The 57,671-nt window shown below is 67.9% G+C and carries 52 protein-coding genes (1 of these 52 running past the window's edge); 26 read left to right on the forward strand and 26 right to left on the reverse strand.

The window, feature by feature from the left end; translation table 11 throughout:
- Window positions 1-274 precede the first annotated feature (274 nt).
- The 5 genes from V9K99_RS36175 to V9K99_RS36195 all read left to right on the forward strand — a co-directional run bounded on the left by V9K99_RS36175 (window position 275) and on the right by V9K99_RS36195 (window position 7,286).
- Window positions 275-934 carry a glycosyltransferase family 2 protein gene (locus V9K99_RS36175; RefSeq protein WP_337011190.1) on the forward strand — a complete coding sequence of 220 codons (660 nt, stop codon included), beginning with the start codon at window positions 275-277 and terminating at the stop codon, window positions 932-934.
- Window positions 931-2,232, forward strand: a complete 1,302-nt coding sequence (locus tag V9K99_RS36180) for a DUF2064 domain-containing protein (protein WP_337011188.1) — start codon at window positions 931-933, stop codon at window positions 2,230-2,232. Before V9K99_RS36175 ends, V9K99_RS36180 begins: the two co-directional genes overlap by 4 nt.
- Window positions 2,232-3,701, forward strand: a complete 1,470-nt coding sequence (locus tag V9K99_RS36185; protein ID WP_337011186.1) for a glycosyltransferase 87 family protein — start codon at window positions 2,232-2,234, stop codon at window positions 3,699-3,701. The genes V9K99_RS36180 and V9K99_RS36185 overlap by 1 nt, the downstream gene beginning before the upstream one ends.
- Window positions 3,702-4,181: 480 nt before the next feature.
- Window positions 4,182-4,616, forward strand: a complete 435-nt coding sequence (locus V9K99_RS36190; RefSeq protein WP_337011184.1) for a hypothetical protein — start codon at window positions 4,182-4,184, stop codon at window positions 4,614-4,616.
- A 21-nt stretch (window positions 4,617-4,637) separates the two neighbouring features.
- Window positions 4,638-7,286: a hypothetical protein gene (locus tag V9K99_RS36195; RefSeq protein ID WP_337011182.1), complete on the forward strand. Its 2,649-nt coding sequence runs from the start codon at window positions 4,638-4,640 to the stop codon at window positions 7,284-7,286.
- A 59-nt stretch (window positions 7,287-7,345) separates the two neighbouring features.
- Here V9K99_RS36195 and V9K99_RS36200 read toward each other — a convergent pair whose 3' ends face one another.
- Window positions 7,346-9,076 (reverse strand): sialidase family protein, encoded by a 1,731-nt coding sequence (locus V9K99_RS36200; RefSeq protein WP_337011180.1) that lies wholly within the window; start codon window positions 9,074-9,076, stop codon window positions 7,346-7,348.
- A 372-nt stretch (window positions 9,077-9,448) separates the two neighbouring features.
- Here V9K99_RS36200 and V9K99_RS36205 point away from each other — a divergent pair, with 372 nt between their 5' ends.
- Entirely contained in the window at window positions 9,449-10,054 is a 606-nt protein-coding gene (locus V9K99_RS36205; RefSeq protein ID WP_337011198.1) for an Rv1733c family protein, read from the forward strand.
- Between the two features lie 85 nt (window positions 10,055-10,139).
- Window positions 10,140-10,286 (forward strand): hypothetical protein, encoded by a 147-nt coding sequence (locus V9K99_RS36210; protein WP_337011196.1) that lies wholly within the window; start codon window positions 10,140-10,142, stop codon window positions 10,284-10,286.
- Between the two features lie 133 nt (window positions 10,287-10,419).
- On the opposite strand, the gene V9K99_RS36215 is transcribed toward V9K99_RS36210, so the two are convergent.
- A complete protein-coding gene (locus V9K99_RS36215) occupies window positions 10,420-11,424 on the reverse strand; it encodes a sigma-70 family RNA polymerase sigma factor (RefSeq protein WP_337011178.1) in 1,005 nt (334 codons plus the stop codon).
- 166 nt (window positions 11,425-11,590) lie between these two features.
- Here V9K99_RS36215 and V9K99_RS36220 point away from each other — a divergent pair, with 166 nt between their 5' ends.
- Window positions 11,591-12,382 carry an SDR family NAD(P)-dependent oxidoreductase gene (locus V9K99_RS36220; RefSeq protein ID WP_337011176.1) on the forward strand — a complete coding sequence of 264 codons (792 nt, stop codon included), beginning with the start codon at window positions 11,591-11,593 and terminating at the stop codon, window positions 12,380-12,382.
- 83 nt (window positions 12,383-12,465) lie between these two features.
- Here V9K99_RS36220 and V9K99_RS36225 read toward each other — a convergent pair whose 3' ends face one another.
- The 4 genes from V9K99_RS36225 to V9K99_RS36240 form a co-directional block, all read right to left on the reverse strand.
- Window positions 12,466-12,921, reverse strand: coding sequence for a hypothetical protein (locus tag V9K99_RS36225; protein ID WP_337011175.1), 456 nt, complete (start codon window positions 12,919-12,921; stop codon window positions 12,466-12,468).
- A 2-nt stretch (window positions 12,922-12,923) separates the two neighbouring features.
- Window positions 12,924-14,261, reverse strand: coding sequence for a dihydrolipoyl dehydrogenase family protein (locus V9K99_RS36230; protein WP_337011171.1), 1,338 nt, complete (start codon window positions 14,259-14,261; stop codon window positions 12,924-12,926).
- A complete protein-coding gene (locus V9K99_RS36235; RefSeq protein WP_337011169.1) occupies window positions 14,258-14,884 on the reverse strand; it encodes a VOC family protein in 627 nt (208 codons plus the stop codon). Before V9K99_RS36235 ends, V9K99_RS36230 begins: the two co-directional genes overlap by 4 nt.
- 91 nt (window positions 14,885-14,975) lie before the next feature.
- Entirely contained in the window at window positions 14,976-15,707 is a 732-nt protein-coding gene (locus V9K99_RS36240) for an orotate phosphoribosyltransferase (RefSeq protein WP_337011167.1), read from the reverse strand.
- A gap of 62 nt (window positions 15,708-15,769) precedes the next feature.
- Between V9K99_RS36240 and V9K99_RS42820 the strand changes: the two genes are divergently transcribed.
- The 3 genes from V9K99_RS42820 to V9K99_RS36250 all read left to right on the forward strand — a co-directional run bounded on the left by V9K99_RS42820 (window position 15,770) and on the right by V9K99_RS36250 (window position 17,208).
- A complete protein-coding gene (locus V9K99_RS42820; protein WP_442914769.1) occupies window positions 15,770-15,955 on the forward strand; it encodes a three-helix bundle dimerization domain-containing protein in 186 nt (61 codons plus the stop codon).
- A 31-nt stretch (window positions 15,956-15,986) separates the two neighbouring features.
- Window positions 15,987-16,280 carry a hypothetical protein gene (locus V9K99_RS36245; RefSeq protein ID WP_337011165.1) on the forward strand — a complete coding sequence of 98 codons (294 nt, stop codon included), beginning with the start codon at window positions 15,987-15,989 and terminating at the stop codon, window positions 16,278-16,280.
- A gap of 130 nt (window positions 16,281-16,410) precedes the next feature.
- Window positions 16,411-17,208: an alpha/beta fold hydrolase gene (locus tag V9K99_RS36250; protein ID WP_337011163.1), complete on the forward strand. Its 798-nt coding sequence runs from the start codon at window positions 16,411-16,413 to the stop codon at window positions 17,206-17,208.
- 57 nt (window positions 17,209-17,265) lie between these two features.
- Here V9K99_RS36250 and V9K99_RS36255 read toward each other — a convergent pair whose 3' ends face one another.
- From V9K99_RS36255 to V9K99_RS36270, 4 genes are all read right to left on the reverse strand, one after another.
- Complete coding sequence (locus V9K99_RS36255) at window positions 17,266-17,652, reverse strand: VOC family protein (RefSeq protein ID WP_337011161.1); 387 nt, start codon at window positions 17,650-17,652, stop codon at window positions 17,266-17,268.
- A gap of 34 nt (window positions 17,653-17,686) precedes the next feature.
- Window positions 17,687-18,052, reverse strand: coding sequence for a VOC family protein (locus V9K99_RS36260; protein ID WP_337011159.1), 366 nt, complete (start codon window positions 18,050-18,052; stop codon window positions 17,687-17,689).
- Window positions 18,053-18,132: 80 nt separating this feature from the next.
- Window positions 18,133-21,072 (reverse strand): ATP-binding protein, encoded by a 2,940-nt coding sequence (locus V9K99_RS36265; RefSeq protein WP_337011157.1) that lies wholly within the window; start codon window positions 21,070-21,072, stop codon window positions 18,133-18,135.
- A 215-nt stretch (window positions 21,073-21,287) separates the two neighbouring features.
- Window positions 21,288-21,722 carry an ATP-binding cassette domain-containing protein gene (locus V9K99_RS36270; protein WP_337011154.1) on the reverse strand — a complete coding sequence of 145 codons (435 nt, stop codon included), beginning with the start codon at window positions 21,720-21,722 and terminating at the stop codon, window positions 21,288-21,290.
- A gap of 564 nt (window positions 21,723-22,286) precedes the next feature.
- Between V9K99_RS36270 and V9K99_RS36275 the strand changes: the two genes are divergently transcribed.
- Entirely contained in the window at window positions 22,287-22,475 is a 189-nt protein-coding gene (locus V9K99_RS36275) for a hypothetical protein (protein ID WP_337011152.1), read from the forward strand.
- Between the two features lie 180 nt (window positions 22,476-22,655).
- On the opposite strand, the gene V9K99_RS36280 is transcribed toward V9K99_RS36275, so the two are convergent.
- A complete protein-coding gene (locus V9K99_RS36280) occupies window positions 22,656-23,396 on the reverse strand; it encodes a GAF and ANTAR domain-containing protein (RefSeq protein ID WP_337011151.1) in 741 nt (246 codons plus the stop codon).
- Window positions 23,397-24,223: 827 nt separating this feature from the next.
- The gene (locus V9K99_RS36285; protein WP_337011149.1) at window positions 24,224-24,862 is read right to left on the reverse strand and encodes a hypothetical protein; all 639 of its coding nucleotides are present in this window, start codon (window positions 24,860-24,862) and stop codon (window positions 24,224-24,226) included.
- 130 nt (window positions 24,863-24,992) lie between these two features.
- Between V9K99_RS36285 and V9K99_RS36290 the strand changes: the two genes are divergently transcribed.
- The 5 genes from V9K99_RS36290 to V9K99_RS36310 all read left to right on the forward strand — a co-directional run bounded on the left by V9K99_RS36290 (window position 24,993) and on the right by V9K99_RS36310 (window position 30,620).
- The gene (locus tag V9K99_RS36290) at window positions 24,993-25,436 is read left to right on the forward strand and encodes an Hsp20/alpha crystallin family protein (RefSeq protein ID WP_337011147.1); all 444 of its coding nucleotides are present in this window, start codon (window positions 24,993-24,995) and stop codon (window positions 25,434-25,436) included.
- A 47-nt stretch (window positions 25,437-25,483) separates the two neighbouring features.
- Window positions 25,484-25,765, forward strand: coding sequence for a hypothetical protein (locus V9K99_RS36295; RefSeq protein ID WP_337011144.1), 282 nt, complete (start codon window positions 25,484-25,486; stop codon window positions 25,763-25,765).
- A 253-nt stretch (window positions 25,766-26,018) separates the two neighbouring features.
- A complete protein-coding gene (locus V9K99_RS36300) occupies window positions 26,019-26,372 on the forward strand; it encodes a J domain-containing protein (RefSeq protein ID WP_337011142.1) in 354 nt (117 codons plus the stop codon).
- A 721-nt stretch (window positions 26,373-27,093) separates the two neighbouring features.
- Window positions 27,094-29,313, forward strand: a complete 2,220-nt coding sequence (locus V9K99_RS36305; RefSeq protein WP_337011140.1) for a glycoside hydrolase domain-containing protein — start codon at window positions 27,094-27,096, stop codon at window positions 29,311-29,313.
- Window positions 29,310-30,620 carry a glycosyltransferase gene (locus V9K99_RS36310; protein WP_337011138.1) on the forward strand — a complete coding sequence of 437 codons (1,311 nt, stop codon included), beginning with the start codon at window positions 29,310-29,312 and terminating at the stop codon, window positions 30,618-30,620. Before V9K99_RS36305 ends, V9K99_RS36310 begins: the two co-directional genes overlap by 4 nt.
- A 156-nt stretch (window positions 30,621-30,776) precedes the next feature.
- On the opposite strand, the gene V9K99_RS36315 is transcribed toward V9K99_RS36310, so the two are convergent.
- Window positions 30,777-31,052 (reverse strand): hypothetical protein, encoded by a 276-nt coding sequence (locus tag V9K99_RS36315; RefSeq protein WP_337011136.1) that lies wholly within the window; start codon window positions 31,050-31,052, stop codon window positions 30,777-30,779.
- Between V9K99_RS36315 and V9K99_RS36320 the strand changes: the two genes are divergently transcribed.
- Both V9K99_RS36320 and fusA read left to right on the forward strand, forming a co-directional pair.
- Complete coding sequence (locus tag V9K99_RS36320; protein WP_337011134.1) at window positions 31,039-31,737, forward strand: hypothetical protein; 699 nt, start codon at window positions 31,039-31,041, stop codon at window positions 31,735-31,737. The genes V9K99_RS36315 and V9K99_RS36320 overlap by 14 nt on opposite strands.
- Before the next feature lie 374 nt (window positions 31,738-32,111).
- Window positions 32,112-34,205 (forward strand): elongation factor G, encoded by a 2,094-nt coding sequence (gene fusA / locus V9K99_RS36325; RefSeq protein WP_337011132.1) that lies wholly within the window; start codon window positions 32,112-32,114, stop codon window positions 34,203-34,205.
- 143 nt (window positions 34,206-34,348) lie between these two features.
- On the opposite strand, the gene V9K99_RS36330 is transcribed toward fusA, so the two are convergent.
- Entirely contained in the window at window positions 34,349-34,648 is a 300-nt protein-coding gene (locus V9K99_RS36330; RefSeq protein WP_337011130.1) for a hypothetical protein, read from the reverse strand.
- Window positions 34,649-34,883: 235 nt separating this feature from the next.
- On the opposite strand from V9K99_RS36330, the gene V9K99_RS36335 reads away from it, so the two are divergent.
- The 3 genes from V9K99_RS36335 to V9K99_RS36345 are packed head-to-tail and all read left to right on the forward strand — an operon-like array spanning window position 34,884 to window position 37,961.
- Window positions 34,884-35,384, forward strand: coding sequence for a DUF1269 domain-containing protein (locus V9K99_RS36335; RefSeq protein ID WP_337011128.1), 501 nt, complete (start codon window positions 34,884-34,886; stop codon window positions 35,382-35,384).
- 48 nt (window positions 35,385-35,432) lie between these two features.
- Window positions 35,433-37,280, forward strand: coding sequence for a glycoside hydrolase family 15 protein (locus V9K99_RS36340; protein ID WP_337011126.1), 1,848 nt, complete (start codon window positions 35,433-35,435; stop codon window positions 37,278-37,280).
- Window positions 37,281-37,289: 9 nt separating this feature from the next.
- The gene (locus tag V9K99_RS36345; protein ID WP_337011124.1) at window positions 37,290-37,961 is read left to right on the forward strand and encodes a GAP family protein; all 672 of its coding nucleotides are present in this window, start codon (window positions 37,290-37,292) and stop codon (window positions 37,959-37,961) included.
- Here the strand turns inward: V9K99_RS36345 and V9K99_RS36350 are convergent.
- From V9K99_RS36350 to V9K99_RS36365, 4 genes are read right to left on the reverse strand one after another with little or no spacing between them, the layout of a single operon-like run.
- On the reverse strand, window positions 37,958-38,941 hold the full coding sequence (locus tag V9K99_RS36350; protein WP_337336422.1) for an HAD family hydrolase: 984 nt from the start codon (window positions 38,939-38,941) through the stop codon (window positions 37,958-37,960). The genes V9K99_RS36345 and V9K99_RS36350 overlap by 4 nt on opposite strands.
- Window positions 38,942-38,973: 32 nt before the next feature.
- Window positions 38,974-40,746: a SulP family inorganic anion transporter gene (locus V9K99_RS36355; protein ID WP_337011120.1), complete on the reverse strand. Its 1,773-nt coding sequence runs from the start codon at window positions 40,744-40,746 to the stop codon at window positions 38,974-38,976.
- 18 nt (window positions 40,747-40,764) lie between these two features.
- Window positions 40,765-41,694 carry a PPK2 family polyphosphate kinase gene (locus tag V9K99_RS36360; protein ID WP_337011118.1) on the reverse strand — a complete coding sequence of 310 codons (930 nt, stop codon included), beginning with the start codon at window positions 41,692-41,694 and terminating at the stop codon, window positions 40,765-40,767.
- A gap of 10 nt (window positions 41,695-41,704) precedes the next feature.
- Window positions 41,705-44,488 (reverse strand): cation-translocating P-type ATPase, encoded by a 2,784-nt coding sequence (locus V9K99_RS36365; protein WP_337011116.1) that lies wholly within the window; start codon window positions 44,486-44,488, stop codon window positions 41,705-41,707.
- A 212-nt stretch (window positions 44,489-44,700) separates the two neighbouring features.
- On the opposite strand from V9K99_RS36365, the gene V9K99_RS36370 reads away from it, so the two are divergent.
- Window positions 44,701-47,058 (forward strand): arylsulfatase, encoded by a 2,358-nt coding sequence (locus V9K99_RS36370; protein ID WP_337011114.1) that lies wholly within the window; start codon window positions 44,701-44,703, stop codon window positions 47,056-47,058.
- Between the two features lie 27 nt (window positions 47,059-47,085).
- Here the strand turns inward: V9K99_RS36370 and V9K99_RS36375 are convergent, their stop codons facing one another.
- Both V9K99_RS36375 and V9K99_RS36380 read right to left on the reverse strand, forming a co-directional pair.
- Window positions 47,086-48,798 (reverse strand): SulP family inorganic anion transporter, encoded by a 1,713-nt coding sequence (locus V9K99_RS36375; protein WP_337011112.1) that lies wholly within the window; start codon window positions 48,796-48,798, stop codon window positions 47,086-47,088.
- 15 nt (window positions 48,799-48,813) lie between these two features.
- Entirely contained in the window at window positions 48,814-50,307 is a 1,494-nt protein-coding gene (locus V9K99_RS36380) for a DUF2252 domain-containing protein (RefSeq protein WP_337011110.1), read from the reverse strand.
- A gap of 293 nt (window positions 50,308-50,600) precedes the next feature.
- On the opposite strand from V9K99_RS36380, the gene V9K99_RS36385 reads away from it, so the two are divergent.
- Entirely contained in the window at window positions 50,601-51,323 is a 723-nt protein-coding gene (locus V9K99_RS36385) for a hypothetical protein (protein ID WP_337011108.1), read from the forward strand.
- 211 nt (window positions 51,324-51,534) lie between these two features.
- On the opposite strand, the gene V9K99_RS36390 is transcribed toward V9K99_RS36385, so the two are convergent.
- The 5 genes from V9K99_RS36390 to V9K99_RS36410 form a co-directional block, all read right to left on the reverse strand.
- The gene (locus tag V9K99_RS36390) at window positions 51,535-51,999 is read right to left on the reverse strand and encodes a DUF6325 family protein (RefSeq protein ID WP_337011106.1); all 465 of its coding nucleotides are present in this window, start codon (window positions 51,997-51,999) and stop codon (window positions 51,535-51,537) included.
- Window positions 52,000-52,055: 56 nt separating this feature from the next.
- On the reverse strand, window positions 52,056-52,490 hold the full coding sequence (locus V9K99_RS36395; protein WP_337011104.1) for a DUF7144 family membrane protein: 435 nt from the start codon (window positions 52,488-52,490) through the stop codon (window positions 52,056-52,058).
- A gap of 117 nt (window positions 52,491-52,607) precedes the next feature.
- A complete protein-coding gene (locus tag V9K99_RS36400) occupies window positions 52,608-53,258 on the reverse strand; it encodes a hypothetical protein (protein WP_337011102.1) in 651 nt (216 codons plus the stop codon).
- On the reverse strand, window positions 53,242-54,066 hold the full coding sequence (locus tag V9K99_RS36405; RefSeq protein WP_337011100.1) for a bestrophin-like domain: 825 nt from the start codon (window positions 54,064-54,066) through the stop codon (window positions 53,242-53,244). Before V9K99_RS36405 ends, V9K99_RS36400 begins: the two co-directional genes overlap by 17 nt.
- 32 nt (window positions 54,067-54,098) lie before the next feature.
- Window positions 54,099-55,403 (reverse strand): hypothetical protein, encoded by a 1,305-nt coding sequence (locus V9K99_RS36410; RefSeq protein WP_337011098.1) that lies wholly within the window; start codon window positions 55,401-55,403, stop codon window positions 54,099-54,101.
- 192 nt (window positions 55,404-55,595) lie between these two features.
- Here V9K99_RS36410 and V9K99_RS36415 point away from each other — a divergent pair, with 192 nt between their 5' ends.
- On the forward strand, window positions 55,596-56,096 hold the full coding sequence (locus V9K99_RS36415; protein ID WP_337011096.1) for a DUF7144 family membrane protein: 501 nt from the start codon (window positions 55,596-55,598) through the stop codon (window positions 56,094-56,096).
- A gap of 1 nt (window position 56,097) precedes the next feature.
- On the opposite strand, the gene V9K99_RS36420 is transcribed toward V9K99_RS36415, so the two are convergent.
- Window positions 56,098-57,405: a cation:proton antiporter gene (locus V9K99_RS36420; RefSeq protein WP_337011094.1), complete on the reverse strand. Its 1,308-nt coding sequence runs from the start codon at window positions 57,403-57,405 to the stop codon at window positions 56,098-56,100.
- Window positions 57,406-57,625: 220 nt separating this feature from the next.
- Between V9K99_RS36420 and V9K99_RS36425 the strand changes: the two genes are divergently transcribed.
- Window positions 57,626-57,671, forward strand: partial view of an arylsulfatase gene (locus V9K99_RS36425; protein ID WP_337011092.1) — the beginning only. It continues 2,306 nt past the right edge of the window; the window shows 46 of its 2,352 coding nt (coding positions 1-46); its start codon is at window positions 57,626-57,628; its stop codon lies beyond the right edge, outside the window.

The following is a 57,671-nucleotide window of genomic DNA, read 5'->3' on the forward strand; positions in this document are numbered from 1 at the left end:
ACGACGACCGACGGCTTCCACTGCTGCCACACCTCGACCGCCGCGACACCGTCGGCGACCACGCGGGCGTCGTACCCGGCCTTGGTCAGGTACGCCGAAACCACGTTCGAAACAGTCGGGTCGTCGTCCACTACGAGCACACGAGTAGCCACAGCACGAGCGTAGGACTCTCGACGTCGGTCCCGGCCCGCTCGAGCCTGGCATCGCCGGGACGTAAGCGAGCCGTAGTCGCGTTCGGGCCCAGCCGGCGACCGGAATTCCCTACGGTCGAAGGGTGGCTGCTGCTGAGGTGGACCTGGTCCTGCCGTGCCTGAACGAGGCGGCCGCTCTGCCGTGGGTGCTCGGCCGGTTGCCGGACGGCGTCCGGGCGGTTGTCGTGGACAACGGTTCGACCGACGGCTCCGCCGAGATCGCGGCCGGGCTCGGCGCCACCGTGATCTCGTGCGAGCTTCGCGGGTACGGCGCCGCCTGCCACGCCGGCCTGGAGGCGGCGACGGCCCCGGTGGTCGCTTTCCTCGACGCGGACGCCTCGCTCGATCCCCGCCAACTCGTTCGCGTCACCTCCCCGGTCCTGGCCGGGCGGGCTGATCTGATGCTCGGACGACGTCGCCCGGTCACACGTGGCGCCTGGCCCTGGCACCTCCGCCTGGCCAACGCGGAACTCGCCCGCCGCATCCACCGCCGTACCGGCGTTCGCCTGCACGATCTCGGCCCGATGCGCGCCGCCCGACGGCAACAGCTGCTCGAGCTCGCATTGACCGACCGGCGATCCGGTTATCCGCTGGAGACCGTGGTCAAGGCAGCTGACGCCGGCTGGCGGATCGCTGAGGTCGACGTGGATTACCTGCCACGGTCAGGTCGTTCGAAGGTGACCGGCACGCCGCTCGGCGCCGTACGGGCAGTCAGGGACATGACCAAGGTGCTGTCAGCATGAACGCCGGCACGCTGATCGTGATCGCGAAAGAACCAGTTCCGGGCCGAGTGAAGACCCGCCTGCAGACGGAATTCACCCCCGGCGAGGCTGCCGCCCTCGCTCGCGCCTCTCTCGCCGACACCCTCGCCGCCGTCCGGAAGACACCCGTACAGCGCTATGTCTTGGCGATCGACGGGGAGGCCGGGGCTTGGCTGCCGGACGGGTTCTCCGTCATCGTCCAGCGCGGCGACGGGCTCGACGAGCGGCTGGCCGCAGCCTTCGAGGACGCGTACGCCGGAACGCCCATGTTGCTGGTCGGGATGGACACTCCGCAGGTGACTCCCGAGCTGCTCGGAGCCGACTGGTCGGGGCATGACGCCGTACTGGGACTGACCGAGGACGGCGGCTACTGGTGCCTTGGGCTGCGCGAACCGGACCGGCGTGCGCTCGTCGGCGTACCGATGTCGACCGACCACACCGGTGCCGACCAGTTGGGCAGGCTCGAAGTCCTCGGATACCGGGTGAAGCTACTGCCGACGCTGCGCGACATGGACACACCACAGGACGCGGCGGCGATCGCGGCGGTGTTCCCTGACCTGCGGATGTCGCGGCTGCAGCGGCGGCTGCAGCACGCGGCACATCCGGCACTCCTCTTCGAGCAGGCCCTCGACGGTGGACGTGTCGTCGTCACCGGCACCGACGGGCGGGCGGTTCCGGGGCTGTCCGAGATCGACCGTTGGCGCGCGCCCGCCGACGCGGTCGACCGAATCGCCTTGAGCCGCTGCGAGGGACCGGTGCTGGACATCGGCTGCGGCCCGGGGCGGATCGTGACGGCGCTGGCCGAGCAAGGGATCGCGGCGCTGGGCGTCGACATCTCTGCCCACGCCGTACGGCTGACCACCGGCCGCGGCGCCGCCGCACTCCGTCGAGCAGTGCAGGAACCGCTGCCTGGTGAAGGCCGCTGGGGGAGCGTTCTGCTGATGGACGGCAACATCGGCATCGGCGGCGCCCCCGACGTCCTGCTTCAACGCTGCGCCGAACTTGTCCGTCCGAACGGCGTGGTCCTGGTCGAAGTCGATCCCGACGACGGTCTCGACGACTCCGGCGCGATCGTCCTGCGCAGCGCGAACGGGCGCCGGTCAAGACCATTGCCCTGGGCAAGAGTCGGCAGCCGCGCGATCATCCGGCACGCACGCACGGCCGGACTGCTCGCCACCGAGGACTGGCGCGCCGACGGCCGCGCCTTCCTCACCTTCCGCCGCTCGCCGGCCGCCACAGGAGAACGCGACTCCTGGGCCCAGGCGCCGGCGGTCTGGTGATGTCCGAGCTGCGGCGGTCCGCCTCCGGCCCGCGAGTTCGGGTCGCCAAGCGTGAGTCGGCCCGGCGCCCAGGTCTCCCGCTCGTCATCGGCGGAGTGACCGGCATCGCGGGGAGCACGGCGGTGATCGCCACGGCCTCGGGTAGCTGGTGGCCCAACCTCACCCTGGTGGCGGCGACCCTTCTACTCGGCGGGATCGCCTGGCTCATCACTCGTCGCCCGGCAGGTCCCCGGGTATTGCTCGGCATCCTCACATTCGCGGCGGCGTGCCAACTGCCCGGTCTAACCCTCGCCCCGATCACCAGCACAGATGCCTACCGCTACGTCTGGGACGGACGAGTCCAGCTCTCCGGCACCTCGCCGTACTCGCATGTTCCACTCGACGATTCGCTGGCCAGGCTCCGCGATCCGACCCTCTTTCCCGGTCTCTCCCCGCACGATCGGTCCGGCGTCACTGGCCCACCGCACATTCCGCAGGATCCGGCCGCTCTCGCCGCTCTCTCGGCCGACGACCCACGCACGCGCATCAACCGCCCTCGCGTCCCGACCATCTACCCACCCGTCGCCCAGGCGTACTTCACCGCCGTCGCCTCCCTCACGCCATGGTCGGCCGGCACCTTCGGCCTCCAACTGGCAGCCGCCGTACTCGCCGTGGGCGTGACAGCGCTGCTGGCCGCCGAACTGCGTCGCCGCAACCGGGATCCCCGCTGGGCGATCCTGTGGGGCTGGTCCCCGATCGTCGCCCTCGAAGCCGGCAGCGCCGCGCACATCGACGTACTCGCCGCCGCTCTCGTCGTTGCCGCAGTCATCACGGCCGCCCGGCGGGCACCGGTGGTCACCGGAATCATCCTCGGCGCAGCGGCCGGGGTGAAACTCCTACCGCTCCTGCTCCTGCCGGCGTTCACCTCATGGCGGCGGCGCGGCTTCACCACACCACTTGTTGCCATCGGCACCTTCGTGGCGAGCTACGTCCCGCACGTACTTGCCGTCGGCACCTTGGTGATCGGGTTCCTGCCCGGCTATCTCGGCCAGGAAGGCTTCTCCGACGGCAGCTCACGCTCGGCGATTCTCGCACTGGTACTGCCGCCGGAGGCCCGCCAGCTAGTCGCGGCGGCCCTCGCGATCGTGCTCGCAGTGCTGGCGATCCGCCTGCACGGCCGGCAGCCGATCGCGGTCACCTGCTGCTGGCTGTACGGCGCGGCACTCCTGCTGACCACGCCGACCTATCCCTGGTACGGCGTTCCGCTGATCGCCCTCGCCGTATTGGCCGGCCGGGCCGAATGGCTCGCCGTACCACTTGCTTCCTATCTGGCCTACGCAAGCTTCGGACACGACCTTCGCCAAAGCCTGATCCATCTCGCCGCTGCCCTGACAGTCACCACCGCGATCGCACTACGCCACAGCCGCCGGCCAACCGAGCACCTGACTCGACATCAGCAGCTAGGGACTGTTGGCCACCCGGGCGGGTGATGTTCGGCCCGGCGAGTCCCACCGCCGGCCGTGCAGTCCGACGTCAACTGGATCAGTCTGCGCCGGCAGCGCAGCCGGATCCGGTTCTCGCGGATGGTATACATCGACGATGTCGGCCCACCCCGCCGGCACCGAGTCTTCGCGGCATGAGAGTGCCCGGAAGGGCAACGGTTCGCTCTTGCCGTGTGTCCACCTCGGGTTTACCTTCGGTTGCATGCCCGTCGTGCGGGGGCCGCGCTGACAGTGCGGCAGCGCTCGGGCTGGGGGTCAGCTATGACTGCACGGGGACGTAGGGCCGCATTCCTGCTTGCCACAGGCGCGTTGCTCGCGCTGCCGGGGTGCAGCGACGACGGCGCGGACCAAGGCGGTCCGACGCCGGCACCTGCCACGTCTGTGACAAGTTTGCCGACGGCAAGTACGTCGCCGGCGCCAACCAGTCCGGCACCTACCCCAACCTCGCCTGGCGCATCGCAGCCATCGGTGAGTCAGGCCACCCCTCGATCCGATGGTCTAGTCCGGATCATCGCGGTCGAGGTCGCATCTGAGGACCGGTCGCCCGGCGGCCAATATGTGCTGCTCTTCAACGGCACCGGCAAGGCGGTGGACCTCGCCTGCTGGACCGTTCGATCGGCGTCGACCGGTATCTCCGCACGCATCTCGACCGGTGGCGCGATCCCACCCGGAGGCGCGGCTCGGCTGTTCCCAGATGGTCGGCTGTTCGGCTCAGCGGACACCGTCAAGCTGAGCAGTCGGGACGGGCGGGAGGTCGACCAGACGCCACGTATCACTGACCGCACCGGCGACGACCAGGTGTGGTTCCGCGACCAGACCGGGGGCTGGAGGTTCGGGCGCGGGCTGGCGATTCCGTCACAAGTAGTCGACGGCCGGTTGGCCATGCGATCAACCAGTTGTTGACACAACCCACAGGGGGGAACTGTGAGACACCGACTATTGCGGGCGACAGTCGCCTGCAGCCTGATACCGCTGACCTGGCTGGGCGCAAGTGCCGGGCCGGCGGCTGCGAACCATGTCACGACACCGGTCATCCGAGACGTGTCGATGGCCAATCTCGCCGCGAACGAGCGCGAGCTGCACATCGTTGTCGATCCGAACAACGCCAACCATCTGGCCGCCGGCGCGAACGAGCGCGGCGGCGGCAACAGCCAGGAGTGGTACACCTCCACTGACGGAGGTCGCAACTGGACCAGCGGCAACCTGCCCTTCGGCACGCTGACTGTGACCGACGTCGGTGGCGACGGTGACACCTTGCTGATGAGCGATCCGGCGGTCGATTTCGGCGCCGGTGGGCGGATCTACTACTCGGCGCTGGCGCACCGCGACAGCGAGGATCCCTGCACGCTGTTCGTCACCTCGTCCACCGACGACGGCACCAACTGGACCGATCCGGCCAACGGAGTCGTCGCTGCCGGCGGCACGACCGTCTGCAACGACAAGGAATTCATCCTGGTCGACCGGGCGAACAACGACAACGTCTATGTGGCTTGGACTCCGTTCGGCGGCGGAAACAACAACGAGCTGGTGTTCTCCCGCGACGTCAACGGGGCGGGCGACGGCTTTGCCTTCTCAGCACCTCTCGTGCTGTCGACCGCCGCGGCGCAAGATGGCTGCCTCAACCACGGAGCTGAGTTGGCCCAGGAGGCCAACAGCGGCGACCTGTACGTCGCCTGGACGACGTTCTGCAATGGCATCGGAGACGGCGCCGACTCGTCGGTCTGGGTGGCGCGCTCGACAGACGACGGGCAGAACTTCGGCGCGCCGGTCCAGGTAGCGACGTTGGACAACGTGAACCCGGCGATTGCGACCGGCTTCCGGAGCCGCTCTTTCGCCAGCATCGACGTAGACGCGGCAACTGGCCGGGCCTTCGTGGTGTGGGCCGACTACACCGACGCCGATGGCGGTGACGCCGACATCCTGATCTCGTCCGCGATCGACAACGCGGGTTGGACGGCGCCGTCGGGCGTCGACGTGGAGGCGGACCCGGACGGCCAGTTCATGCCCTGGGTCGATGTGGCGCAGGGCCGTGTGCATGTTGCCTATTACAGCAATGACGACGAGACGAACAACCACAACGTTTTCCTGTCGTACGGCGCTGTGGCCGCGACGCCTGCCTTCACCGCGGTCCAGGTGAATTCACAACCGACGCCTGAAGCGACCGGCTTCCTCGGCGACTATCTGGCGGTGGATGTCGGGCCGGACAACGTCGTACATCCGTCCTGGGGTGACGGCCGGGCCGGAGTCGGCGGTGCCACCGACGGATGGAGCGCCCGGGTCGACTTCTCGCCGCCCACAACGGTCGCGGGCACGGCGAGCCCGAACCCGCTCGCGTGGGGACAGACCACCACGGTGACCGCGAAGGTGACCGGAGCGCACGCAGAGAACGAACAGTTAATCCCGGTTCGCTTCACGGTATCCAGCAGCGGTACGCCGTCGGACACGACAGGAACCGGTACGACGAACGCGGCCGGCCAGGCGACGTTCTCGTACTCCAACGGCACCGCGGGTACGGACACGGTGACCATCTGGGCCGACCTCGACGAGGACACCGTCCAGGACGCCGGCGAGACCACGCCGGTAACGGTGACCTGGCAGAAGCACCCGACGGTGGCGGCGTACACAGGACCGACCAGCGGCGAGTACCACGACCCGCTGACGGTCAGCGGCACACTCCGGGACGCGCTGACGTCCGCACCCGTTCCAGGCCAGACCCTCACGATCGGGTTCGGCACCGACACCTGCACTGGCGTGACGAACGCCAGCGGTGTGGCAACTTGTGGATTCACCCCGCAGCAGGTGCCCGGGCCGTACACCGCGACGGCGAGCTTCGCGGGTTCGACGCAGTACGAGGCGACCACCTCGCCCGGCGTGGCATTCATCCTGAACAAGGAGCAGACCACGTTGACCTACACGGGTCCCGCGTTCGCCGGTAATGGCGATCCCGCGACCCTGTCGGCTCGGCTCACTGAGGACGACCCGACGCCGGTGGCCGGGCGGACGGTCCAGCTCATGCTCGGCACGGGACCTGGTGCGCAGTCTTGCTCCGGAGTGACGGCCGCCACCGGTATCGCCAGCTGCACGATCGCATCGGTGAACCAACCCGGCGGACCGACGACGGTGACGGCCACGTTCGCCGGCGACGCATATTACTTGCCGTCAGCAACGAGCGCGTCGGTGGTGGTGTTCACCTGGACACCGGGCGGCAACTTCGTCATCGGTGACGGTAACGCCGCCGTCGGAGCAACGGCCACATTCTGGAGCGATACGTGGTACCTCGCGAACTCGGTGAGTGGTGGTACCGCGCCGAACAGCTTCAAGGGCTTCTCCAACGACCCGTCCGGACGGACCACCTGTGGTGGCACGTGGCGGACCCTGCCGGGGAACAGCCCGCCGCCGTCGAATGCCTTGCCGGAGTACACCGCCGTGCTGGTCACGTCGAAGGTGGTCAAGAGTGGGAACGTCATCAGTGGAACGAAGCCGGCAATCGCCATCGTGCGAGTGAATCCCGGCTACTCTCCAAGCCCGGGACACCCCGGCACGGCAAAGGTCCTCGGGCTGCTGTGCCCGTGATCTGACGACACAAAGGGGTATCGCGTGGCCTCCTGTGCCACGCGATACCCCCGAGTTGGTCAGTCAGCCGTTGGGTCTGCCACCGCCAATCCCCAGATGTCGGTGTTCCCGAACGTTGCCGGGCAGTCGGTCGCCGGTGCGGGCGGGGCGATCGGCGTACCGTCCACGAGAGACTGCCGGTAGGCATTGATCGCCGGGCAGACCGCGGCCTCGCGGGTGTCGTTCCAGACCGCGACACCGGCCGCATCGGTGGCGACCGCGTAGTTGTAGTCGCCCAGGAACTCGAAGGCGAGCCCGTTGGCGCTCGACGCCCGCGCGTCTCCGACCGCGCCTCGGTGCAGCGTTGTGAACGGACCGGTCGACGAGTTCGCGTGCCGGACAACCCCGAGCATCCGTCGGGGATCCGCGGTTGTCGTCCGCCACGGATCCAGGAAGGCGTTGTAGGTCAGGTAAACGTCCTGCCCGTCGGGCGAGATCGCGATCGCGGGTTGGTTGGCCCGGTCGGCACCCTCGCTGGCCACGGTCCGGCCGGTGTAGCTGTCGCCGCCGTTCGTCGAGTGGATGACGTAGGCCCGCTCGTTGTTCGTGCCGGCCGAGTCGTCGGACCAGGTGACCACGATCTCGTCGGTGGCGTCCGCTCCGGTGGGTGCGCCGGTGGCGATGTCGATGCTGGGGAACGTGTTGGTCCGCGCACCGGCGACGCCGTCGATGGTGAATCGGCCCTGCACCGGGTCGAACTGACCGATGTTCGTCACGATCGTGATCGGCTGCGGCCGCTCGAAGGTCCTGCCACCGTTGAAGGACCGGGCCTGGAAGAACACGCCCTGCCGGGTCCCGATGTCCGTGCCGACCCAGACGACGTACACGGTCCCGCTGCTGTCGGTCCGGATCGCGCAGCCCTGCCGGCCGCCGGTCTGGGCGTTGTTCGTCGCGGGAGACAGTTGCTTGGCCCGCCAGGTCAGCCCACCGTCGCTGGACGCGGCGAACAGCACGGGTTCCGGCGCGCCGGAACCAACACCGCGGAAGCCGACGTTGCAGACGTACACGTTGCCGAAGAAGTCGCTCGAGGCGGCGTTGTCGGCCCAGATCTGCTCCTTGTCGGAGAACAGTGCCGAGTTCTGCCTGGTCACGATGACCGGGTCGGACCACGCCGCGTTGACACCGGCCAGCGCGTCAGCAAGGCGGTTGCCGGGACCAGTCGCGTCCAGGTGGGACACCGTGATCGCCGCTGCGCCCCGGAAGCCGGGGTTGCCCGGGAACGGTGTTGTCAGCGAGCTGTAGTACAGCCTCGAACCGTTGGTCCACGCGAAGCTGCCGTCGGCGCCTCGGCGAGGCCCGAAGGCCAGCTCGGGATCACCGTTGGAGACCATCCCATTCTCGAAGAAGTTCGGCAACGTGCCGATCGGTCCTACCGTGGGCACACAGGCCGCAGGGCCGAGGCAGTGCCGCGCGGACCAGCCGGTGTACGTCGGCTGGACCCAGCTCTGGCCGCCGTTCGTCGAGAACGTGATGCCCGAGACCCCGACACCCGGGGTGAACGGGCAGGTTGTCGGGTCGCCGGCCGCACAGCCCTCCAGGTCGATGTTGTCGTTCGCGCCGGAGGCGAGCAGCGACGGCTGATGTGCGTCGACCGCGAGGCCCGGTTCGTTCTGCTTGTTCTGTGAGAAGGGCGTCGACGGACTGCCGACGGTGACCTCCGTGTCTGCGCCCGGCTGCGCGGCGGCGAGCCCGGTCCCGGTCAGGGACAGACACGCGACCGCAGCCAGGACCATGGCGCGTGAACGCCGCATGGCCCCTCCTGAGGTCCGAGCCCCCGAGCAGTTGGTCACCTCCGAGCGAACGCCTCCGCGGCACCGATCACAAGACCTGAGCGCGATGAACTGTGGCAGACGAGGCGACTTGGCAGGTCAGCGTTGGCCTCGGATCGGTCAGGAACCGAGACGCCCCGATGACTGGCCGTGCCTAGCCTGATCCGTATGGCCTTCCGCGATCCGTCCGGCAACATGGTGCGCAGGTTGCCGGAACACTCCGGTGCTCGCAGCCTTGTTCGGAGTGACAATGGAGGTGGCGGCCAAGGTCGCGAGGCCGGGGCTGCAGGACGGTCAGCTCGTCGCGGCGCATCGCAGTGCCGCGATGTGGCCGACCCGAGGGTCGTGGTGAGTATGGATGGGCACGATTACGGAGAGTGGTGGCTCACGAGGCTGGCGCGTCGCCTCGGGTTCTGCCGTAATCCGTTGCGCCGCCGCGTGGACCGGATCGAGTCGGCGATCATCCTGAGCGCGTTGCTTGTCGCCGTACTGGCGATCCCGGCCGCCGTTGCTGTCGGTACCGCCGTACAAGATGCGAGCGATCGCGCTGCAGCTCAGCGCCGGGCGGTTCTCACCGAGGCGCCGGCAACCGCCCTTGAGGAAGTCGAGAGCTGGTCTGGCGCAGGGCCGGGCGTGGTGATGTCCTGGGCCAAGGTCGGCTGGACGGATGCGGACGGTTTGCCACGCGAGGGATGGACCTCAGTGCCGATCGGGACGATCAAGGGCAGCGAGGTGACGATCTGGCTCGATCCTTCCGGTGCCATCAGTGCCCCGCCGCGCCAACCTGGTGAGAGTGAGGCGATCGGTGCCGCGGTCGGGCTGACCGCGGCGATGGTCGCTTGGCTGGTGCTCATCGGCCTGACCCGGCTGGCCCAGGTGTGCCTTGACCGACGCCGCTCCCGGGATCTTGACCGCGAATGGGAGCTGACCGACCACCGCTGGAGACATCACGGGAGCTGACCCGCTCAGATGCGGGGTTCCCGGCGGACGGCCTTCGTAGATGTAGTCGCCGAGGTGGACGACAAGGTCGAGGTCCTGGGCGACGATGTCCCGGTACGCCACGAAGTATCCGGCGGGATGGTTCTGGCAGCTCGTGACGGCGAGCCGGAGCCGGGAGACCGAGGCGCCGAACGCGGGCGCGGTCTTGGTCCGGCCGACGGGGCTGATCGCCTTGCCCGCTTTGAAGCGGTAGAAGTACGCCGCGCAACTTTCCCCAGCCGTTCACGCATTTGGCGCTGATCAACGCCATCATGCACATCATCCGCGCCGAGGAATCAGTCGGTACGAATGCCTTCATTCCCGCCCACCAGCGATACTGACGATCACTATCGATCCGGGAGCGATCGTGGTAGCCCGAACCACGGGAGCACGCTCTTGTCGAAGTGGGTCATGGCGCAGATCCGGTCGCCTGCGAGGGTGAGGACATAGAGACCGGTCCCGTGGCGAGTGCCGCTCGGGGCGCGCAGGTAGGCGCCGAACGCAGGCTGACCGTTGGCTCGCGTCCGGACGAGGTCGAACCTGCGGCCGGACCGGAAGATGCTGGCGCAGAAGCGCTCCGCGGCGTCTCGGCCCTCGTACTCAAAGGGCATTGGTGGCATCGAGATGAAGACGTCGTCGGTGAGAAGGGCAACCAGCGCGTCGAGGTCGGCGGACTCCCACGCGCTGACGAATCTAGTCACGAGCACATCCTCGGTGGGCGAGTCGGAGCCGGGCGGCGAGTCCTGGCCCGCCGCCGACCAGGAACGTTCCAGGCCGGAGCGTGCCCGTTTGAGAGCGCTGGTGACCGATTCGACGGTCGAGTCCAGCATTTCGGCCACCTCGCTCGCATGGAATCCGAGGACGTCGCGCAGGATCAACACGGCGAGCTGGCGAGGCGGCAGGACCTGAAGGGCAGTAACGAAGGCGAGGGAGATGGACTCAGTCTGCTCGTAGCGGGCCTCTGGGCCGAGTGGCACAGTGGGCGCTCCCTCGAGCAGAGCGTCGGGGAATGGCTCCAGCCAGACGATCTCGCCGAGCCGGGTCGGCTCGGGCGGTTCAACTCTTGGCACGTCCCACTCCTTCGCGGGTCGTCGGCCGGCCGAGCGGCGCGCATTCAGGCACCGGTTGGTGGCGATCCGGTACAGCCAGGTGCGGACCGAGGACCGGCCTTCGAACGCGCCGAAGCCTTGCCAGGCGGCCAGTAGCGTCTCCTGGAGGACGTCCTCGGCGTCCTGGATCGAGCCGAGCATCCGGTAGCAGTGCACCTGCAGTTCCCGGCGGTAGGGCTCGGTCAGCTCTCGGAACGCTTCGCCATCCCCAGCCTGCGCCTGTGCGATCAGTTCGGCTGTCACCGCGGTCACCTTCTCCTCGCACCTCGTCGTACTTCCATCCTGTACAGACACCGGCGAAGGAGCGAACTGGGCGCTTGGTGGGCGCCCAGTTTCCGGTGTCGCGGTGTCTTCATCATCGACGGTCGGGCAGACCCGGGCGTCCCACGGTTGGCGAGAGGAACCAGAGATGATGCTGACGGACAAAGTTGCCGTGATCTACGGAGCCAGCGGCGGGATCGGCGGTGCGGTGGCACGCGCCTTCGCGTACGAGGGCGCCCGGGTCTTTCTCACCGGGCGCGATGGGGCAGCGGTCGAAACAGTTGCCAAGGACATCGTTTCAGCCGGCGGGTCCGCAGCGGCGGAGGAGGTTGACGCTCTCGACGAGCTGGCTCTGGAGACGCACCTGCAGTCGGTGGTCGACAGGACGGGCCGGGTCGACATCTCGTTCAACGCGGTCGGAATCCGGAACGCGGGGATCGTGGGTGTTCCCTTGGCCGAGCTGGACGCCGAGCAGTTCTCCGTAGCAGTCACGACGTACCTGACGTCGTACTTCCTGACAGCACGGCTCGCGGCCCGGTGCATGATTCCACACAAGGCCGGGGTGATCATGACCGTGACCGCGCTCCACTCGCGGACGGGCATCCCGTCTGTGGGAGGTTACGGTCCGGCACAAGCGGCCAAGGAGGCTCTCACTCGTCAGCTGTCCGCTGAGCTCGCACCCCAGGGGATCCGGGTGGTGGGCCTGCGTCCACAGGGCATGCCGGAGACACGCACGATCAAGGACGCCTACGAGCCTCGCGCCAAGGCATCGGGAATGACCTGGGAACAATGGCAGGACCTGCTCGCAAGCAGGACCCATCCGCGCCGCCTGATGACGCTCGAGGAGCTGGCGAACGTGGCAGTCTTCATGGCGTCCGACAAGGCCAGCGGAATGACCGGAACCACGGTCAATCTCACCATGGGCAGCCTGGACGACTGACGCACTTCGCCCTGCCAACCAAGACAGCGCCGGCCCGTGGTTGGGCCGGCGCACGTCATGAAGGTTCGCTTTCAGGCTGCGGGCTACTTGACCTGGGTGGTAGAGCGGGTCTCGATGGCCTTGACGGTGTTGGCGAAGGCCTTCTTCAGGACGCCTTTGCCGATGGTGCCGAGGACGAGTCCGAGGAACCGGCCGCGGATGTTCTTGCCCTGGCGTACGACGATGGCGTCGACGGTGGTGGTGCCGTCGGGCTGGCGGGTGAAGGTGTAGGTGTGGCTGGAGTTGCCGCCCCAGACGTTGGAGTCTGTGGTGACCATGACGATGCTGTTGGGATCGGACCAGTCGTAACGCAGGCGTTCCCAGACACCGCCGGAGCCTTCGGTGACGTCGGCGTACTGCGGGCCGAGTTCGTGGACCTGGAGGTACTCGTCGGCGCTGTTGCCGAAGACCTCCGAACGGCCCGGACCGAAGTCGGTCAGCGCCGCCAGGAACTGCTCGGGTGACGCGGTGGTGTTCGCGTGCAGGTAGATGGTGGACATGGTTACTCCTTGCTGTGGTTGGTGTTCGAGGCCAGAGCCTTGAGGGCCGCAACGTAGATCTCGGAGAAGGATGGGAAGGGCTGGATGGTGTCCCGCAGTACATCGAGCGGGATGCGGGCACGGATCGCGAGCGTGGCCTGCTGCAGCCACTCGCCGGCTTCCGGGCCGAGCGCGTAGGCGCCGGTGAGACGTTCGCCGTCGCTGAGCAGCGTCAGGAATCCGTTGTTGTCGGCGTATTCACGGGTGTACGTCGCTGTTTTCGCCACGTCCCGCAGCGCGATGGTCGCGCTGTAGGTGGCGTCCGTGGCGCCGACCGCCGCGGCCTGCTGGTCGGTGAAGACGACCCGAGGTACGGCGTCGTACTTGGCCTCCCGCGGTTCGCCGAGGATGTTGGCGGCGACGACGCGAGCCTGGTACTTGCCGACGTGGGTGAACTGCCAGATCCCCGTCACGTCGCCCACGGCCCACAATCCTTCCGCGACCTGCAGGTGAGCGTCGACGGGCACGCCGTGGGAGTCGGCCGTGACGCCGACCGTCTCCAACCCGATGCCGTCGACCCGTGGTCGGCGGCCGGTGGCAACCAGCAGCCGGTCGCCGCGAACCTCACGACCGTCGTCCAGCGCGAGGACGTAGTCGTCGCCGTCGCGTCGAGCAGCGCTCGCCCGTCCGCCGAGGATCAGTTCGATGCCGTCGCGGCGCAGTACTTCGCCGAGAGCCTCGCCAAGCGGTGCCGCCTCGCGCGACAGCAACTGCTCGGCGGACTCGACCAGGACGACCTCGCCGCCCAACCGCCGTACCGCCTGCGCCATCTCGACGCCGACGGGCCCGCCGCCGAGTACTACAAGGCGACCTGGGACGGTCTTCATGCTCGTCGCCTCGCGGCTCGTCCAGACGCCGTCGAGCTCACGAAGGCCCGGGATGGGCGGCACGACGGCCTCAGAGCCGTTCGCGAGGACGACGTGATCGGCGGTGTACCGGCGGCCGTCGACCTCGACGACACCTGTTCCGGCCAAGCGCCCGCGGCCGCGGATCAAGTCGATCCCGTTGTCGGCCAGCCATTTCTCCTGGCCGGCGTCGGAGTAGTCGGAGACCATGAAGTCGCGCCAGGCGAGCGCTGCCTCGACGTCGACCGTGGCGGGAGCGGCGGCGTCGTTCGCCGCCTGGGCCGCCTCGCCGGGGCGGAGGAGAGTCTTGGACGGGATGCATGCCCAGTACGAGCATTCGCCTCCGACCAGTTCACGCTCGACGACCGCGACGCGCAGGCCGCCCTCGGCGAGGGCCCCGGCGGCGTGCTCACCGGGGGAGCCGCCGCCGATCACGATGACGTCGTAGTCGCTCATTGCGGGAGCTCCTGGCCGGTCCGCTCGGCGACCATGTAGGTGGCGTACCACTCGGGCCACTTCTCGTCGTACTCGCCGCCGTTGCGCTTCTCGTGCTCGCCGTGGGCCATCGCGGCGCGGAACAGCGCCTGCTGCAGGTCGTCCACCGAGGTGTACGTCGTTTCAGCGGGGTCGACGCGGCCGGGGAGCCGGGTGGTGACTTCCTGCAGCAGCCAGCCGTTGCCGTCGGGGTCGCTGAAGGTCGCGAACGAGCCGTAGCTGGCGCGCTCGTCCGCGGGTCCGCTGATGCGATCTCCCTCGGCCTGGAACTGTGCGCCCGGGGTCGCGGGGTGGAACGCCTCGCTGACCTCGACACCGCGACCCGCGAGCTCTTTCCGCGCGGCCTCGATATCGGAAACGATCAGGTACATGCCCTGGGCCGAGCCCGGCTCCGCGGTGGTGATGTTCGTGCCGAACTGAACCGAGGCCGGTGAACCCGGCGGGGTGAACTGGACGACCCGGAAGCCGTTGTCGAAGGCGAAGTCGGCATCCAGTCGCCACTCCAGCTGCTGGTAGAACGCCTTCGCCTTGTCGACGTCGGTGACGGGGATGACGACGGCCTCGAACTTGAAATCGGTGTTCACTGCTTTCCTCCTGTGGTGGGTGGTTTCATCAATCACTGTTGCGCTGCGGTGGCGGCATCACCCCAGGGGTTGTCCCTGGTGTCGTGCCTGGTCAGGCCGCGGCGGGTTGCCGGTCGAGGAGTGACCAGCGGGGGTCGTCGTCGGCCCAGTGGTTGACGAGGGCGTCGACGGCGAGCTGGTGGAGGGTGGGGTCGAGCACACCGCGGTCGGTCGCTGCGTCGAGCACCTCGAGATACGTGGCGACGGACGCGATCGAGAGCGTCGCGGCGGTCGGCGTCACCGAGGTGGCGACGTCGCGCATGTCGACCAGGGTGAAGGCTCCGACGAGGATCGCGCCCTCAGCTCGCAATTGGCCGGCGAACGCTTCGAGCGCCGTACCTTGCGAGATTGCGTCGTCGACGAGCAGCACTCGCCGGCCCGCTACTTCGGCGCCCCGGACGCGTGGTTCGTGGTCCTCATGGCCGATGTACCCGGGCTTGCGGACGAAGGCGAACGGAAGATCGCCGGCAAGGGCGACCGCTGCTGCGAGCGGGATGCCGCCGGTCTCGGCGCCGACGATCACGTCGGCTCCCAGCCGCCGGGCGAATGTCACCCCCGGTACGGCGAGATCGTGCAGCAACCGCGGGTCGCCGTACGCGTTCTCGACCGACAGTGGGTGCAGCGGGAGCCGGGTCTTCAGGTCCCAGTGCGAGACACCGGGGCGAACCAGGCCCGGGACCGACGCGAGGCGGGCGACCAGGCCGGCCTCTTTGGTTGGTACGGCGAGCCTCACGCGGCGGGGGTTCGCCACGCTCCGCGGAGCTGCAATCTGTTGGGAAGTCATGCCCTGACAGTCGCCCGCCGCAGCCTTCGTCGCGTCTGGGACAGCGCCTGGCGATCTCCCTGGTGGCAACCCTGGCCGCGCATCAGAGTCGCTCAAAGCTCGTCAAATGTTGGACAACTCTTGCACGGGTCGCGGTGGCGGAGGCCGTGAGTCAGTCTCGCCCTGAGTTCGACCATGTCCCGATCCGGGACTTCGTGCCGTTGTTCGTCGAGAGAGGTGCCAAGGCCCGGCTGCGCGAGCTGGCCTAGTCACGATTCGTCCGGAGAGGATTTGCGGCTGGTGTCAGAGAGCGCGGAAGACTCGTTGCAGGAGGCGGGCACGGCATTGCGGCGAGTGGTCGAGATCCTGCGCCGCCGGCCAGCCGACGATGTGGCGGCCAAGGCCTTGGTCGCGGAGTTCCACGAACTCCGAATCCTCATGTCCACCGCCGCCCTGCTCGTGTCGTCGTTCGGCCTGGCTCGGTACGACGGCCTGGACGAGGCCGACGCGGATCTGGCCCTGGCCTCCGACGACCTCAGCCGGGCCGCGGGACACCTGACCGCCGCCCGGCAGAAACTCGACGTCCTGCCTTAGCCCAGCGGCCCTCCCTGGGGTGAAGCCTGGGTCTGTACCAGGTGATCAACCAGTGTCTTCCACTGGGGTGACACGTCAACCACCGACGCACTGTGGTGGCAACGGAGTCCCTCCAAGGATTGGAAGAGACATGAAGCACTTGATGCTCAAGGCACGGAACCTCCTGGTGGCCGCGATCGGCGCCGGTCTGTTGCTGGCGGGCGCGACCACAGCACAGGCCACGGGGACCACTCAGGCCGACAAACCGACGATCGTCCTGCTGCACGGGGCGTATGCCGACGGCTCCAGCTGGTCCGAGGTGACCGGCCGGCTCCAACGCGACGGCTACAACGTCGTGGCGCCCGCCGTACCACTGCGGGGGATCGCGTCCGACACGTCGTACCTGAGCGGCGTTCTCGCGACCATCCCCGGGCCGAAGGTACTGGTCGGTCACTCGTACGGCGGCGCACTGGTCAGTCAGCTGGCTGACACGTCAGGAGTGAAGTCGCTGGTCTACGTGGCCGCGTTCATCCCCGAGGCGGGCGAGACGTTGGGCGCGCTGAACTCGCAGTTCCCGGGCAGTGAACTCGGTCCGGACACGCTGAACGTGATCAGCTACCCGGGTGGCGTCGACCTCGCGCTGAAGCCCGAGACAGCCGGCCCGATCCTGGCCGCGGACATCCCGGTCCGGCAAGGCGCGATCTTCCTCGCCGCTCAGCGTCCGGTCTCGGCCGCGGCCTTCACCGAGCCGGTCCAGAAGACCGCTCCGGCGGCCCTGCCGAAGTACGCCGTGATCCCGACCGGTGACAAGGCCATCGCGCCGGCGGCGGAACGGTTCATGGCGACCCGGGCGAGCGCCAAGCAGGTCGAGATCGCCGGAGCCTCCCACCTGGTCGCAGTGTCGCAGCCCTCGGCAGTGACGGAGGTGATCGAGCGAGCCGCTCGTTGATCATCGCGGCGAACGAACCGGCCGGAGCATCCCGCTCCGGCCGGTTCCTGTGTGTGTTCAGGAAGGCACGAAGAGCTCGAGGGCGATGTTGTCGGGATCCTTGAGGTTGAGGTGCAGCCCGAACGGGCTCGCCTCGATGTCCGAACAGGTCACGCCGTCCGCGATCAGGCCGGCGTGCCAGGCTTCCAGCTCGGACCGTGACGGGACCTGGAACGCGAGGTGGTCCAGCCCGATCCGGGCCGGGTCGAAGCTCTGTCCGGTGGCGTCGGCGTGGTCGCGCAGCGCGATCATCATCCCGGGCCGGGCGACGATGAAGAGCCGGCCGCTGTCGTCCGTGGACGAGAACACCGTCTCGGTTCCGAGCACGCGGTTGTAGAAGTCGACACTACGCTGCGGATCGGTCACGGTCAGCGATACGTGCGAGAAGGCGTCGAGCGCTGGCATCCCCACCCCCTTCAGGGTGATGCCACAGTAATCCTCAGCGCTCGACGCCGTCGTCGACCAGCAGCCAGATGTTGCCGTCGGGATCGCGGAAGGACGCTTGGTCGGATCCGGCCGCGCCTCGGGAGATCGGGCTAGGAGCCGCGCCACGGGACCGCAGGTCGGCGACGGCTGCCGGAAGGTCTTTCACTCTCAGGATCCCGACGGTCGACCCGGGCTCGGCCGGACTGATGCCGGTGCCGATGACGATCGAGCACATGGAGCCAGGCGGGGTGAGTTGGACGACCCGGACATCGCCGTCCGCCTGGTCGGAATCCAGGTGAAATCCCAGGGTGCGGTAGAAGTGCCGGGTCCGGTCGACGTCGGACACGGGTACGACGACGGCCTTGAGCTTGCTGTCCACGGGGGCACTCCTTTGACGATCGTCGTTCCATCGTCTGTCCTGGTCCCGGTCATCGCACCCGTGGAAAACCCTGGTCTGCTTCAGGTGGAGCGCGCCAGTGCGCTGCGGAGCTGCCGGCGGGACGTGATGCCGAGCTTGGAGAACGTCTTGCGCAGGTGCCACTCCACCGTGCGCGGACTGATGTACAGCTGCGCCCCGATCTCGACGTTGGTCAGGCCGTCGCGGGCCAGCCCGGCGATCTGCGCCTCCTGCGAGGTGAGGTCGGTGAGAGTGTCCGGCGTACGTTTGCGAACTGTCTCGCCAGTCGCGAGCAGTTCGTGGCGGGCGCGTTCGGCGAAGGCATCGAGGCCCATCTCCTGCAGCTGTTCATGGGCAGTCCGCAACTGTTCGCGGGCATCCATCCGACGGCCCTCGCGTCGCAGCCACTCGCCGTACAGAAGATGGGCACGGGCGATCTCCACGCGCAGGTTCGTCCGGGTCAGGTGCTCGATGGACTGCCGGTAGGCGTCTTCGTCCCCGCCCAGGAGAGCCCGGACGCGGGCCTCGATTCCGTGTCCCCACTCTGTCGGAGTGGTGGTGACGCGCTCGCTCAGCCAGGCGGCGGCGGAGTCGACGAGTTTGGTGTCGCCGGTCCTGGACGCCGCCTCGGCCAGCTCGGCGACGACCAGTACGCCGTACCCGACGACGTCTTGCTCGAACACCTGCAGCGCAGCGTCTCGGGCGACGTCGTACTTGCCGAGACCGTTGTGCAGGACCGAGTTCGCGTACGACGCGAAGGCCGCCATCCTGCCCTGGCTGTGCTCGGTCGCCTCCCGGATCGTTGCGTCTATCAGCTGCCGGGCCTCTACCTCGTTGCCGCGGTACGCCTCGAGCAGCAGAGCGCCGTACTCGACCTGGGGATTCCCGGTCGCCGCCGCGATCTGGCGGTCCTCGTCGACCAGGCCGGACACTGTGGACAGCTCCCCGGTCAGGCAATGCAGGCTTGCGCGGAAGCTGAGGGCGAACTGGAGTTGCACGAGCGCACCGGTCTCGCGGGCCATCCGGTCCTGCCGGAGGGCGAGCTCGAGAGCGGCGTCGAAGTCCCAGACCTCGATGGCGACGATGCCGCTGACCCGGTTCCCGGCCAGCCAGAGCCAACTGCCGATATCGTCCGTGCCGATATCCGCTCGGCGGGCGTGGTCGAGCGCCCTGATCAGATCCGGCGCGGCGGCGGCATATCCGCGAGTGATCCGCAGTGCAAGAGACTGCAGCAGCAGGTCGGCCGGCGGGTTCGAGTCGACCGGGGGAGGAGCCGCAGCTGCCGCGAACGCCAGGATGCCGGGCGCATCCGGACCGCTGGCCCAGATCGCCGCCGACATCGCCTCGAGATACGTCACCCGCGCCCGGTCGGGATCAAGGTGATCGAGTTGCCTGGCGGCGCCGAGCAGGGTGCGGGCGGCTTCGCGCGCGCGGCCCTGGTCGAACGCGATCTCTCCGCGGAGCCGTTCGGCCTCGGCCTCACAGACCGCGTTCGGTGGTCCGGCGACCGCCCCACCGATCAGGTCGAGCGCCGCCTCGAGCGCGCCCGCACTGCGTTTCGCTGCCGCCGCGGCCAGCAACCGCTGCGCCCGGCGATCCGGGTCGAGCGTCAGCTCCGCCGAACGCTCCAGGAACGCGCCGGCCGCGAAGAAGCCACCGCGTGACTGAGCCCGTACCGCGGAACGCTCGAGCTCTGCGGCGACTTCCTCGTCGGGCATGGGCGTCGCGTGAGCTCTATGCCACGCGCGCCGGTCCGGGTCGAGGTCGGGATCGGTCACGTCGGCGAGCGCATGGTGTACGGCCTGCCGCTCATGCGGTGTCGCCAGCCGGTACGCCGCCGAACGCACCATCGGATGCCGGAACTGGATGTGCCGGCCGAAGGTGATCAGTCCGGACGCGATCGCCGCGGCTGCCGGGTCGGCGCCCAGATCGAGTCGTTCCGCCGCACGCCAGAGCAGAGTCGGATCGCCAAGTGGTTCTGCTGCGGCAGTTAGCAGGAGCAGCCGGGTATCGGCCGGCAGTACCTCGAGGCGTCGTACGAAGCCTTCTTCGATCCGGGCGGCCAACGTCCCCGGGCTGACGCCGTCCGCGAGTTCGGTCAGGCTCCATGCGTGCGGAAGCTCGAGCAGAGCCAGCGGGTTGCCGCGGGTCTCGGCCACGATCCGGTCCCGGACGCGCGGATCGACCGGCCCTGGTAGCACCGAATCGAGCAGGGCACGCGCGTCCGCATCGTCCAGCCCGCGGATCTCGAGCTCGGCCAACCCGGCCAGTTCGTGGTCCTCACCATCGCGGACGGCGAAGACCATGACCACCGACTCGGCCGCCAGTCGGCGCGCGACGAAGGCGAGGATCCGCGCGGACATCCGGTCGAGCCATTGGGCATCGTCGATGACGCACAGGACCGGCTTCTGGGCGGCCGCGTCGGACAGCAGGTTCAGGACGGCGAGACCGACGAGGAAACGGTCCGGCGCTGGTCCGGTCTGTTCGCCGAACGCCGTACCGAGGGCATCGTGCTGCGGACGCGGAAGGCGGTCGACCAGGTCCAGGAACGGCTGGCAGAGCTGATGAAGTCCGGCGTAGGCGAGCTCCATCTCGGACTCCACTCCGACCGCCCGCGCGATCCGGCACGTGTTGCTGCGTGCCACCAGCGACTCGAGTAACGCCGACTTGCCGACACCGGCCTCGCCGCGGAGAACCAGGACCTCACTGCGGCCCGTGCGCGCTGCGCTGATCAGTTCGTCCAGTACGGCGATTTCCCGCCGCCGACCACGCAGTTCACGATCCGCCATGCCCACCCTCGCCGTCACCCGATCGGACCAGATCAGGCTTGCACCCGGAACCGATCCGGCGCAAACGTGGACGCCGACTACGGTCAGCGCAGCCGCGGCCGCCTCGGCCAGCACGGCACTGTCGACCGAGCCGGACGCCAGGACCCACCGGACGCCGACCTCGGGATAGACCGTCTGCCAGATCCGCACCGCGTCCTCGACTGACCTTCCCACGTGTACCAGGGTCAGGCCGACGCCACGGCGTCGCGCGGCACGGAACGCGAACCCCAACGCCTCCGCGGGCCCACGGTCGGCGTCAACGCCGACAACCACGCGACCTGCCGACGGCCCAACCGATCTGTTGGCGGACAACCCGATCAGTGCCACGGAGGACGTCGTACGTCGTGCCAACCGTCGTACCAACGCGCGTTGGAACCTCCTGCTGTGGCTCAGCACCACGAGAGCGTTGCTGCTTGTCCGGGCCTCGCTGACCAATGCCGTGAACTGCCTGCCTGGGTGGACGCTTGTCGAGGTTCGCGGCCGATGAAGATGTTCTGCGCGACCGTCAGGTCGGGCATCAGATTGAACTCCTGATGGATGATGCTGATGCCCAGCTCCTGCGCGTGCCGCGGGCTGGCCGGCTCGAAGCGCTGACCGCCGAGGAAGAACTCGCCCTCGTCGGCGGTGTAGATGCCCGACAGCAGCTTCATCAGGGTGGATTCGCCGGCGCCGTTCTCCCCGACCAGGCTGGTCGCCCGCCACGATCGCGTCCAGCGGCCGACCGGTCCTGGCGTCCAGCCTCCGGCTTCGGTTCGACTTTGCCGCGCACGGTCTTGCGGCCCGCGCGGAACTGCTGATCGGGTCACTGTCGACTTTCTTGCCATTGACAACCAGTACGACGGTGAGGCCGTCGCTGCTGAACAAGCTCAGGACCTGGGATCACGGCCTGGCAGAACGCGGCGAACCCTCAACGTGGGGCTCAGCGAGCGGCTGATGGGTTGTCAGCGGGCGCGGTGTTGTCTATGGTGGCGCCAGGTTGGGAGAACAGCCAGGCGGCCAGGGTGCCGCCGGTGTCGACGGAGATCGAGAATCCCACCGCCTCCAGGTCATCTGCTGCGCTGTGCCGCGCTCGGCCTGATCAGTCGTGACCCGATTCGCCAGCGACACCGTGCAGATCCTGCCGCAGAGCCAGCACGCGAACGCTCAGGGGTGAGAACAGTGGCGTTGATGATTCATTGCAGCGGTGGTCGGCGCGGAGGCAACGACTGGCTGATCGGCGGGGTGGGCTGACGGGTACCGCGGTGATGGTGCCGCGAACGAGATGCAGGTACGTCGACAGGCACGGGCACCCGATCAATCGCAGTACTTGGCTCGCCCTGTCCGAGAGGCGTGAGTACGTGGTGATCGAGTGCGACCGCGTGGCCGGGGGTGGTCAACACGTTCAGATCATGACGATCTGGGTGGGTTTGTGGCCGCCGATCTTCGAGACCTTGGTCCACTGCGCAGGGAGCAGTCGGCCGCATCGATGGACTTGGGCAAGCCTGGGGGAGGCACAAGCCGGCCACGTGCAGATCGTCGGCGAGCTGACCACTCGCCGTGGCATGTTCGCCGAGGAGGAGGCACCTGGGAACTTGTGACCGGGGCAGGGGTGATTGTCACAGACGCATCGTTTGTGTGCGGCCAGGACGGCGGGCCGGGTCACAGCGAGCGTCATTCCTCTCTGCGAGGTACACACAGGCGCCAGGACGTGTGCGGCCAGGAGGGCGGGCCGGGTCACGTCCTGGCGTTCCTCCCAGTGGGGACCATCCACAGGTGAGTCAGCCGCTCAACGAGCCGTTGGAGTCATCGTCATCGAGTGTGCGACTGTCGACGGGCGCTTGTCCGGTGAGCCTGGTGATGAGGTCGGCGGCAACGTCTCGCAGTTTGCGGTTGGTGTTTTGCGAATGGTGGCGCAGCAGGTCGAAGGCCGTCCTGGCGTCACAGTTCTGCTGGCCCATCAGCAGGCCGAGTGCCTGGTCGATCACCGATCGCGAGACCAATGCCCGCTCCAGTTGCTCGCCCAGCTGTGACTGCTGCACCGCTCGTGCCGCGAACGCCAAGGTGGTGGCGGCCTGGTCGGCGACGGCAGCGGCCCGCTCCCGGTCCGCCTCGCTGAAGGAGTTCGGCCGGTCATATCCGTAGAGATTCAAGGCGCCGATGATCTGCTGGTCGACGATCAGCGGAAAGCTGAGAGACGCCGTCACGCCGAGTTCGAGCGCGGAATCATGGTAGCGACGCCAGCGGTAGTCGCTCGCCTGGTCTGCGACATCGACCACTTCGCCGTTCTCCAAGGCGTCCAGGCAAGGGCCTTCACCGAGGCTGTACTGCTGCTCGTCGATCAACGCGGCCCGTGGATCACTGGTCACGATCGTCCGAGGCTGCCCGTCGTACCGGGTCGTCATGCCGCACGAGGCCGGCGAATCCACCACCTTGGCCGCCATCCCCGCCAGCTTGACGAGCAAGTCCTCCAGCCCAGGGCCGCTCAGCAGCAACGAATGCACTGACCCCAGCACATCCACAAGAGGCTCGTCACTTCGCCCATCTGTAGCCACGGTGCCACCGGTTCCTGCCCTGACCGACCTGCTCCCGGCTGCAGGCTGGGCCCTGGGCGGAGGTTGGACAGCAACAGCTGAACAGTGACGGCAGTTCAAACGCTACGCCGCCTGGCGGCGATTACCAGGCTGGCGGATGCTGTCGTCGAGTCGGGCTCTTTCTGGCGGCAATTGCCGTAGCTGATGGAGATGAAGCCTTAGCTGTCGGTGATTCGCCAACGATACGGGGCGGCACGAGCACGCAAGGACGCTGGAAAGAGCGCGGGTGGGCTGTGACGAGTTTCGCAGGACAAGCCAGTACTACGCTGAATACGGCTTCCGCGCTATCTGACGCGGCTGGACATTGGCTGGGGGCCCGAGTTCGGCAGTGGCCACGACTACCATTTCCGACCCGGCCCGCCGCGACGACGCCGTACCGGCCTGGGTTTCGGCCTGTCGGGACTCGCCTGCCTCGCCGTCGTCGTCGTGATGGTCGCCGTCGCCGTCCGCGGGGACAATGCGACCACGACGGCCCCCGCGCCAAGCCCTGCGTTGACGAGCGCGAGCGCGCCGTACCCTGACGCCAACTCCACTGCCGTGAGCCGCAGATCGCCTTGTCTCGCCTAGTCGCAGTGCGGCGGTACTACGCCAACCTGATCGACTGCCTGAACCGCGCGTAGGAGCCGCAGGTCCGCGCTGGGCAAGACGACTTCGCTTCGTCAGTCCACAAGAGGCTGGAGAACCAGCAAGGCTGGGGAGTTATGCGCCGTTCTCCAGGCGGCGCTTGACGGTGTGCTCACTGTCCTGGTGGTTGTTCAGCTGCGCAGATGGTCGGTCGTGACGTTGATGTCGGCGACCTGGCTAGCCAGTGTGGGATGGCTGTCTTCGAGCTTTGCCCCGGCCTCGGTCAGAGGCGCCAGCAGGGCTGCGGCGTCGCTGTCGCCGAGCGCGTGAAGGACTCGCTCCACGCTCGCTTGGGTTGCCGCGTCGAGGTCGTCGAGCGCGGTGATCTGTGCGGCAAGCCGGCGCAGCATGGCCGCGTTGTCCCGGGCCCACTGGATGACGGCGCGCTCACCGGCTCGCCGATCGCGGGCTGCCTGGACTCGTTGTTCGCCGGTCATTCCTTCCTGGTCTGAAGTGTGGGGGTTGAGTCGCAGGAACCGGCGTTCGGCGGCCTGCCGGCTGGCCACGCCGAGCGCGGGAGCAATCGCGGCCCAACTCACTCCCCGGTCCCGGGCCGCACCGATGAGCATCGGCTCCCAGACCGCGAGCTGGTCCTGGACGGACCGTAGCGCCGCCAGCGCGGCCAGAACCTCCGCCGAGCTCGCGGGGTCTGGCTTCGCAGGGCCGAGGAGGTCTGCCTGCTGCGTCAGGCGCCGGACGGTCGCTTCTACTGCGACGATCGTGACCGAGGCGGGGGGCCTCGCTCCGCCTGTCGTTTCGCTGGCTGTCACGGTCACCTCCTCAGTTCCCAATGTCAGCGATTGGATGACGCTCGATACTTGTCGTCGTTCCGTTGACATGCTATAAGGGAAGTGCGTGTTGACACCACCCATGAGTCGATGATCGAGGAGGTGCGGGACGATGTTGATGCGCACAGATCCGTTCCGGGAGTTCGACCGGCTTGCCCAGCAGTTCTTCGGCAGCCAGGCGCCGGGCACGTGGTCGCGGCCGACCGCGATGCCGATGGACGCCTACCGGCAGGGCGATCAGTACGTCGTTTCGTTCGATCTGCCCGGCATCTCGCCGGACGCGATCGACCTGGACGTGGAACGCAACGTGCTCACGGTGAAGGCCGAGCGCAGGCCGCTCGAGCTCGGTGAGGGCGTGGAGATGCAGGTCGCCGAGCGTCCGCTCGGCGTGTTCTCCCGGCAGTTGTTCCTGGGCGACACGCTGGACGCCGACCGCATCGAGGCCAGCTACGAGGCCGGCGTGCTGACGCTGAAGATTCCGATCGCCGAGCAGGCGAAGCCGCGCAAGATCGCGGTCGCAGGCGCCGACAGCGACCGCAAGGAGATCGACGCCTGAACCGGCGACACACCACGCCGGGGCAAGTTGTCGATGGGGTGAGATCGATGACGCTGACTGCACAGCAGGTACGCGACGAGGCCGAGGCATTCCTCGACCTTGCGCTCGCCGATAACGATCTGGTGCGGGCCGAGTTCGATGCCCTGGTCGCTGCCTGCTGGGAGTCGCCCTGCCAGCCGCCCCTCGACAAGCCCTGTCCACCCGTCGGTGGGTGGGCCGCCCGGCCACCGCCCAGGTGGCCGCTCCGACCCGGCATCCCAGTCGGCCACGGGACGCCGCGACGGCCTCATGGCCGCGAGCGCGGTCCTCCGCAGCGCTGGAGCGACTGACGTACCTGATCGATATTCCGGTGCCGGTGGGGAGGTGAGTAGATCCAACAATCGACGAAATCCCTGACCCGGTGATGCGGCCGCCCGCCAGACACACCCTTCGACTCCGCGGCGACGACTTCCCCTTTCTGCCGCCTGTCCTTCCTAGGACGGCAAGCAACGGCGGGCCGCCGCATCACCTCGGTCTGACCCACCCAGCACCTGATCCGAGCTAGGTTCTCGTAGCCCCTGAAGCTTTCAACGGACTGCAGCCATGACCGCGCCACCACTCACCGACCCGTACGCGATTCTCGGCGTGACAGCCGAGGCCTCGGACGACGACCTCGACCATGCCTTCCGTATCCTCGTCCGCCAACTCCACCCCGACACCCGAACATCAACAGAGCCGGACGCTGACGCCGACCTGCGCCTGCAACAGCTCCTCACCGCCTACACAACTCTGCGCGACCCCATCCGCCGTGCCGCCTACGACCGCACCCGAGCCCGGCCGGCAAGCACAAAAGGCGCGTCCACACTGCGACCTCGATTCCCGTCCGCGCCGCAGACCCCCGTGCCGATCCGTTTCGGATCGGCGATCCGGGTGGGACCAGTGCATTGGGAACCGTAACCACAGGGCCACCCCACTCGTGGGACAAATGACCAGATCCGACGTGACGCGGATCCGGCGAGTCTGACCCCGTCATCGCCTGTTGGACGTGGCAATCTCAGTCACGTGCCGGTGGGGCCGAGAGCCGGCGGTATTGTCAGCAGCGAATGTTGTGATCGCCGGTGCGTTGACACGCAATCACGCAAGTTCGTCACTGTGTTGACTGTCCGTAGATACGTGCGACTTGCCGGAGGGACTGGCGAGGCCACGACCGGTCGGCGGGCAACGGCTGGAGACGTGGGGGAGAGTTATGTGGAAGCTGACGCTTCGGTACTTGGGCGTGCGCTGGTGCAGTCGAAGCGGGCGGTGGTCGCAGTGGTCATCGGTGCGTTCATCGCGGGCTCGATCGCAACCTCGCTATGTCGGGTTCTGTTGCTTCGCGCAACGGAGCCGGCAACGGGAAGCACTTCGCCGAGGCGGCGGTAGCGCCCAGCGGGGCAGGCCTGAGCCGTCCGGAACCAAGCGGACCTGTCGAGTCGCGCCGGCTGTCTTGAGGTCGTGGCATCTGTAGGACGATGCCGGCGAGTCGGTTCCGCGGTCGAGGTGACGAGTACTGCCGAACCAGATGGCTTCCATCTGTCGTCCGGCCCGGTCGTAACCTGCGCGTCTCCTTCGGTCACGCGGCTGAAACATGCGCTTCTTACGTTGGGAGTCCACGTCAGCCGCGCGAGGCGGTGAGCCGATGTACGAACACGTCGACCCCTTCATCGGGACCGGCGCCACCGACTTGCCCATGCCCAAGGGCCTGGCCTCGACCTGGTGGTGGCCCAAGCCGCAGGTCGGCAACACCCACCCGGGCGCCATGCACCCCTTCGGGATGGTGTCGGCCTGCCCGTACTCCGGGGCCTACCCGACCGGTTACGGGCTGTACGACTTCAACACCGAGGGCGTGCCCGACCTGTTGTACGACCGCCCGGTCGCCTCCGGCTTCACCCACTTCCAGCAGTCCGGCACCGGCGCGATCCGCAAGTACTACAACTACTTCCAGGTCACCCCGATGCTCGGCCCGCTCGATGACCTGGGCACCACGTGGGACCTGCTGGAGGAGGTGGCCAGGCCCGGCTACTACGCGGCGACGCTGAGTTCGGGGGTGCACTGCGAGGTGACGGTCGGCCCCAAGTCGGCCGTCCACCGGTACACCTTCCCGGCGAATGACGCCGCCCGGATCGTCATCGACGCCTCGACCGGCGGCCTGGCCATCCCGCACAGCCGGACTGTGCCGCTGAAGGCGCACCTGGCGATGCTGGAGCCCGGGGTGGCTCAAGGGGAGATCCACGTCGAGGGGGTGCCGCTGGCTGTGCACCTGGAGGTCGACGCCCCCGGCTGGCGGCAGCTGCTGTGGTACGACCGGCGCCTGATGCCCGGCGGCACTCGCCTCGACTTCGACTACATCCGACCGACCACATTGCGGCCGTTCGGGCTGATGTTCATGGGACCATCGCGCGCCGAGCAGACCGTCGAGGTGCGGCTGGGGTTCTCCCTGCGTGGGTGTGAGACGGCCCGCGACAACCTCCGCGCGGACGTCGGCCGCACGCAGAGCACCTTCGCCAGGCGGCGCGACCGCACGGCAGCCAGCTGGCGCGACCACCTCGGCAAGGTTGAGATCAAGACCGAGTCCGACGACCAGGCAACGGTTTTCGGCACCGCGCTCTACCACTCGCTGGTCAAGCCGTGCTTCGCCCCGGACGAGAGCCCGTCGTGGACGACCGAGGGCCCGTACGCGTTCGACATCTGCACCATGTGGGACATCTACCGCACCCAACTGCCGCTGATGACCACGCTGTTCCCGCAGCGTTCGGTCGCGCTGGCCGGCGCGCTGCTGTCGATCTGCGAGCAGGAGGGCAACCTGCCGATCGGCTACCGGATGGCCAAGGGAGCCGACCGGTTCTCCCGGCAGGGCAGCGCCCTCGCGCACACCTTCTTTGCCGACCTGTGCCAACTGGATCTGCCTGGTATCGACTGGGACTGGGCCATGGTGCACCTGGAGATGGAACTGCGCCGGACGTACGGCGAGGACTACCTGGTGCACGGTGTGGCGCACCCGATCAGCCATACCCTCGACCTGGCGTACGCCTACCACTGCACCGCGGCGATCGCCCACAAGGTGCGCGATCGGCCACTGGCACAGCAGATGCGCGACCTCGCTCAAGGCTGGCGGGCGGCGTACGACCCGGGCACCGGCCTGCTGCGCGACTCGACGTTCTACGAGGGCGGCCGGTGGAACTACTCCTTCCGGCTGCTGCACGACATGCGCGCCCGGATCGCACTCGCCGGCGGTGATGAGGCGTTCGTGGGACTGCTCGACCGGTTCTTCGGGTACGACGCCGCACCGGTCACCCAGCCGGGGGTGGCGCCGAGCGTGGCCGAGATGGACGCCGGGTACGGCCTGTGCCGGTTCGAGGGATTGAACAACGAACCGGACTACGAGGCGCCGTGGTCCTACCACTACGCGGGACGGCCGGACCGAACCGCAGAGGTGGTGCATGCCGCCATCGCCAACCAATTCGGCACCGGCCGGGGCGGGCTGCCAGGAAACGATGACTCCGGCGGGCTCTCTGCGTGGTACGTGTGGGCGACGCTCGGGCTGTTCCCGGTGGCTGGGCAGAACCTGTTCCTGGTCAGCGCGCCGGCCGTGGCGGAGTCCACGACCCGGCTGCCGGACCGCGATCTGTCGATCACCACCACAGGATTCGAGCCGGTCGAGGCAGGCGGACCGGTCTCCTACGTCCAATCCATCACGGTGGACGGCAAGACACTCGAACGCCCCTGGATCTCCGGCCGGGAACTGCGGCACATCCGCAACCTGCACATCGAACTCGGCCCTCAGCCCTCCGGCTGGGGCACCCGGATCAGGCCACCATCCACATCCGACCCGCTACACGCCATTGGAGGTGAGGCATGAACATCGCCGACAACACGCTCACCCCTTCCACACCCAACCGCCGCCTGGTCATTGTTGTCCGCGCCGACCCGGTGATCTGCGGGCACTCCGGTGAGGCGAGGTGCCTCGCGGAGGTTGCGCTCACCCGCGGGTTCGACGATGTGCGGATCGTGACCTGGCCGCTGGACGCGCTGGAGGCGGCCGGACTGCCGTTGAAACCGCTCGATCGCGTGCTGCCGTACAGCCCTGGCATCACCGTGGAGCGGCCCGATCCCGTTGGCGACTACCGGGTTCCGGACGGGCGCTACCTGTCCGGGCTCATCGGGCGGCTGGTCGAGCTGTTCAGCGACGGGGTGCCGACGGTGGCGATGTCGCTGTACCTGAGCCCGCATGCGATCGCCGTGCAGGAGGCCGCCCAGGTGGCGCGCGGGATCGGGCCCGCACGGGTCACTACGGTGGCTGAGGCGGTGGGCTCCGACATCACCAACGTGGTGCGCGAGTGTGTGGCCACCGGCCGGTTCGGGGCGGCCGCGCACATCCTGTCGGTCTACCTGGCGGCCGACCACTGCGTGGCGGTGTCGGAGTACACCAGGGACCTGATCGTGGCCTCGGCGGCGGCCCTCGACGCCATGCACGGTACGACGTTCGCGCAGCGCTGCCGGGAGCGGATCGCCATCTCCTACCCGGCGGTCGACTCCTGGTCCTACCTGTCGCTCACCGATGACAGGATCGCCGAAACTCTGACCAGACGCGGCCTTTCGCGGGACGGGTACGTGCTGTTCCTGTCCCGGATCGCCTCGGCGAAGGGGGTCGACGACCTGATCGACGCCTACGTCGGGTCGCGGTCGGCCGAGCGGGTGCAACTGATCCTGGCCGGGCGCGGGCCGCAGGAAGACGAGGTGGTGGCGCGGGTGGTGGCGCGGGGCCTGGGCGAGCGGGTGCAGGTGCTGACCGACGTGGACGACGCGGAGAAGCCGGCGCTGATGGCCGGGAGCGCGGCGTTCGTGCTGCCGACCCGCGAGCAGCCGGAGTTCGTGGAGACGTTCGGGATCGCGCTGGTCGAGAAGGCTCTCGCCGGCGGTGGGCCGATCATCACCTGCGCGACCGGCGGCGTACCCGAGGCGGTCGGTGATACGGCCCTGCTGGTGCCGCAGCGTGACCCGGATACCCTGCGGACCGTGCTTGACGAGGTCGTGTGCGACTGGACCCGCGAGCAGCGGGCGGGGGCTGAGCGGCGCGCGCGGGCGTACGCGTTGCAGTTCGACCGGGTTGCGGTGTTCGACCGCCTCGTGGCGCTCGCCGAGCCTCACGCCATCCACGTCGCCTGAGCTCGATCTGCTGGTCGCGGGGGCCATCCCTGCACCGTGAAGACACGGTGCGAGTACTGCTTGAGGCCGACGACCCCGGTCGAAGTTGCGATGACTCGCCAGGAGTTGGAGGCGTATCTCGGAGCTCGGCGACATGGCGAAGGCTCTCGACAAGGCTCAGCCAGAGGAGATGAGCGAGCTGTATGCGTCGCTGCGATTGTCGCTGACGTACCACCACGTCGAGCAGATCGTCGACGTTGAGGTCTGTGGCCGGGTTTCGATGTTCTTGAGGGTTTCGACCGCGGGCTGCTTGATGAGCTTGTTGTCGAGATCGTCCTCCGGCTGGTTGAGCAGGAGCGGATCGGTCCCATCTGGAGGATGGCCAACCTGAGGACGGCTGCCGGTGGGTGGGCGTCGCTCGTGGGACAGTTGTCCAACGATGACGATCTTCACGTTCCACCTCGCGGAGCTCCGTCCGACGACGACGGCGGGGGCACTGTGGAAGGCGCCGACTGTGCCTTCCACGCCCGGGTTGCGGTACGCCGAGTGCCTGGCGCTGATGCGCCTTGGTGCGCCGACCGTCTCGCCGGCCCGGATGCAGTTGCGTCGGATGGCGATGTTCGCGCGGTGGGAGGACGAGGCGGCGGTCGAGACCTTCCTGGCGGACCACCCCCTGGGCAGGGAGGTGGCGGCAGGCTGGCATGTGCGCATGCAGTTCCTGCGTCGCTGGTCGCGGCTTGCGGCGTTGCCCGACCTGCCGGCGAGAGCGGGGGAGTGGGGCCCTGCCGAACCTGTCGTGGCGGTCACGCTGGCCCGGATGCGCCTCCTGGAGGTGCCGAGGTTCCTTAAGTGGGGCAAGCCTGTGGAGCGGCTGGTTCGCGACCATCCGGGGACCACGCTGGCGCTGGCCGCGATGCGCCCGCCCCGGACGATCTCTACGTTCTCGGTCTGGCGGTCTGTGCGGGAGATGGAGGAGATGGTCCACGGTCACAGCACTGTCCCGGATCCCGACCGTCATGCCGCCGCGATGGCCGAACGCCGGCGCAGGGACTTCCACCACGAGTTCGCCACCCTGCGGTTTCGGCCGCTGTCGGAGCACGGCTCGTGGCAGGGGCGGAGCGGGATCGTTCCCCGGTAGGGCGCGCTTCCGGTCGGGTCGGTCCAGCGGTGAAATCCGGTGGTCCGGCATCGCCGATCCCCTTACGCTTGGTTCGAACTGGGCGCCGCCGCGACACCGTGGCAGGCGCTTTGACGAGTGAGGGGAGCCCCGGCCGTGCGTTACAGCATCGCTGTGAGTGTTCCCCGGTCACGGTACGACGTGATCCTGGTGTCTTCGTGTGTCAGGTGCCGGCTGCGCGGTCGGCTCCTGTCCGTGACGAACTGACCCAGCCTGTCCTGCAGGCGGCTGCATGCTGAGCCGCCGCTGGGGCTGTGGCGCATGGCCTGACCGCAGGCCGCTTCGTCCGCGAATCGCGCCGTCCTGCTCCGGATCATCCGAAAGGCCATCGGCCCATGCGTACAAACCTTGACCACCGTCAACAGAACCGCTCGCTGTCCGGCCTGCGCAACGTCGGCATTCTCGCCCATGTCGATGCCGGCAAGACCACCGTCACCGAACGGATCCTGTACCTCACCGGCACCATTCACAAGCGCGGTGAGGTCCACGACGGCACGACCGTCACCGACTTCGACTCGCAGGAACGCGATCGTGGGATCACGATCTTCGCCGCGGCCGTCAGTTGCGACTGGGACGGGTACTCGATCAACCTGATCGACACCCCGGGCCACGTCGACTTCTCTGACGAGGTGGAGCGCTCGCTGCGGGTGCTCGACGGTGCCGTCGCATTGTTCGACGCCGTCGCGGGAGTCGAACCGCAGAGCGAGTCGGTCTGGCGGCAGGCCGACCGGCACGGAGTGCCACGGATCGCGTTCGTCAACAAGATGGACCGCCCCGGCGCCGACCTCGACGCAGCGCTGGACTCGATCCGCGAGCGGTTGCACGTGACCCCGCTGGCGGTCCAGTTGCCGATCGGGAAGGAGGCCGAGTTCAGCGGAGTGATCGACCTGCTCAGGATGCGGGCGTACGTCTGGGTCGACGGCAGTGACACCTTTGCGGACGGCCCTGTGCCCGAAGCCCTTCTGGAACAGGCGAAGCGACGGCGTCGGCTGCTCGAGGAGACCGTCGCCGAGCTCCACCCGGTCGCGCTGGACGAGTTCTATGCGCGGTCAACGGTCTCGGCGGAGACGCTAGCTGCCGCACTGCGGGACCTGACCCGGTCTGGTACCGGCGTGGTGGTGCTGTGCGGGTCGGCGTACCGCAACCGCGGGATCGAGCCGCTGCTGGACGCCGTCGTCGCCTATCTGCCTTCGCCGCAGGAGGTGCCCGCGGTGCGCGGTATGTCGGACGGTGTCGTACAGGAGCGGGTCGCCGACCCGACGGCCCCGTTCGCGGCGCTCGTGTTCAAGGTCAGCTCGACCGCCACCGGGCGGCTCACGTACCTGCGGGTGTATTCGGGAACGATTCGGAAGGGAGAAACGGTGGTGGACGCGGGCGCGGGACGCACTGAGCGGATCAGCCGGATCCTGCGGGTGCAGGCCGACCAGCACGCGGAGGTCCAGCAGGCGTTCGCCGGAGACATCGTCGCGGTCGTCGGGCCGAAGTCCGCACGAAGCGGCGCCACCCTGTGCGCGCCGGCGGCACCGTTGGTTCTCGAACCGCCGGCCGTGGCAGACCCGGTCGTTTCCGTGGCAGTCGAGGCCCGCAGGAGCGCCGACACCGACCGGCTCGCGTCGGCACTGACGCGGCTGGCCGATGAGGACCTCTCGCTGACGGTCCGGACCGATTCCGAGACCGGTCAGACGCTGTTGTCAGGCATGGGTGAGCTGCACCTCGAGGTCGCGGTGGAGAAGATACGTCGTGCTCACGGGCTGGAGGTCGGGGTCGGCCGGCCGCAGGTGACCTACCGTGAGACAGTCGCGCGCGGGGTGTCCGGGCTGGTGTACCGGCACGTCAAGCAGGACGGCGGGGCCGGTCAGTTCGCCGAGATCACCCTCGACGTGGAACCGCTGGAGATGGCTGATGACGACAGCGCGAAGGACTTCGCGTTCCGGTCGGTCGTCGTCGGTGGACGGGTGCCGCAGGAGTATGTCCGCGCGGTCGAAGCAGGCTGCCGGGATGCTCTGGCCCAGGGGCCCCTCGGCGGGCACCCGGTGACCGGGGTGCGGGTCACGCTGACGGATGGAGCCACCCATCCGAAGGACTCGTCGGAGATGGCGTTCCGTACGGCGGGCCGGCTGGGGCTCCGGGAAGCGCTGCGTGCCAGTGCGATGGTGCTGCTGGAACCGGTCGCCGAGGTCACGGCGACCGTGCCTGAGGATGCCGTCGGCGGCGTGCTCGGCGACCTGGCGGCACGGCGTGGCCGGATTTCGGGTTCGACCGCGCGACCGGGCACGATGGTGGTCGTCGCCACCGTCCCGCTGGCCGAGTTGTTCGGTTATGCAACGCAGTTGCGCAGCCGGACCCAGGGCCGGGGAACCTTCACCACCCGAACCACCGGCTACGTCCCGGCACCAGGCGCGAGGTCCGGGGAAACTCCGTCCCGGTAGAGCCAAGCAGGGCCCTCACAGGCCCGCCCACGGGCGGGCCTGTGAGGGCCCATGGTCAGGAAGATGCCCTGGACGCGGCTGTCGCCTGCGTGCAGCGTTTGCGTGCACGGGGTTGCCTTTGCTGCCTGCCAGGTGGCCGAACCTTACGCCTGGGCGGTGCCTGGGTAGCCGGGCATGCCGCGGCGTTGGGTCCAGCTGGCGCCCCAGTGGGCAACGTCGAGGATGGCGGCGAAGACGACCCAGAACCAGTCGAAGCCGGTGAGGCCGCCGCCCGTGTAGAGGACGACGTACATGAGGGTCGCGAAGGGGAGGAAGATGAGGCCGAGCAGCGGCCAGAACCAGCCGTCGAAGGCTTCGTCCACCAGTCTGGGGCGCGCGATCCACACAATCAGCAGAGCGAAGCGCGGAAAGACGCCGGCAAACAAGGCGAACAAGCAGCCCATGTCATTCCTCTCGCGCATTCCTGGTCGGCCCACCGGGGTCGACGGTTGACTTGGATCGTTGCGTGAGAGCTGACGGTGAGCATCATCCGTGCGGGGTGAATTGATCCGGGGTGGCACGCCGCTCGGAGCACGTAGTCCGCCCGGGGTGAGGCTTCCCAGGAGGGCCGGCGGCATTGTGACGAGAGGTACGTCGTACCGCGTGCGGCCGTGGTCGCCTGATCAAGAGGAGAGACCCGTGGGATCTGACATCAAGGCCCCAGTCGACCTGTACATCGCTGCGTACCCGGACGCGGGCGCAGCGCAAGGTGATTGGGACGCTATCAAGCAAGCTGCCTCGGACGATGTGATCAAGGTCGACGGGCTCGTCCTGGTCAGTCGTGCCGCGGACGGCAAGATCAACGTCGACGACGATTTCCACACCGCCCGGAAAGGCGCTGTCTGGGGCGCGGTCGGTGGTGCCGTTATCGGCCTCATCTTCCCACCCAGCCTGCTGGCCGGCGCAGCGGTCGGTGCGGGCGCGGGACTTGGCGTAGGTGGCCTCAAGTCCCATCGAGAGAAGAAGGCGATCAAGGCCGACGTCGAAGACACCCTGCCACCCAACAGTTCGGGAATCGTGGCGCTGTTCGAGGAATCGTGGGTCACCGATGTCGACAAGACGCTGTCGCATGCGGCCAAGATCACCAAGCACGAGGTCGACGCGGACAGCGCGGCGGAGGTGAAGAACACGGCGAAGTAGTCCCGAGGAGACTGTCAGGGAAGCTGATCCATCACGAGGAGAGCCACAATGAAGGACTACCCGTTGATCGCGGACCACGGACTGATCGGGGACCTGCAGACCGCCGCCCTCGTCAGCACGGACGGCTCGATCGACTGGTTCTGCGCACCCCGCTTCGACTCGCCGAGTGTGTTCGGGGCGCTGCTGGACCACGAAAAGGGCGGCCACTCCCGGATCCGGCCAGCGCATGGAACCTTCGAAACCAAGCAGCTGTACTTTCCGGACACGGCGATCCTCATCACGCGCTTCCTCACCGAGGCCGGTGTCGGCGAGGTGATCGACTTCATGCCGGCGACGAGCAGTTCGCACGCGACCCAGAGCCATCGGATCGTGCGGCTGCTTCGTTGCGTCCGCGGCCGGATGACGTTCGACCTGGACATCGCACCGCGGTTCGACTATGGGCGCAAGGCTCATCAGTGGCACGCGACCGAACACGGCGGTGTCTGCACGAGCGACGGCTCGACGCTGACCGTCCACATCGTGCGTGAGCCCGACGACGCACGTCTGTCTCGGCCGCGGGTGGACGACACCGGCGACGTACAGGTGTCGTTCACCTTGGAGGCGGGGCAACAGCGCGGGGTGATGCTCGAGACCGCGGCCGACGGGCCGCCGCGGGAGATCAGGGCCGCCGAGGCGCAGCAGTTGTTCGACGACACGGCCGCCTTCTGGCGGACGTGGTTGGCGCAGTCCACCTACGCAGGTCGCTGGCGCGAGATGCTCCAGCGGTCGGCGATCACGCTGAAGCTGATGACCTACGCGCCGACCGGTGGCTTGGTGGCCGCGCCGACGGCCGCGCTGCCGGAGCAGATCGGCGGGGAGCGGAACTGGGACTACCGCTACACCTGGATCCGGGACGCGTCGTTCTCCATCTACGCCCTGCTGCGGATGGGGTTCACCGAGGAGGCAGCTGCCTTCAGCGGCTGGCTGCGGGATCGCGTGAAGGAGAAGGCCGGCGGGGCCAGTGGACCGCTGAACATCATGTACCGCGTTGACGGATCCTCCGACCTGAGTGAGGAGACCCTGAAGCACTGGGAGGGCTACCGCGGCTCCCGCCCGGTGCACATCGGCAACGGCGCTGCCGATCAGTTGCAGCTGGACATCTACGGCGAAGCGCTGGACAGCATCTACTTCGCCGACCAGCGTGGGCTCGCCATGGGCCACGAGGGTTGGCTCGCAGTCCGGGACCTGCTCGACTGGCTCACCGACAACTGGGACCAGCCCGAGGAGGGCATCTGGGAGACCCGGGGCGGGCGCAAGGACTTCACCTATGGCCGGGTCATGTGCTGGTCGGCGTTCGACCGGGCGATCCGGCTCGCCACCACCCGGTCGCGGCCAGCACCGCTGGACCGGTGGACCCGCGCCCGGGACGCGATCTACGACCAGGTCATGGACCGTGGATGGGACCCGGAACGCGGTGCGTTCGTCCAGCAGTACGGCAGCAAGGTGCTCGACTCGTCACTGCTGCGGATGCCCACGGTGGGGTTCATCACCCCACGGGATCCGCTGTGGCTGTCGACGCTGCGGGCGATGGACTCCGAGCTGGTCACCGACAGCCTCGTCTACCGCTACAACCCTGAGGCATCGCCGGACGGCCTCCGCGGCTCGGAGGGCACGTTCTCGCTGTGCACGTTCATGTACGTCGACGCGCTCGGCAAGGCCGGCCGGATCGACGACGCGCGGCTGACCTTCGAGAAGATGCTCACCTACGCCAACCACCTCGGCCTGTACTCCGAGGAGATCGCGCTCACCGGCGAGCAGATCGGCAACTTCCCCCAGGCGTTCACCCACCTCGCCCTGGTCGACGCCGCGATGACCCTGGACGCCCAGCTCGACCGAAAACAACGGCCAGAGAGCTGACACTCCAGCATGGGCGACGTGATCGGCGAGATCCTTCCGCTCGCGCTGGTTGTCGCGATCAGCCCGATCCCCATCATCGCGGCGATTCTCATGCTGTTGTCGCCGAACGCGAAAACAACCGGCGTCGGGTTCCTCGTCGGCTGGATCGCCGGGGTCGTCATCGCGGTCACCGCATTCACCGTGCTCTCCGCACTCCTGCCCGAGGACGATTCCGATACCTCGAAGCCGATCCAGGGCACGATCAAACTCGCCCTCGGCGTGCTTCTGATCCTCTTGGCCGCCAAACAATGGCGGGCCCGGCCCCGCGGCCAGGTGACGCCGGAGTTGCCGAAGTGGATGTCGGCAATCGACACCCTGACCCCGGTCAAGGGCCTCGGGCTCGGCTTTCTCCTGTCAGCACTGAACCCCAAGAACCTCATCATGGCCGCTGGGGCGGGCATCGCGATCGGTGGTGGCGACCTCGGCACCGGTCAGACCGTCGTCGTCATCGTCGTCTTCACGGCGATCGCCGCGGGTACCGTCGCGGTGCCCGTCATCGCCTACCTTGCGGCCGCCGACCGGATGGTCCAACCGCTCGAGACTCTGCGCGGACGGCTGGTCCAGGAGAACGCTGTCGTCATGGCGGTCCTTCTCCTCGTCATCGGTGTGGTCATGATCGGCAAGGGAATAGGGAGCTTCTAGCCGCCGCGGACTGTGCCTGAGGCTTCGTCGGCGAAGACGGTTGCCCAGTCGTTCTTGATGCTGACTACCGTCCAATGCTGTGCGCGGGCCTGCTCGAGCGACGTCTCGGCGCCTGAGGTGTAGCTGAACTCGCGTTCGTCGTCGTCATGCAGGATCAGCAGCCGTAGTCCGGGACGCTGGGGACGTCCGGCATACCGGAGCATCGGGATGTCGCCGTTGGAGTTGCCAGCGGCAACGACAGGCCGTCGGCCGACCCGGCTCCAGATGCGTACCGGTTTCATGGGGCCGTCGTCGAAGGTGTCCATCTCCGCCTGGTAGACGACCGATCCTCCGGTGTCGTCGTCCTGGTACCGGAGGCCGGCCGAGGTGCCGATGATGCGCTCGGCCGGGATGCCGTAGATCTCCTCGGTGATCGGTCGCATGAAGTCGCGGTCGCCTCCGGACGCGATGTACGTCGTGAACCCGTAGGACTCCAGGTAGTGCAAGAGTTCGACCATCGGGAGATAGGTGCAGTCCTGGAGCAGCCGGCCGAGCGTCGGGTGGCGCGTCGTCAGGAAGAAGCGGTCGGCCAGTTCTGCGTAGGTGTCGACACTCATCGCAGCGAACGCCTGAAGCATGCCGCCCAGGAGCACCTTCACGTCGCGGTCGTCGCCGTGGTAGTGCCTGGTGATCACGCCCCCGAGCCAGGCGTAGTCCTTGTCCCGGGCAGCCTGCCACGGCTGACGTGTGCGAAGGGCTGGGTCCTGCTCGGCCATCTCGGCGAGCCGCTGCAGGATGAAGCCGAGTTCGGCCGGCATCGGCTTCTCACACCACAGTGTGCCGTCGTTGTCGAAGACCGCGATCCGCTCGGAGGGCGGAACGTACTGCGCTCCGCCCTCCTGCACGGCCCGGTCGACGAAGTCCACGATCGCCTGTCGGGTCGGGGTGTCTCGCCAGGACGACAGCAGGACGGCCGACCGCACAGCTCCTTCGTGCTTCATCTTCATGGCTCCTACTCGCGGATGAACCGGGCTCACTGCCGGGAACCCTCGTCGTCAGCCTCCGGTTGCGGACTGCGCCAGCTCGCGCCCGTCTGCCGTACGTACTCCGCGACAGCCTCGTCGAGCGTCGGGTGGAAGTGCGCCGGGTTGATCGTGCGGGTGAGTTCGTACCGCTCGATCTTCTCGCGCACCGGATCTTTCAGCTCAGCGAAGACCAGGGACACACCGCGCGCGTTGAGCCAGGCGTCCAGGTCCTGCAGCATGTCGGAGGCTGTGGTGTCGACGTCTGTGATCGGTTCGGCGGCCACGATGATCCAGCGGAGGCCGGGATCATCGGCAGCGATCTCCCGCACCTTCTCACTGAACATCCGCGCGTTCGCGAAGATCAGGGGCGCGTCGAAGCGGTAGACGACCAGACCGGGCAGGAGCTGGGCGTCGGGGTAGCTGTCGGTGTCGTGCAGGCCCGCGATTCCCTCCACCCGGCCGAGCTCGGCCTGGTGCGGCCACCAGGCGCGGCGGAAGACGTTGAGGATGGACAGACCGACGGCGACGAGAATGCCGGGCAGTACTCCGAGGAGGGCCACGCCGAGCAGCGCGATGATGGACAGCGCGAACTCTGTCCGGCGCTGATGCCACAGCCGGCGCGTCCCGGGGATGTCGGCCAGCGACAGCGCGGCCGCGATGACGATCGCGCCCAAGGTGGGCTGAGGCACGTACTGCATCAGGGAGGTGGCGAAGACCAGGACCATGGTGATCATCCCGGCGCCGACGATGCCGGTCACCTGGGACCGGGAGCCGGCCTGCTCGGCGACGGCGGTGCGCGACCCGCTGGTGCTGACCGGGAAGCCCTGGAACAACCCGGCCGCGATGTTGGCGGCACCGATGCCGACCATCTCCTGGTTTCCGCGCACCCGATCGCCTTTGCGCGCGGCGAACGCCGATGCCGTCGACATCGTGTCGGCGAGCGCGACGACGGCGATGGCGAGCGCTCCGGCGAGCAGCGGCGGCAGATCGTCCCAGCTGACCGCTGGGACCGTGAAGGGCGGAAAACCTTGTGGGAGCACGCCGACCGTGTCGACGTCCTGCGACTCCAGGTCGAACGCGTTGACCAGTACGGCGGCCAGCACCACGACGATGAGCACGCTCGGCAGCTTGGGCAGCAGTCGATTCAGCAGCAGGATGCCGACGAGCGAACCCACCCCGAGGACCGCGGCCGTCGCGTTGGCCTCGCCGTCCGCGAGCCCCGACAAGAAGGCGCGCGCCTCGGCCACCAGCCCGTCGGCATCGACCGAGAACCCGAACAGCTTGGCCAACTGACCGATCACGATGGTCAGCGCGAGCCCGTTCATGTAGCCGATCTGGGTCGGCTTCGACAGCAGGTCCGCCACGAACCCGAACCGCGCCACCCCGGCGACCACCATCACCACACCGACCATCACGGCCAGCATCGAGGCGAGCGCGACGGCCCGAGCGGGGTCACCGTTGGCGAGCAGGAGTGGCGCGATCGTTGCCGCGATCATCGGACCCAGGGACGAGTCGGGACCGAGCACCAGCACTCTGGAGGGTCCGAAGACCGCGTAGCCGAGCAGGCACAGGATCGAGGTGTACAACCCGGTCACAGGCGGCAGACCGGCAAGTTCGGCGTACGCCATCCCCTGTGGCACCAGCAGCGCCGACAGCACGAGGCCGGCGACGATGTCCTTCGGCAACCACGCCCGCTCGTACGACCTGGCCACGCCCACAGCAGGCACATACTCCTGCCACCAAGAAGGTTTCACATCGGGGCGTTCCTCGACGGCACCCATGGCGGTCAGCCGATCGGCCTAGGTCGCCGCGAACGGATCGGCCGCCGCGCCCTCAGGAGCCTGTTCTTCAAGGGTCCCCTTGATCTCCTGCAGCGCCTTCCGTGCTTTCTTGCCGACCTTGGGATAACGGGGATCGATCTCGATCAGCGTGTTGGCGATCACCGCGGCGGCGGCGATGCGGGCGTACCACTTACGGTCGGCGGGAATCACGTACCACGGCGCCCACTCGGTGCTGGTCCTGGACAGCATCCGCGAGAACGCATTCTGGTAGTCGTCCCAGTACTCGCGCTCGCGGATGTCGGCCGCGGAGAACTTCCAGTTGTGGTCGCGCAGGTCGATCCGCCGCAGGAAGCGGATCCGCTGCTCCTCCCGGGAGAGGTTCAAGAAGAGCTTCACGATCTTGATGCCGTTGTCGCTGAGGGTTCGCTCCCACTCGTTGATCTCGCGATAACGCCTCTTCCAGAGTCCCTGGCGGGTGCCCGGCGGAAGCTTCTGGCGGTCGAGGAGCTCCGGATGCACGCGGACGACGAGCACCTCCTCGTAGTGCGAGCGGTTGAAGATGCCGATCTCACCGCGAGCCGGTAGGCGCAGCCCGTAGCGCCACAGATAGTCGTGATCCAGCTCCTCGCTGGAGGGGACCTTGAAGCTGTTCACCGACACACCCTGGGGATTGACCCCGGTCATGACGTGGCGGATCGTGCCGTCCTTCCCGCCGGCGTCGAGCGCCTGCAGCACCACCAGGACGCCATGGGTGTGCTGCGCGTACAGCCTGGACTGATATTCGGCCAACAGTTCGGTCCCCTGGACCAGCAGTTTGCGGCCGCGCTTCTTGGAACGGATCATGCCCCTGAAGTCCGGCTCGAAGTCCCTGGCCAGGCTGACCTTCGAGCCCGGTTCGACCCGGAACGGCTCGATGAAGTCGGCGATCCGCTGCTCGCGAGATGTCATTCGGTGGCTCCTACCTTTCGGTGCGCCTGGCACGAGCCGGCGCGACGGCGTGCTCCGGGCTGAGTGTCGGCCGCGTCCGCAGCCGCCGCCTCCGGACCAGCTTGTCCAACTCGACGACGATCGGGAGGAGCGCGGCCAGGCCGAAGCAGGTCACCCATTGGCGCGGACTGAGCGTGACGGTGAGCATCCCGTCCTGGAGCGTCGGAAGCTGAGTCGCGAGGAACAAGAGGACAACGGGGATCAGGCCGATCGCCAGCGCCTTCACGATCGGTGGTGTCAATCCGCTGGCCGGGGCGCGCCGGTTGACCACCGCGTTGAACACGGTCCCCAGGCCCATCACCACGAACGTCATCGTCAGCGAGACGGTGCCCTGTGTCGTACTCGGGTCGTCCGGCCCCGCCACCAGCGGTACCAGTGCGGCCAGGAAGAGCACGCAGGCGTAGACGACCCACCTGATCACCGCGTTCCGATTCGTGATCGGTACGGCGGGATCGCGCGGCGGACGGTGCATCACGTCGGGATCACCGGGGTCGACAGCGATGATCACGACACCCACGGCCGTGGCGAAGAACAGCAGGAAAAGGACCATCGACGGAGTCATCGCCACGCCGTCGTTGATGTCGAACACGGTGGCGGCGAGGAAGAGGAGGACCAGCGACAGCAGCTGCGTCATCTGGTACCGCACGTACGAGACGACCTTGCCGTAGACGCGCCGACCGATCTCGACGGCGTGCACGAGGGTGCCGAAGTTGTCGTCGGTCAGCACCATGCGTGCGGCCTGCTTGGTCACCTCGCTGCCGCTTCCCATCGCCACCCCGATGTCGGCCTGTTTGAGAGCGGCCGCATCGTTGACGGCGTCGCCCGTCATCGCGACGATCAGGCCCTGCTCCTGCATGGCCCGGGCGAGCCGGAGCTTGTCCTCGGGAGTGACCCGCCCGAACACGTGCAACTCGGGCAACTGCTGCTTCAGCTGCTCGTCGGTGAGTGCCCGCAGTTCCGCGCCGCTGATCGCCCCGGGACCGAGGCCAAGCTGCTCGCCGATCGCCTGAGCGGTGATCGCGTGATCACCAGTGATCATGCGTACGTCGATGCCGGCCGCGAGCGCCGTACCGACCGCACTCTTCGCCTCGGCGCGCAGCGGGTCGATGATGCCGGCCATCCCGACGAACGACAGTCCCTTGGTCAAGGACATCGGATCGTCGGTCATTGCGGTCAGCTCGTGGTCGGCAACCAGGCGGGCAGCGAACGCGAGGACGCGCAGGCCCTTCTGCCCCATCCGCAGGTTGGCCTCGTCGATGCCGTCCCGCGACTGCGTGATCGGGACCTGCGAGCCGCTGAGCGGTCCGCCCGCCTCGCTGCAGCGCGCCACGACGACATCGGGCGCGCCCTTGACCAGCTCGATGAGATGCTCGACGCCGTCGACGCTCACCCGGTGGAACGTCGCCATGAACTTGTACTCGGAATCGAACGGAACCTCTGCCAGCCGCGGGTAGGTACGCCGCGTCTCCTCCGCGTCGACGCCGAGTTTCGCGGCCAGCACTACGAGCGCGGCCTCGGTCGGATCGCCGATCACCGATCCGTCGTCGCCGACCACTGCGTCGCTGTCGAGGGCGAGTCCGAGACCGAGGCGGGTGAAGTCCGGCACGGGGACGCCGGCCACCGAATGGATCGCGCCGCTCTTTCGGTAGCCCTCGCCGTCGACGCTGAACCACGACCCGCTCGCGTACAACGTCGAGACCATCATCTGGTTCAACGTGAGCGTCCCGGTCTTGTCGGTGTTGATCACACTGGTCGCACCGAGAGTCTCGACATCGGTGAGGTTCTTCACCACGGCCTTCGCCTCGGCCAGTTGCTTCGCGCCGAGCGAGAGCAGGCCCGAGACGAACGCCGGCATACCGGTCGGGAGCGCCGAGATGGCCATCGCGGTGCCGAGCAGCAGCAGGTCCTTGCCTGGAGTCCCGCGGATCAAGCCGACCACCACGATGACCGCGACGGCACCCCAGGCAATGATCCCCAGAACCTTCGTCAGCGAGTCCAGCTCGCGCTGGAGCGGCGACCGAGTGCGCTTCACCGAGGTGAGCATTGTCGCGATCCGGCCCATCTGTGTCTGCATGCCGGTCGCGGTGACCACGATCGTGCCAGTGCCCCGCGTCACTGAGGTGTTCTGGAACAGCATGTTGGTCTGGTCGCCGAGACCGACGTCGTCGGCGGCCAGCACGCCGGCGCCCTTGGCGATCGGCGCACTCTCTCCGGTGAGCGCGGCCTCCTGCGCCTCCAGCGTCGCGGACCGGACGATCCGGCCGTCGGCGGGCACGATGTCGCCGGCCTCGACCTCGACGATGTCCCCCGGAACCACCTGCGTGGCCGCGATCATCTTCACGTCGCCGTCACGCACCACCCGGGCCTGCGGCACCTGCAGATCGGCGAGGGCGTCGACGCTCGCTCGTGCCGTCAGCTCCTGGCGGGTACCCAGTCCGACGTTCAGCAGGATGAGCAAGGCGACGATGACTCCGGTCGAGAGCTCCCCGATCAGCAGGCTCACGACCACGACGGCGATCAGCATGAGGTTCATCGGGTCGCGCAATTGCTGGGCTGCGATGGCCCAGATCGAGGGCGGCTTCTCGGCCGCGATCTCGTTCGCGCCGTACGACGAGAGCCGGCTCGCCGCCTCGCTCCCGGCGAGCCCCGCAACGGCATCGGAGCCGGCCGCGACGACGACCTCGTCCGCCGCAAGAGTGTAGGGCGGACGCTCGGCGCCGGTCGCCGACCCAGCTGCGGTACCGATCTCGCTCACCAGTGTCTCTCCTCTCGGAGGCTTCCATCGACCATGCCTCGACATGGGCGGCGCCTGCCTCATCCGCAGAGGATGTCTCGCAACGACCTGTCAGCTCCCTCATCCGCTGAGGGGGAGGCGCGGTGGGGGCCGGATCGACAAGTCTCGGTGCGACAGCCCGGTGGAGCGATCCTGCGCGCCTCCGGGGAAGCCGTGGACCAAAGGGACTGATCATGGGCGAGCCGTTCAGGGGCGTTATCAACATCGACATCCGTGACTCGGCGCCGGACTGGTCGCCGTTCGAGCCGCCGAAGCCGCCGGACGGGGCGTCGAGCGTGGTGTACATCGTGCTCGACGATGTCGGGTTCTCGGCCATGAGTTGCTACGGCGGTCCGATCGAGACACCGAACATCGAACGGATCGCCGGCAGCGGGGTGCGGTACACGCAGTGGCACACCACCGCGCTGTGCTCGCCGACGCGCTCCTGTCTGCTGACCGGTCGCAACCACACCCGTAACGGCATGGCGTGTATCACCGAGGCGGCCAGCGGGTTCCCCAACGCCAACGGGGTGATCCCGCCCGAGAACGGCCAGATCCAGGAGATCCTCGGAGCGCGGGGCTGGAACACGTACATGGTCGGCAAGTGGCACCTGTGCCCGGAGGCCGAGATGAATCTGGCCTCCTCGCGGCGCAACTGGCCGGTGGGCAGGGGCTTCGAGCGCTTCTACGGTTTCCTCGGAGCCGAGACCAACCAGTGGTATCCGGACCTGGTGTACGACAACCACCCCGTCGACCCGCCGAGCTCGCCCGAGGAGGGCTACCACCTGACCGAGGACCTCACCGACCGGGCGCTGGAGTTCATCAAGGACGCCAAGGTGATGGCCCCGGAGAAGCCGTTCTTCCTCTACTACGCCCCGGGCGCCTGTCACGCTCCACACCACGCCCCCAAGGAATGGATCGATCGCTTCAGGGGACGCTTCGACAGGGGCTATGAGGTATTGCGCGAGCAGACGCTCGCCCGGCAGAAGGAGATGGGCATCGTTCCACCCGGGACGACGCTGCCGCCGCTGAATCCGATCGGGACGCCCGAGACCCGCACCGGCCCGAACGGTCAGCCCTACCCGGCCCTGGACTACACCCGGCCGTGGGATTCGCTGTCTGGTGACGAGCAACGGCTCTTCGCCCGGATGGCGGAGGTGTACGCCGGCTTCCTGGCGCACGCCGACGAGCAGATCGGCCGCCTGCTGGACTACCTCGAGGAGAGCGGCCAGCGCGAGAACACCATGGTCATCGTGGTCTCCGACAACGGCGCCAGTGGCGAGGGCGGCCCGAACGGGTCGGTCAACGAGAACAAGCTGTGCAACGGGCTCCCGGACGACCTCCAGGAGAATCTCGCCAAGCTCGAGGAACTCGGCAGCCCGGCGACCTACAACCACTACCCGAACGGCTGGGCGATGGCGTTCAACACGCCGTTCAAGATGTGGAAGCGCTACGAGTTCGAGGGCGGCACCGCGGACCCGTGCATCATCTCCTGGCCGCGGGGCATCGAGGCCAAGGGCGAGCTCCGCGAGCAGTACCACCACGCCGTCGACGTGGTCCCGACGATCCTCGACGTACTCGGCGTCGAGGCGCCCGCGACCATCGCCGGCCATCAGCAGAGCCGATTCGACGGCGTCAGCATGCGGTACAGCTTCGACGCCGCGCCGATGCCGAGCGCACGCTCGACGCAGTTCTACTCGATGCTCGGCTCGCGCGGCATCTGGCACCAGGGCTGGAAGGCGGTCACCACCCACCCGACGATCAGCGGCTGGGGCTCCTATGCCAAGGACACCTGGGAGCTCTACCACACCGATGTCGATCGCTCCGAGGTGCATGACCTCGCCGACCAGGAACCCGAGCGCCTGACCGAGTTGATCGCGCTCTGGCACGCCGAGGCCGGCGCCAACGGCGCCTTCCCGCTCGACGACCGCTCCGCGCTGGAGCTCATCACGACGCCACGACCGCTACTTTCGCCGCCGCGCAATCGCTACATCTACTACCCGGGCGTCGCCGACGTGCCGGAGTCGCAGGCGGTCAGCATCCGCAACCGGTCCTACGCGATCGCCGCGGTCGTCGACATCCCCGAGCCAGGTGCCCAGGGCGTGCTGTTCGCGCACGGCTCGCGTTTCGGCGGGCACGCTCTCTACGTCAAGGACAATCGGTTGCACTACGTTTACAGCTTCGTGGGCAGTCTGGAACAGAAGATCGTCGCGGACGAGCAACTGCCGACGGGTGAGAACCTGATCCTGTCCGCCGCCTTCGAGAAGGACGGCGAGGACCCGCCCGGCGTCGCGGTCGGAACGCTGTCGCTCTTCCACGGCGACGTCAAGGTGGGGGAGGGCCGGATCAAGACCCAGCCCGGCAAGTTCTCGCTCGCCGGCGACGGCCTGTGCGTCGGGCGCGACAGCAGCGATCCGGTAACCCAGGACTACCCCGGCGAAGCGCCCTGGTCGTTCACCGGCGGACCGATCAGCCGGGTGGCCGTCGATGTCAGCGGCGACCCGTACGTCGACCTGGAGCGCGAGGCGCTCGCGATGATGGCACGGGAGTAGCGCGACACCGCGGCGGCCGACCCCGACCTAGTCGGAGTCGGCCGGCTCCTGAGTCGCCGGAGACGTCGTACCTGGGTCTGCCCGGTAAGCACGGAAGGCGTCCGCGAGGGTGAGGAAGATGTTGTCCTCGCCGATCGCGTCCACGGTCCCGTACGCCCGGAGCGTCGCAAGCAGTTGGGTATCAGGCCGGACCAGCACGAAGCGGGCGTTGTGCGCCCGGGTGTAGTTGACGAGGTTGGCCAGGGTCACCCCGGCGGAGTAGTCGATGTCATCGATCGCGCCGCAGTCCAGCGCTACCCAGCGGACCGGATCGGGAGCGGCGGAGATGATCGACTCGAGGTCGTCGGCGAAGCGGTTGGCGTTGGCGTAGAAGAGATCGGCGTCGTAGCGGAAGACCACCAGCCCGGGCAGGCTCTGGGCGCCTGGCACTGCCGGCAGGTACGTCGGTTCGCCGGCCTGGTCCTGACCGATGACGTAGTCGCCCGGTGTGTACTGCCGCCGGACGAGGTCGAGCAGCGAGAGTACGACGGCGAGGATGATTCCCTGCTCGACGCCGACGGCGAAGACGGTGACGGTCGTGATGAGAGCCACCACGAACTCGTTCCTGCGTCGCCGCCACAGCCGCTGGAGGCCGGGCACGTCGATCAGGCTGACGCCGATGAGGAAGACGATTCCGGCGAGCACCGCCTTGGGCATGTCCGCCAGCAGACCGGTGAAGAACAGGGTGAAGAGCAGCACGACGGCCGCCATCGTCAGGTTGGCGAGCTGGGTGCGCCCCTTCTGCTCGTCGAGGATCTGTGTCTTGGTCGGGCTGCCGTTGACCACGAAGGTGCCGCTGAGACCGGCGGCGAGGCTGGCGCCGCTGAGCCCGACGATGTCGCGGTTGATGTCGACCGAGTCTCCGTGCTTGAACGCGAAGCTGCGGGAGGTGGCGGCGCTCTGGGCGATGATGAGCACGAGGCAGGACAGAGCGGTCGGCAGCACTTTTCCCACGTCCGACCAGGAGATGCCCGACGGCAGGCCGATCGGTGGGAATCCGCCCTGCACGGCACCGACCACGGCCACGCCGTGCGCCTGCGCGTCGGCCAGGGCGGAGATGGCGGTCAGCAGTACGACGGCGACGATGGCACCGGGGACAACAGGAATGAAACGCTTGAAGATCTGGATGATCACGATCGTGCTCAGCCCGAAGGCGAACGTACCGAGCTTGATCGAGGACAGCGAGGTGATCCAGTGCCACTGCTGTTCGAACCAGCCGCCGGTGCCCTTCGGGATGCCGAGCAAGTCCGGAATCTGCCCCGACAGCACCTGGATGCCGACCCCGGTGAGGAACCCGATCAGTACCGACGCGCTCAGGAAGTCTCCGATGAAGCCGAGCCGCAGCAACCGCGCCACGATCAGCAGACCACCGCAGACCAGCGCGGTGAGGCCGGCAAACGCAAGCCAGTCGGGCGATCCAGGCGTGACTCCGGCGATGCCGAGACCGGTCAGGCCCGCGGCGAGTACCGCGGCGGTGGCCGAGTCCGCGCCCACGACGAGCAGCCGCGAGGAGCCCAGCAGAGCGAAGATCAGGGTGGGAAAGATGATGGTGTAGAGCCCGGTCACGATCGGTGTACCGGCGATGGACGTGTAGCCCATCACCTCGGGGATCGCCACCGCCGACAGCGTCAGACCGGCGATGATGTCGCGAGCCAGCCAGGACCGGCGGTAGCCACGCAGCGACTCGGGGATCGGGTTCAAGTCGTCCTGCCGTGCTCAGACGCCCTGGATGGCATCGATCCGGTTCGAGCTGATGGCTTTGGTGAAGTCTGCGAAGTCCTGGTCGTTCTGGGCCGCGTAGCGTTCGGAGAAGTCGGTGATCGACCTGTCGAAGGCATCGTCTTCGCCGAGGTAGGCAGCGATCGAAACCGCGTCGCCGGATCGTGCGTGTGCACGGGCGAGGGTCCACCCGCAGGTGCGGCCGTAGAAGGCCAGCTCCGCGGGCGCCATCAGCTCCACGAGCGCTGAGCCCTTCATGTCGCGCAGTTGACGCCAGTAGTAGTACCGGTCGGCCTGAACACCCTTGGACCAGCCCAGGAAGATGTCGCTGCTGGCCTGCATCAATCGCTGACCCTGGACCACCCGCTCGCCCGGTTGCTTGAACGTGCTCATGGGCAAGGTTCCTTCGAGAACAGACCTGGTGGCCTCCTTGACCTGGAGGAACAGTGGATCGCTGCCGTCACGGCCCTGCAGGAGGACGATGAACGCTCGGGTTCCGACACTTCCAACGCCGACGACTTTCCGTGCCCAGTCGACGATCTCGAAGCGCTCCAGCAGTTGCCGAAGATCGAGCCGAAGGGTGGAACGGTAGTCCCGGAACAGGTCGACGACGACCTTCTCGAGATCCCCGGGCTTTACGCCGTACGCCGTGTGGAGCTCGCGCGCGGGGACGATCACCGGCGGGACACTGGCGATGCGGTAGCGGCCGTCGACCTCTTCGCCTAGCTTGGACAGGGCCTGATCGCTGGTGCGGGAGTGCGCCTTCTGTGCGTTCTTCTCGAAGCGCTTCTGGGCCTGCTTCACCTGCTTCGACGTCATTCCGCTCATACCGTCCTGCTCGCCGCCCTTGCCCTTGCCCTTCTTGGATCCCTTGCCTTTGCCCTTGTTGGCTCCGGACAGGAAGGCGGTCACCGACTGCTTGATCTGGTCCTCGGCGAGGTGGGCGTACCACACGTCGAGGGTCTTGGCGGCGGCGAACTCGGCCATCGTCTCCCGGTAGGAGGTGACACAGCCCTTCGTGATCGCACGACCGTCCGACTCCGAGCAGCCGTTGTTCTGGGCCGCCACCATGAGACTCGCCGCCAGCCGTTTGACGTCGTACTCGAAGGGGCCTGGAAGGGTCTCGTCGAAGTCGTTGATGTCGAACACCAGGTGTCGCTCCGGCGAGGCGAAGACCCCGAAGTTCGACAGGTGGGCATCCCCGCACAGTTGGACCTGGAGACCGGATGTGGGTGTCTCGGCAAGGTCCACCGCCATGATCTTGGCAGCACCGCGGTAGAACGTGAACGGCGAGGCCATCATCCGGCCGTGCCGGACCGGAACCAGGTCTGGATCCCGCCGGAGGTTCTGCTCCTCGATGAGCGCCACCGGGTCCGGCCGGTCCGCGGCAGGCTTCCACCCCGCGTGACTGTCCGGCGTCGCTTGCAAACGAGCCTCCACACCGCGTGCGCCGCGCTCGTCCAGAGTCAGATGTTCAACTTTCGTCGCCATGATCGGCCGCCCTTCTCTCCGTCGCAGGCACGGCTCGTCGGTCGAGCCGGGTGCTCACCCTGCAATCGGCATACTCCGCCGACGATTCACCAGGACTCCGGTCGCCGCATCATCCCTGCTGAACGATCATCCGCCGGCCGGCGTGAGTGCAGTCGGCGGGCTGCCGCTGATCCCCGAGCCGGTTTCACCCCGGATGGAGGAGGCGGGACGCTGTCGGCCCGGAGCATGCTGACGTTCTAGCCGAGCTCAATGGCAGCAGAAGAGATCGGGAACCGGGGCGGAGGACTGAGAACGTGAGCGAGATGATGCGGTCATCCGGCGCCGATGGACCTGATCCCGGCACGTCCCGCGGCAAGCTCCGAAGTGTCCGGTCGTGGTGTGTCTACCTGGCCACGACAGCCGGGCTCGTCTGCGCGTTGGCCAACTGGGGTCTGGGAGGGGTCGTCGTCAGTGTGGTCATTTTCGTGACGGCGACAGCCGTCGTCGCCTCATCGGCGTGGGGAAGCGACGGGCGGAGCGCGGTGCGCAGGATCGCTCGTTTCACCCTCGCCGGCGGGCTGGTCGGGCCGGCCGCCGTCGGTCTGATCGCGGTCTTCACGTTCGCCGGCGTCCTGATCGTGCTGATCCTGGCAGCGACCACGCCGGCTCTCACCTCGCTCGTCCTGGCGCGACGACAGCACGCCCGAGGCGATGATGCCCACGTCGCTCAGCCGGAGCCGGCGACACCTCGCGACCCCGCGATCTCGCTTTCCGACGGTCCTGTGCTCATTCCGGAGCCAGAGCTCCGTTCCCTCGACGACGAGGCATTGTGCTTGGCCTGGCGCCGCAGCTTCAGCCTGCTGGAGGCGTCCCGCTCAGCGTCCGAACGCCTGTCCGTCGTCGAGCAACGCCAGCAGTATCTCGACGAGCTCCAGCGGCGATCGCCGGAAGGGCTCGCCGCCTGGTTAGCCTCCGGCGCACGAGCCTCCGGCAATCCACTTCCGTACGTCGGTGACGCAAAACGCCGAGCCAGTTGAGTCGAGCTGGCTCGGCGCTGGGAGGCGGCGTCAGTCGCGGCGGTCGCGACGGTCGTCGCGGCGGTCCTCACGGCGGTCACCGCGGTCGTCACGACGGTCGTCGCGGCGGTCGTGGCGGCGGTGCATGCCATGTGCGACGACCACGGCACCTCCCACTGCTGCTATGCGCCTGCGCCTGCGGCGGGCTCCAAGTGGCATGGCAGACCCCTTCCTAGGTCGTCTTCTTGATCTCTTCGGTCTCTGCGGCGTCGGCCTCGATGGCGGCGAGCACAGCGTGGATCGGGATGCGTCCGCTGGCGACCAGTTGACCGCCGGCGTGCCGCACTGCCGTTCCGAACGGCGCGGCCCACAGGTTCTCCCAGACGAGCACCGCGGCCGAGCTGCCGGGCTCGATGGTCACGGCGAGGTCCTCGACATCCTGCTCGCTGAGCAGCATCGCGATCTCGGTCTCGAGTGTCCGCAGTTGCCCGATCGCGCTCTCGTCCAGATCAGCCGCCTCGAACGCCTCGACGGCGCCGTCCATGTCCTTGAAAAGGAACAGCAGGTCGAGGATCCGGATCAGGCCCCGGTCGACATAGTCGGCGAGGATCGGTGCGATCTCTCCGGTCAGCTTCGTCTCCGGGAATTCGACGACGATCCAGTCGACCGGACCCAGTTCATCGATGGTGTCAGTCATGCTCTACCTCCAGCGGTCAAAGTTCTCGGACGGCATCGATCGGGACGCGGTAGCCGTCAGGCAGCGACGTCGCGACCGTGCGCGGCCAGTGCCCAGATGACGAAGATGTCGATGGCGATGATGGTCAGTGCCCAGAACGGGTAGTACGGGATGAAGGTGAAGTTGGCCAGCGCGCTCAGCACGGCCAGAATGATGCCGACGACCCGGGCCCAGGTCTGGCCCGCGATGACCGCGAAGCCGGCCGCCAGCACCAGGAGGCCACCCAGCAGGTGGATCCAGCCCCACGCGGTGGCGTCGAACTGGAACATGTAGTTGCGGGTGGCAACATAGAACTCGTTCTCGATGAGTGCCACCAGGCCCGCGAAGATCTGGAATCCTCCGGACATGATCATCATGACGCCGGCGAACAGGACGAACCCGACCGCCCAGCCGCTGACCTCGTGTTCCTCGCCCGCGGCGTCGTAATGCGATGCTGCTGCTCCATGTGTCACTGTTGTTCACTCCCTTGTGCTCATGCTTGTTGACTACCGGTCGCCGGTGAGGATGACACCAGGCTGCCGAACCGCCTCGGGCCCGGCATCATCCCCCGTGGACGATGCCGCTCGGGATCAGATGTCGACGCTCACCGGGAAGGTGGCGATCCAGGCGATGGCGGTGAGCAGGACGAGGCAGCCGATCCCGGCCAGGATCCAGCGCAGCCGGTGACTGGTGATCTTGGTGCTCATCCCGGCGAAGAACAGGACCACGGCGTACAGAACGACGGTGAGCACATAGTTGCTGGCTGTTTGGAGGTTACGGCGCACCTCGGCCGCGGAGGCGTCGGCGGCCAGGTCGAGCCGTTCGGCCTCCTGCCGCGACGCGAGCTGGTACTGGTTCATGGCGAACGGCGTAGCCGGCGCCTCCGGATTCGTGAACGGGCGGGTCGCGATCCAGGCGTTGAACGCGGGCCGGAACTCCGCGCGGAAGCGGTCGACGTAGAAGTCGGCGAGGCCGGCCTCGCCTCGGCGATCCGCATCCGCCCAGGCGATGAACGTGGCGACATCCACCTGAGTCTGGGCTTCACCCAGGCCCTGTGCCCGGCCGGCCTCGATCAGGATCGCGCTCGTGCGGCCGGCCGCCTTGGCCTGCTCGCCGTTCCACCGGGTGGCCTGGTAGCTGCTCCACGAGGTCCCGAGGGCAGCTGCGACCATCAGAAGGGTGACGAGCACCTCCTGCCAGCCGCGGCCGCGGCTGGGCGGCTCGTCAGCGCCGGTTGCCATGATCGTCACACGGAGGCGTCACATCGAGCCCGACCACCTCGAGTTGGGTATCGATCACGCCGACGGTTCGCAGCATCGCGGTCGGCTGCAGCCTGCCCACTCCGTCGCCGTGCGGATGGTCGAAGAACACCAGCAGGAACAGCAGGAGCGTGATGACCATCGTCACGCTGCCCATCAGGAGGCTCTGCGTCACCGCGCGCTCGGCCCGGTCGGCGAAGAACAAGAGGTAGACAAAGATCACCACGGAGATCACCGACAGGACCAGCCACAAAGGGGTCGGGATGATCCCTTCCGCCCCGTGCACCCTGTCGATGCGCGCCTGTTCCCGTTCGGCGGTCTGGTCCATCCACCGGTCGTACGCCGACTGCTCGGTCGGCGTCCGTGGGTCGACGGCGGAGATCGTCCGGAACATCTCCACACCCCACGGGTTGATGGAGTTACCGAGCGTGCCTTTGTCCAAGGCGTCCCACTCGACCCCGACCACGGACCGCGCGTAGCACATCAGCTCGCCGGTGAGCTCCGCCCCGGTCTGGTCGGGCAGGAACTGGGCCGTCTGGACCTGCTGTGCCACGATCGTGGCCTCGGACTCGGCACCGGCCCGCGACTGGTCGTACGAGGTGAACGACAAGAAGATGATGAAACCGAGAAGCACCGAGAACCCGGTGGCGAGCACACCGAAGACGCCCGAGGCGCGGTCACCGTCGCTGAAGTAGCTGCCCTCCGGCGCCCGCCTGCGCACGAGGAGCATCGCCGTGACGGTGACCGCGGTCGCGAGGACTGTGACCAGAGCGGCCCAGACGATGTTCACGCGCGTCTGCCTGCTGCCGCTGTCACAGCTGGCTACTTCGCGGTTCCGGGGACGGCTTGGGCCGGCGGGATGGGACGGGCGGCATCGGCCGCCCTGCCGGCGCCGACCAGGACCTGCACGACGGCCAGTAACGCGACAACGAGCACGAGCGACCAGAACAGCCGCGCCGGCGAGATGTCGTTGCCCCAGAGCAGCACGACGACGCCGAGCAGGCCCACGGCAACGCGCAGCCACCGGGCGTTGGGCGCGACCCATCGGCTCCCGTCGCCGACCCGGCTGCCGGCCAGGGCACCGCCGATGCCTTCCAAGCCACCGCTGACTGCAGTGCGTACGGCGGTGCCGTACGTGTTGGGTCCCGCGAACCAGCCGACGACCACGAGGATCAGGCCCAGCCAGAGGAACACTTGCCGACCGCGGTCGAGATAGGCAAGCAGCGTGTCGTAGAAGACCGCGCTCGCCGGACTGAACGTCGTACCCGCGAGTGCGTCGATGAACAACTGCCGTCCGACGGCCAGTGCCAGCGCCACCACCAATGCGTTCGCCGCCAGCACTGCCCCGATGATCACCGTCATCCGCGGACGCCGGCGCGCGAGCAGCAGCGCTGCCAGATAGAGCCCGGCTACCGCCACGAGCATCCACTGCGCCAGCGGGTTCGCGAACGCGTAGGTCGTCCGGAGCTTCGCCAGTTCGGGAGCTTCCATCAACACGATCTGCTTGTCGATGTTGGGGATCGGCACGTTCTGCACGACCGTGAGTCCCCGATCGACCAGGCGTTGCTTGACCCGTTCGATGACTTCGGAGACGTCGAGGACGACCTGATCACCCTGCAGCGAGACGGCGCCGGACTGACCACCCGTCAGCAGGCGCTGGAGGGACTGCTGGACCCTGGTGTTGACCGCGATCCAGAGGTCGGCGAACTCGTCCGAGGCGAGGAACTCCCGGACCTGGCGGTCGATCAATCCATTGATCGACGCGGAGAGCGGCCCGACCAGTCGCTGCAGCCGCGGCCGATCGGTGATGACACCGGCGAACACGTCGTTGAGGATCGCCTCGATGTCGACCTGTTTCTCGATCGCGTTGGTGACCGTCGTCGCGATCGCGTCCTGTACCTCTGGCGAGTTCACCAGCGGGCCGACGGTGTTCACGTAGCGCGTGGTGTCGTTCAGCGTGCGTTGACCCCAGTAGGCGATCGCCGCCGGCGTCGTCAGCAACGCCGCCAGCACCAAGCAGACGACCGCCGCGACCGAACGGCCCCTGGATGGTCGCGCCGCCGCGGGCGCTTCGACGGGCACGCTGCGATCTGGACCACTGGACAGCGTGGGGTCTGGGTCAGACATGCCGCACCTCCTCGCCAGTCGGTTCAGGCAGCGATCGTCTCTGCCGCGGGCGGGCGGAACCTCACCCCGCGCGGATGAACCGGCCGAGCCTCATCCGCGCGGGGTGAGGCGGGGAGGGGCGACGCGGGTCAGCATCCAGGTGCGAACGCCGCCGACTCAGCGGCGCCCGACGCGACGAGAGGAGATACCGAGATGGCTGCGAAAAGAGGTGGGGCGGCCATGGCCGGGTTCGTCATGTTCGCCGGCTCGCTGCTGATGGTGATCGGATTGGTCAACGTCTTCGAGGGACTCATTGCGCTGGTCTCCGACGAGCGTGTGGTGATGACGCGGACCAACCTTGTCGTCGTGGACGTGACTGGTTGGGGATGGACGCTGCTGATCTTCGGGTTGCTGCTGATGGCCGTCGGCGCCGGCCTGCTCGTGGCGCAGACGTGGGCCAGGATCACGGCCATCGTGCTCGTCTGCCTGCACGCCGTGGTGCAGACGGCCTGGCTCGGTGCCTACCCCGTCTGGGCGTTGCTGATGATCGCGCTGGATACCGTTGTGCTGTTCGCGCTCACCGCCCGGTGGGCCGCCGTACGCGAGCGGCTCGGTGGGGTTGGTGAAGCGCCATGGCGCAAGGAGGAGGAAACCCAACTCGAGGAGGAAACCCAGCTCTCAGCCGCCGAGCAGCGTACGCCGCCGCTCGTCTGAGTCATGGCTCGTCGCTGCCGCCGGGCACCGTGGCACCGTGGTGATGGTGATGTGCGGAGCGTCGTGATCTCGGGCCGGGGCTCGCACTGGCCTCCGCCTGCTCGAAAGTGACATAGCGACGTCCGAGCGGGCCGGCCGAGATCCCGTGCAGCGCGATACTCAGCAGCACGGTCAGAGACACGGCGGCGACGGCCCGCTCGACGACCTCGGTCTCGCCGATCTCTTCGATCGCCAGCAACGCGAACACGACCGATGCGAGGCCGCGGGGACCGAACCATCCCACGAAGACGACGGTGCGGCCGTCCAGTCCCGTCCCGAGCAGGGCCACGGCGACGGGAACGATACGGACGATCGTCAGGCTCAGTACGGCGTACGCGAGGAGCGGTAGATCGAAGTTGTGCACAAAGACCGGCACCAGCGTGGCGCCGAACAGGAACCAGACGGCGAATGCCAGGATCTCACCGACGAGTTCCGGCAGCTCGATGGCGTTGTCCGCGTCGACGACGTTCTCGTCCAGACCCGCCCGGAAGGCGATGCCGGCCACGAACGCCGCGATGAAACCGTTGCCGCTGAAGGCCACCGCGAGGGCGAAGCTGCTGAGCGCGGCGGCAAACGTGCCGAGCCGTCCTGCGCCTGAGGTGATCCAGTCGCGACGGGAACCGTAGGTCAGGAGCTTGGCGCTTGCCAGTCCGACCACCAGGCCGACGCTGACGCCGGCCGCGAGCTCCAGCAGCGCGCCGCCCCCGTCATCGGCGCCATCCTCATGCGCTGCCCCGAGTTGGCCAGCGGCGACAGCGAGCGTGAAAGTGACGATCGGTGTGACGATGCCGTCGTTGAGTCCACTTTCGACGTTCAGTGCGCGACGCAGCCGCATCGGTATCCGTTGGTCGTTGATGACCTGTGCGCTGAGAGCAGCGTCGGTGGGAGCCAGCGTGGCGCCCACGTAGCCGGCGAGAGCCCAGGTGAAGTCGTCGAAGAGCCAAGCCGCCAGGAGCGAGCCGAGGAGCACCGACAGCGGAAGGCCGATGCCCAGCAAACGCGCGGGCAGGTTGATGTCTCGTTTCAGCCTGGAAAGGTTGACTCTGGACGCGTCCGCGAACAACAACATCGCAAGGGTCAGCTCCGCGAGCAGATGGACGGACGGAGCATCGACATCCACCGTGAGGGGGCCCCAGTCACGGTTGCCCAGAACGTAGCCGGCGACGGTGAAGACCAATGGACCGGTGATGTTCGCCCGGCTCAGGAGGCCCGAGGTGACCGCCCACGCGAGGACGAGTAGCGCGAGCACTGCGAACGTGGCCTCTGTCACCGCCGCCCCGCCTCCGTCGTGAACCGGACTGACTCATGTTCACCGTGACTGCCGTTCCCAGTGGGCGCCTCATCCGCCTGAGGGGGTTTCGGCCGGCCGTGGCTCATCCTCGGCGGGTGATGACATGTCGCGCGGGTACGACGAGCGTGCTGCTGTGCGGCACCTCCGACGGGGTCAGTTGCTGTAAGCCGTGTCGTTTCGCATCGATTGGGAGGCCGTGATGGCGATCGAGGAGTATCGGGAAGGACGCCCGTTCACCGGTGTGG

The sequence above is a fragment of the Kribbella sp. CCNWLW201 genome (genome assembly GCF_037203805.1).
Lineage (GTDB): Bacteria > Actinomycetota > Actinomycetes > Propionibacteriales > Kribbellaceae > Kribbella.

Bases quoted from the DNA above. Each gene is read 5' to 3' on its own strand.
- fusA (WP_337011132.1), top strand. From the start codon at position 32,112: ATGCGTACAAACCTTGACCACCGTCAACAGAACCGCTCGCTGTCCGGC.
- V9K99_RS36355 (WP_337011120.1), bottom strand. From the start codon at position 40,746: ATGGGTGCCGTCGAGGAACGCCCCGATGTGAAACCTTCTTGGTGGCAG.
- V9K99_RS36205 (WP_337011198.1), top strand. From the start codon at position 9,449: ATGGATGGGCACGATTACGGAGAGTGGTGGCTCACGAGGCTGGCGCGT.
- V9K99_RS36345 (WP_337011124.1), top strand. From the start codon at position 37,290: ATGGGCGACGTGATCGGCGAGATCCTTCCGCTCGCGCTGGTTGTCGCG.
- V9K99_RS36210 (WP_337011196.1), top strand. From the start codon at position 10,140: ATGTCCCGGTACGCCACGAAGTATCCGGCGGGATGGTTCTGGCAGCTC.
- V9K99_RS36200 (WP_337011180.1), bottom strand. From the start codon at position 9,076: ATGCGGCGTTCACGCGCCATGGTCCTGGCTGCGGTCGCGTGTCTGTCC.
- V9K99_RS36410 (WP_337011098.1), bottom strand. From the start codon at position 55,403: ATGTCTGACCCAGACCCCACGCTGTCCAGTGGTCCAGATCGCAGCGTG.
- V9K99_RS36320 (WP_337011134.1), top strand. From the start codon at position 31,039: ATGACGATCTTCACGTTCCACCTCGCGGAGCTCCGTCCGACGACGACG.
- V9K99_RS36255 (WP_337011161.1), bottom strand. From the start codon at position 17,652: ATGCCAGCGCTCGACGCCTTCTCGCACGTATCGCTGACCGTGACCGAT.
- V9K99_RS36370 (WP_337011114.1), top strand. From the start codon at position 44,701: ATGGGCGAGCCGTTCAGGGGCGTTATCAACATCGACATCCGTGACTCG.
- V9K99_RS36230 (WP_337011171.1), bottom strand. From the start codon at position 14,261: ATGAGCGACTACGACGTCATCGTGATCGGCGGCGGCTCCCCCGGTGAG.
- V9K99_RS36240 (WP_337011167.1), bottom strand. From the start codon at position 15,707: ATGACTTCCCAACAGATTGCAGCTCCGCGGAGCGTGGCGAACCCCCGC.
- V9K99_RS36180 (WP_337011188.1), top strand. From the start codon at position 931: ATGAACGCCGGCACGCTGATCGTGATCGCGAAAGAACCAGTTCCGGGC.
- V9K99_RS36350 (WP_337336422.1), bottom strand. From the start codon at position 38,941: ATGAAGCACGAAGGAGCTGTGCGGTCGGCCGTCCTGCTGTCGTCCTGG.
- V9K99_RS36225 (WP_337011175.1), bottom strand. From the start codon at position 12,921: ATGTCCACCATCTACCTGCACGCGAACACCACCGCGTCACCCGAGCAG.
- V9K99_RS36275 (WP_337011152.1), top strand. From the start codon at position 22,287: ATGACGATCTGGGTGGGTTTGTGGCCGCCGATCTTCGAGACCTTGGTC.
- V9K99_RS36185 (WP_337011186.1), top strand. From the start codon at position 2,232: ATGTCCGAGCTGCGGCGGTCCGCCTCCGGCCCGCGAGTTCGGGTCGCC.
- V9K99_RS36390 (WP_337011106.1), bottom strand. From the start codon at position 51,999: ATGACTGACACCATCGATGAACTGGGTCCGGTCGACTGGATCGTCGTC.
- V9K99_RS36330 (WP_337011130.1), bottom strand. From the start codon at position 34,648: ATGGGCTGCTTGTTCGCCTTGTTTGCCGGCGTCTTTCCGCGCTTCGCT.
- V9K99_RS36415 (WP_337011096.1), top strand. From the start codon at position 55,596: ATGGCTGCGAAAAGAGGTGGGGCGGCCATGGCCGGGTTCGTCATGTTC.
- V9K99_RS36340 (WP_337011126.1), top strand. From the start codon at position 35,433: ATGAAGGACTACCCGTTGATCGCGGACCACGGACTGATCGGGGACCTG.
- V9K99_RS36220 (WP_337011176.1), top strand. From the start codon at position 11,591: ATGATGCTGACGGACAAAGTTGCCGTGATCTACGGAGCCAGCGGCGGG.
- V9K99_RS36250 (WP_337011163.1), top strand. From the start codon at position 16,411: ATGAAGCACTTGATGCTCAAGGCACGGAACCTCCTGGTGGCCGCGATC.
- V9K99_RS36295 (WP_337011144.1), top strand. From the start codon at position 25,484: ATGACGCTGACTGCACAGCAGGTACGCGACGAGGCCGAGGCATTCCTC.
- V9K99_RS36305 (WP_337011140.1), top strand. From the start codon at position 27,094: ATGTACGAACACGTCGACCCCTTCATCGGGACCGGCGCCACCGACTTG.
- V9K99_RS36300 (WP_337011142.1), top strand. From the start codon at position 26,019: ATGACCGCGCCACCACTCACCGACCCGTACGCGATTCTCGGCGTGACA.
- V9K99_RS36400 (WP_337011102.1), bottom strand. From the start codon at position 53,258: ATGGCAACCGGCGCTGACGAGCCGCCCAGCCGCGGCCGCGGCTGGCAG.
- V9K99_RS36270 (WP_337011154.1), bottom strand. From the start codon at position 21,722: ATGGCAAGAAAGTCGACAGTGACCCGATCAGCAGTTCCGCGCGGGCCG.
- V9K99_RS36380 (WP_337011110.1), bottom strand. From the start codon at position 50,307: ATGGCGACGAAAGTTGAACATCTGACTCTGGACGAGCGCGGCGCACGC.
- V9K99_RS36360 (WP_337011118.1), bottom strand. From the start codon at position 41,694: ATGACATCTCGCGAGCAGCGGATCGCCGACTTCATCGAGCCGTTCCGG.
- V9K99_RS36290 (WP_337011147.1), top strand. From the start codon at position 24,993: ATGTTGATGCGCACAGATCCGTTCCGGGAGTTCGACCGGCTTGCCCAG.
- V9K99_RS36310 (WP_337011138.1), top strand. From the start codon at position 29,310: ATGAACATCGCCGACAACACGCTCACCCCTTCCACACCCAACCGCCGC.